The following is a 40,941-nucleotide window of genomic DNA, read 5'->3' on the forward strand; positions in this document are numbered from 1 at the left end:
ATATAAATATCATAAAAAACAACAGTGTAACGTAGCAAAAATAAAAATGAACGGAGTAGATTTTGCTGGCAACTATTAGCTATTTATCATCACCTAAAAACATAAAAAGCATGGTTACTCTACTACCATTAATCGCTGCGATACTACTTGAAAGCCATATTCGTTATCTTTCGCTGAGAATTGATTCACCAAGTACTTATCTAACAGTAAATTTACAGCTGATATTTGAGTGTATCCCTTTCTTAGTCGCTCACTGGATGGCATCTCAGCATTCTTTAAAGCAGGCTTCATTGTGGTGGTTGTCTGGGTTTATTGGTTATCCAATACTCACTTATCTGTTAAGCAACAGCTTGCCAACTTATGATAAATGGCACTACTTACAAGAGCAATGTTGGTTACTTTGCAGTCTAGCAAGTTTACTTTGGCTTTCATCCCAACGTTTTAAGAAAAACCAAAACTCTAAATTAACCAGTTGGATTAGCTCATTGTTTACATTAAATAAAGTTGTTTTTGTTATATGTTTTGGCTGGGCATTTGTCATGGCTGGCATACTTAATAGCCATGAAGCCCCTCTGCTAAATCAACCATTCGCATTAATATTTGATACTCAAAAACTACTTACAAACTTTTATCAATTCATTTGGTATTTTTCTCAGCTTTTGGTCTACGCAGTTATCGTTCACTGCATTTTTTTATTTAATCGTTACATTTTAATACGTCAACTATTAGCCAGATATGGAGTGCTCATTTTTGTATCTGCATGCTTAATTAGCATGGTTATTTTCACACCATTTCTTGTCGCTATTGTGCTCACATTGCCCGTTAATGACTTACCCTCATATGTTGCCAATCTAACTCCTGGAGGCAACCAAGATATTATCAATAAGTACAATTATCAGTTTATGTTTCTATTTTTAAGTATCTCTACTCCCATTATCTTGGCGTTTGAACGCCAACAGCACCACCATAAATTAGAAGAAGTTGCCAAACAGCAAATAAGAACTGAACTAAAGTTATTGCAGCAGCAAATTAATCCGCACTTTTTATTTAATACATTAAATAACTTATATGCACTTGCATTAACAAAATCAGAAAAAACACCTGAATTGGTATTACAGTTGGCTGACTTACTGAGATACACTGTATATGAAGGGCAAAAACCATTCGTTCCACTCGAAAAAGAGCTAAATTACATTAAAAACTTTCTTGAACTGCACAAGATAAGACATGCAAATAATTGTAGATTTAACCTAGTATGGCCTGAAACTAGTCACTCTCTTTCGATAGCACCACTGCTTCTAATCATTTTAATTGAAAACACCATAAAGTACGGTGTTGAACACGCAAAAGAAAACGCTGAAGTAACGATAAAACTAACATTAAATGATAACGTTTTAACTTTATTTTGCGAAAATAGCATTCCTCACAAAAGTGATAACGCTGATTCAGGTATGGGGCTAAACAATTTAAAGCGGCGCTTAGAGCTACTTTATCGAGAAAGACATGCTTTAGTGGTGCGCAATCACAATGGACTTTGGCAAACCGCCCTCTCTTTGGAATTATCAAATGATTAAAGCAATTGTTGTTGATGATGAACCACTTGCTCATCAAGTAATTCTTCATCATTTAGGGTCTCATTCAGATATCAAAGTAGTTTCTCAGCATTTCAGCGCTAAAGATGCTTTGTACCAATTAGCAAAATCAACTATTGATGTCGTATTTTTAGATATAAACATGCCAGAATTGTCAGGGTTAGAACTCATTCAAGCACTCGCTAACCCGCCTCAAATTATTATTGTGAGTGCTTATGAAGAATATGCACTCACAGGCTATGAGCTAAATGTTACTGATTATTTACTCAAACCTGTATCAGCACAACGTTTACAGCAAGCAATAAATAAAGTGCGTGAGCGGATTTCCCAAACTCCGGAAAGCAAATCAATCACTCTAAAAATAGATCGCGAAAAACGCAAGCTTAGCTTAGATACAATTAAATACATTGAAGCATATGGTAATTATGTAAAAGTACACCAAGATGACCACACGATCCTCGCAACAACGACACTAAAGCAGATCTTAGAGCAGCTAATAGGCTCATTCACTCAAGTCCATAAATCATACATAGTGAATAACAGCAGAGTCGTAGCTGTTACAAACGAACATGTAGAGTTAGATACTAGTGACAAGATAAAAATTGGTAAATCATTTAAAGAACACTGCAAAGTTTTACTTTAGAGAATGCATATCAGATGATCTACAAGTGTCTTATGCTGTGAGCTTGGCCAATGAACGCCTTCTGAAGGGCATGGCGTTATTAATTCAAAGCAGTTAACAAAACTACAGTCGTTGCTGTCAGCAACATTTTTAAACTCTTCCACTAACTGTTTTGCTTTTAACTCTGCACCTGCATATATAGATTGATACGCGCCAACCTCATACACCGCCGGCGGGCTTAGTATCATTATTTTGGGTAATTCGCGGTGCAGATAGTAGTTTTTTATATCTAAAATGAATATTTCGAGGGCTTTGGCAATATCAGCAACCGACAGTGCAAAACGGCGCTTTAAATCATTCGTGCCGAGCTGAATAACAATCACATCTAAATGATAAGCCGCTAAGTAGGGCTCTAAGTATTTAATGCCCAGTTTATCGCCACTGAAAGGCGGGTCATTCACCAGTGTACGATTAGGCTGGCCGGCTTCAATAACTTGGTAGCCGGCACCTAATTTAATCCCAAGTAAACTAGGCCAGCGCTCATCGGCTGCAAAGCGCTTACCATCGACGGGTGAAATACCATAAGTATTTGAATCACCAAAACATAAGATATTCATTAGAATGGATTCAATGTGTAACCTTGCTGCTGCAACTGTGCATGCGCGGTCATTGCCGATAACGCCATTTGCACACCAGGAATAAGCTGCTGCTGTTTTACCTTCATGTGCGTTGCAGACTGCCCGCACACATACACAACGGTATTATGTGCCAACAATTGTGAGATCAATTGCTGATTTTTATTGTCACTATCAAAGCGCTGTTTATAAAAACTGTTTTCCAGTACATCAACACTTGCGCCACCATGCACAACTAAAGCAAGTTGAATGTTCTCAGGCTTCACACCATGGGCTATATGCATATTAATGAACCGTGCTAATGAGTTCATTTTGTTATTCTGCGCCCCTTTTTCTGCCGCATCAGCTACATCAAACGCCACTTTGAAAACCGTTTGATCAGAGATTTGTGCATGGTTTGGCACATCATAATAAAAACCAAAACCTTTAATAGCAGGCTCAGCTTGTTCTGCATGACTAAACGAAGATAATAAGGCTAAAGATAAACCTAACAGTGTTGATTTCATATAAGTTCCTGTTGATTCTTTACTCTAGCCTACCTTGTTTAAACCCGTTTAACTAGCATCAATATGTTGGTGCCCTTTAAAGGTCATGCCTAAGTAATTAAAGGTGTTTTTAAACATCTCGATAAACGCGTTAGGTGCGTGAGTAGATCCTGCATTTGAGAGCAATGAAAACTGCTTTTCACGCAATGTTCTCAGTTTTGGCCTGAGTGTTTCATCATCCATGTAATCAGTGATCCGGTCTAAAAATGCTTTAAACTGCGGTGTGGTGTTATACCAATACACCGGCGATGCCAGCACCCAGTGTTGATAATTCAACAGCGCTTCAAATACCGCATAAAAGTCATCATTTTTATATTGCTTATCGTAGCAATAAGGCGAGATAACATAGTCATCTAGACATACTACATCGCCGCCATATTGGGCTTTATAATCATTAACTTGCAAACTCGTATTACCCTTTTTTCGCGCACTTGAATAAATAATTACCGTATTTGTTATTGGTTTTTGTTGCATGACTATCACTCCTTTTTTATGATGTGCGCAGCGTAAAACCTCAAGCTAACTTTAGGTCAACACCTTGGAGCAAATTATGTCAGATAAGAAACTTATTGATGCAAACCTAGCGGTTGGCTTTGTGGCAAAACGCAGTGGCGTAAAAGTTTCAACTTTGCATTTTTATGAGTCTAAAGGGCTTATTCGCAGCTGGCGTAATAACGGTAACCAGCGCCGCTATAAACCCGATGTATTACGCCGAATTGCCGTAATAAAAGCTGCGCAAACCATGGGCATAACTCTTGAAGACATTAAACAAACGTTAAGCACCCTACCAGAGCAACGCACACCCACTAAACAAGATTGGGCAGCTCTTTCTAAAGTCTGGCAAACGCAATTAGATGAACGAATTCAATACATGCAGCGTTTGCGCGAGCGCGTTAACGGTTGCATTGGCTGCGGCTGTTTATCAATGGCCAAATGCCCTATCTACAACAAAGATGATTATTTAGGTGAAGAGCACAGCGGCGCTGTGCTGTTAGAAAGAGATTAAAGTTTAGCTTTGCTCAGCTCACACATACCGTAAATAGCAAACGTATGCTCAGGCGCCTCTTCTATCTGAATATCAACTGTTTGTGGGCTTTTTGAGAGCTCGCAAACAAGATCGCCAAGCAACCCTTTAAGGGTATTACTATTTTCATGAATTGAAATACTTGTATACCAAAGCACAATACCTTCGGGAGTGCCATTTTCAAGGTAGATATGTTGAATAAGCGAGTCATTATCAAACATATTTGCAGATTTAGCTGTTCTTATTAGCTTTTCATCAAAGCGAAAGCGGCCATTCTCATCTGTTATCGTCTTATCAATATATTCTTTACCATAAGTAAGCGAACGGGTTACTTTTTGCTTTGCCACCGGCTTACCATTATCTAGTAAAACCCCTTGAACTTGAGCAGATAACAAAAAAACACTTTTATTGAACAAACCAAACATGCTTGCGAATACCTCAGTTGAAGTAAAAAGAATAATAGCGACAAATGCTAACCTAACAAAGCTCACTACCACACGGCCTCTCTATTTACTTGGCAATCTACAGGATCTAAATAAGGTTTTAGCTCCTCTGGGAATCCATGTTTTTCTGTTATGTCTTTATCAACTTTGAAGTAATGCTCTATCGATTGATATAAGTGAGTACCAAGCGGGATAGATGTATCCATAAAGGTCATGGCTGTGGCGTATGCCAGTGAATCCCATTCACGATTTGAACCGCCTACATAAAAAGTAGGCTTAGTGAAGCGATAATGTTTAGGGTATTTTAACGGCACCATGAGTGACACAAATACACGTGAGCCACCACGGGCTGAACCGACATTACGCTGATTTGCGCCATAGCAAACAATGTCTTCGTACGGTAAGTAAAACGGTTTTCTAAACAAGGTATGCGGGGTTTTTACAAGGCCAGTATGGCGATTAAAGTAAAAATTATCTCGGTGCGCTAATATAGCGCGATGTTTCAGCATATAAAAACCGACAATAAACATAGGTGCATATATAGCAAATGGCACCCATCGATAGTCGCCCCACACAAAACCAATAACAACCAAATCAACGAAAAAAAACATAACCGCAGCGACCATTAGCAGGAAACTTAGAGCAGTAAATAAATTTGACCACCCTCCAAACCATGAAATAGCCAACTGCTTACCATCATTCTCTACCCAATGCCCCTCAAGTGTTGAGCCACTATCTGGGGATTCAAGCTCTGCTGAATATTCATCAGTAAAACGCTTACTTTTAAAGGTACGAGTTTTAAAGCGGCAACCATTGAGTGCTTCTGCTTTTTTTAATCGCGTTTCATAACTGTCTTTATGTAAATAGTCTCTTGGTAGTTGTTCGTTATAGGTTTGACTATTCTTACGGTATTTAACTTTATTTTCAGCTCTTATATCTATTTCTGCCGCTTTCTCTGGATTGTCTCTTGCGAACTTCTCTATTCGCACCACCGCTTTTTCATCTAAGGCCAACTGTTTAATGGTTTTATCTTTTGCTCTAGCAGGGTCTCGGCCTGGGTTTTCGGCGCACCACTGGTTAATTGCATTAATACGATTTTCTCTTTTAATTTTTTCTCTTTCTTCATGAGTTAAACCGTCGTTTTGTTCAGCAATATAGCGTTTAAGATCCTCATCACTAATAAGGCTATCTATTAAATCATCCAGATTGCTTGATTTTACTGAGCTTTTATCATCACTACTCATTGCCATTGCTCTCTACATTCCTTGTTTTTAACCATTCCACTTTAAACTTCTTAAACCTCAAACACCCACTGCTATTTGTCTTAATAAGGTTTTTGTTAATCGCTTCCAATAAGGCGTTGTATCAGGCTGATTTAAGCTTTCGTCAATTGGCCATTTTTCCCATGGTTTGGTGATTTCTTCGTTTGCCCAGCGTTTAGGGTTGGTTATTGCGCCATCAAAGTTAAAGCGATAAATATCGTTATCAAGCTTTTCTTCTATCTGCTTCATCTGTTTGTAACTCATTAAACGCCAAAACTTTTCTGGGCGGTTATTCTGTTTATCAAAATCGCGTGTTAGTGGGTCTAAATGACGAAACGGCTCAATTTCGGGTGAGTCCACTAATGGTTTGCTTAAATCCATAAAACGCACCACGCGCTCCCATGTGTAACGACAGTAGTTTGGGTTCTGCGGATTGTCCTTAACGCGAATTTCACTAAACGCACCTGCATGGTTGCCGTAATCTTTATGAGCCACATACATCGCATGAGTCACACCATGTCCTTGTGAATGGTTGGCTTTAGCGTAAAACGCTTCTATCTCTGAGAACGGAAAGGTCGCATGACCATGCTCATTCTTTTGCGCATTATCAACCGACCAGGTAAAACTCACCGTTTGATTTATGCGGTCAAAATACACCTCACGCCGAGGTAAAATGTAACGTGCTAATATGGGACTGAAGTTGAGGAAGAAAATATTAAAACCCAGAGAAAGGCATACAAAAAATACAGGGAAAGACGCAATGTTCGGTTTGTATATCAATTCATAGAACCATGCAATCAAGGCTATAATCATGAAAGTAGTTAGTACTGCCCCCATTAATATCGGCCCCAATATTAACCCTAGCGACCAGTCATTCCCTTTTTGAAAACCTAAAAAACGAGCTTGATTATACAAACTGTCTGGGGCTACCTCTTTACTATCTTCTTTCTCTAAGAATGTTCTTACAAACATCAATCCTTTAAGCGAACTATATTCAAACTTCTTAGGTACGATATACTGTTTAAAGTTCTGTGACGCTTCGATTGTTCTTGCATTCATTTTTGCGAATCTATACGAAATAGACATTGATATCCTTATCTTTCAATGTTGCCCTAACAGTCAGTTTTTACAAATCAATCATTAAAAATGAGGTGAATTTTTGCCACACTGTTTTGCCAAATTTAATCTCACTTTCTGGTTTTATATTTTCTGCGTATTTCCAAGGAAACTTAAAGATTTCAGGTGGATTGAGCTTTTTGATTGGTTTACCCATCAGTAAATTATCTAGTTGCTCGTCATCATTAAACTCTTTTAATTGCTCGTTTTTTGCTTGGCTAATCTTTTTTAAAAAAGATTTATCAACACGATACCAAAAGTATTTTGGACGACCGTTCGCTTTATCAAACTCTGCGGTTGTTTTATCAAACTCTCGATAATATTCAAATTGCGGGATATCGGCCAAAGGCTGAGTAACATCCATAAAATTTTGCAATAGCTCCCAATGTAAAAATGCAGAGCTAATTAAATTAGCACCTGTCCAAGCATAAAAAACGTCTTTTTTGAAATGTAATAGTGTAAACCCCCTATATGGAAAGCCGCTTTGAGGGTTGTTTTGGACTTTATAGTGAGCGTTAAACTCTTCAAAAGGAAATTTCAAAGAATGGCTTCCACTATTATTATCCATCCAAACGAGACCTTTCGTACGCTCAAAGTTAACTCTTGAAGCTTTGACCTTTTTCCTTATTAACTTCCATATCGTTAAATTAAAAAATTTAGAGAATGCCCACATTAAAAATATATAGCAAAGTGCAAGAGTGCCTTGTTTTTCATTACCTAAAAGATATAAAAATACTGGAATAAAAAAAAGACATAAGAGAATAGTTAAGTGAATACAAACCCAAATCAGTAATAATATATCAGACACTTTCCTACCAATTGTTGATAGGCTTAGAATGTTTGGCGTGCAACCAAGGACATTTCTATAGTGCTCTGCTTTACCAGATAAATTGTACTTAAACGCAGCGCTTTGATAACTATCATAACAATGCCCAGATACATTACCCCTGGGAAATAGCGCTTGTTTACTTTGATAGCGACAATACATTGAATCACGTTCACCTGTTGCGATTTCATTTCTAAATTTTGCAGCTTGTTTTCCGCGATAAGCGGTTTCTGCGTATTCCTCAAGCATATTCAACTTCCTTATTACCGAACTGTATTACTAACTATTTATTTACAGTTCGGCGCCACTCCTTTGCGTAAATGCAAACCAAACTAGCTTCGCTACCACACGGCTTCTCTATTTACTTGGCAATCTACTGGATCTAAATAAGGTTTTAGCTCTTCTGGGAATCCATGTTTTTCAGTTATATCTTTATCAATTTTGAAGTAATGCTCTATCGATTGATATAAGTGAGTACCAAGCGGGATGGATGTATCCATAAAGGTCATAGCTGTGGCGTATGCCAGTGAATCCCACTCACGATTTGAACCACCTACATAAAAAGTGGGCTTAGTGAAGCGATAATGTTTAGGGTATTTTAACGGCACCATGAGTGATACAAATACGCGTGAGCCACCACGGGCTGAGCCGACATTACGCTGATTTGCGCCATAGCAAACAATGTCTTCGTAAGGTAAATAAAACGGTTTTCTAAATAAGGTATGCGGAGTTTTTACAAGGCCAGTATGGCGATTAAAGTAAAAATTATCTCGGTGCGCTAATATGGCGCGGTGTTTTAAAGTAAAATAACCCAAACCAAAGAGCGTCACATAGATTGAGGCCATAATCCAAAAATATTCAAACCCATTCGCAATTAACGCATATACATGAAATAAGAAAACCATAAAAGCGAGTGTTTCAAAGAAAAAGCCAAGTGCTGTAAATAAGTTAGACCACCCTCCAAACCATGAAATAGCCAACTGCTTACCATCATTCTCTACCCAATGTCCCTCAAGTGTTGAGCCACGATTAGGGGATTCAAGCTCTGCCGCATATTGATCCGTAAAACGCTTACTTTTAAAGGTACGAGTTTTAAAGCTGCAGCCATTGAGTGCTTCTGCTTTTTTTAATCGCGTTTCATAACTGTCTTTATGTAAATAGTCTCTTGGCAGTTGCTCGTTATAGGTTTGTCTATCCTTACGGTATTTACTTCTGTTCTCGGCTCTTCTTCTATTTTCTGCAGCTTTTTCGGGGTTATCTCTTCTAAATTCTTCTAATCGCACCTCAGCTTTTTCATCTAAGGCCAGCTGTTTAATGGTTTTATCTTTTGCTCTAGCTGGGTCTCTGCCAGGGTTTTCGGCGCACCACTGGTTAATTGCATTAATACGATTTTCTCTTTTAATTTTTTCTCTTTCTTCATGAGTTAAACCGTCGTTTTGTTCAGCAATATAGCGCTTAACCTCCTCATCACTAATAAGATTATCAATTAAGTCATCCAGCTTGCTTGATTTTACTGAGCTTTTATCATCACTACTCATTGTCATTGCTATCTACATTCCTTGTTTTTAACCATTCCATTTTAAACCTTTTAAACCTCAAACACCCACTGCTATTTGTCTTAATAATGTTTTTGTTAATCGCTTCCAATAAGGCATTGTATCGGGTTGATTTAAGCTTTCGTCAATTGGCCATTTTTCCCATGGTTTGGTGATTTCTTCGTTTGCCCAGCGTTTAGGGTTGGTTATTGCACCATCAAAGTTAAAGCGATAAATATCGTTATCAAGCTTTTCTTCTATCTGCTGCATCTGTTTGTAACTCATTAAACGCCAAAACTTTTCTGGGCGGTTATTCTGTTTATCAAAATCGCGTGTTAGTGGGTCTAAATGACGAAACGGCTCAATTTCGGGTGAGTCCACTAATGGTTTGCTTAAATCCATAAAACGCACCACGCGCTCCCATGTGTAACGACAGTAGTTTGGGTTTTGTGGATTGTCTTTAACGCGAATTTCACTGAATGCACCTGCGTGGTTTTGATAATCTTTATGAGCCACATACATCGCATGAGTAACACCATGTCCTTGTGAATGGTTGGCTTTAGCGTAAAACGCTTCTATCTCTGAAAACCGAAATGTCGCATGACCATGCTCATTCTTTTGCGCATTATCAACCGACCAGGTAAAACTCACCGTTTGATTTAAGCGATCAAAATACACCTCACGCCGAGGTAAAATGTAACGTGCTAATATGGGGCTGAAATTTAAAAAGAACAGATTCCAGCAAATTACAAATACGATAAACCAAACAGGTAATGGTTCTGGTGAAGGCGTGAATTGAGTGTAAAGACATATTAAAATAATGCAAACCGCCGCAAAACTACCTGTTGCCCCCAATAAAATTGGCCCTAAAGTTAATGCAAGCATCGCATCATTCCCCTTTTGAAAGCCTAAATAACGCGCTTGATTATCTAAGCTTTTTGGAGATACCTCTTTATTATCTTCTTTCTCTAAGAATGTTCGCACAAACATTAAACCTTTAAGTGAACTATATTCAAACTTCTTAGGAGCGATATACTGCTTAAAGTTTTGTGACGCTTCGATTGCTCTTGCATTCATTTTTGCGAATCGATACGAAATAGACATAGCTATCCTTATAATTTTAGAATTTCTGTGTGCCAATCAGTAGCCTTTTCTGGGGAGGCTTTTTGGTCGTCCACTTTTTTATAGACAATGAGTTTTTGTGGGTACGATATACCTTCAACCTCAACACGGGCTTTGGCTTTTATATGCCACACAACATTGCTGTCAAACATACCCAATGCTACCGCTTTAATAATTTGCCCTTTATTATTTCGCCCATACTCCAAAGGCTGTAATACCGCAATATCTTTTACTCCCCACCTTGTTTGTGAACGGATTGGGTTACCATTTTTTGGCACATTGATAGAGGTTGTGTCTACCGAGAGTGATTGACTGCTTCTTGCAAAGCGCTTAATCGATACATCTAAATACACTTCGCTGTTGCTATCATTAAAAAGTGGTAGCCCTACTTCAATTGCATATTTATCCATACCCCAAGCAACTTTTTTGATGGTGAGTTTAGGGCTAAACAATACAGAGGTAATAAAGCGCATATAAAGTGTTGGATCGGCAAACGTCGTGTAATCATTCTCTTTAGACACTATTGCTTTTTTGCTTGCCTCGTCGAAAGTAATTTTAAGAGTGCTGTTTCTGCAAAATTGTTAACGTATCATTGACAATGCAACTTAAGCCTTTTCACGGAAAGCCGATAAATAGCTGAAGTGAAAGGTGTTTAAGTTTATATTTCCACGTTAATTGCTCTATGCGCTCAGGCTCGGCTTTCCAATGTAGCCAAGGTTTAGTTATTTCCTCCTGCTTTCTACCTTTAAGCCAATCAAAAGGAAACGCTTGATTCAGAATTTCCTCTTCAATTTCTAATTGCTGTGAAAACGAAAATGAGGACCAAAACTCATCAGGCCGATTATTCCTCTTATCAAATTCAGCTGTAATGGGGTCTAAATGGCGGTGTTGTTCATATACCGGCACATCGGGCAATGGCTTACTTAAATCCATAAAGCGCACATAACACTCCCATAATAAATAACAATGCACAGGATTGGCTGAAAGTTCGACAACTGAACCAGTTACTGTTGTTTTAGGGTACTTATCTTGGTCTATATGGCTAATTTCTGGAAAGTAATTCATTACACCCGGCGCGCCCATTTTCGAGGTTAGCCTGCAAACAATCTCTTCCCATTTAAAACAACAGTTACCTAATTCATCACGCCCTTCGCAACCTGGTATATCAAAAGTAAACCCGACCGTTTGGTTTTGCCTGTCAAGGTACATCATCTTATCAGGTATATATCTAGCCGTTATTGGTAGTAAATTTAAGAAGAATAAGTTCCAAGAAAAGGTCAGAATTACAAGCCACCAAGGGAATGGCTCTTCAGAATACGTTGCGACAACACAGGCAATTAGTAATAGTAAACTCAGTACAGCACCAATAGCCATTGGTCCAAATAATATGGCTTTTATAGGGTTATTGCCACAAGGCGCTATTTTATATTGCTCTTTATTATTTGCATAAATGCGCCTATCTTGATTTAGCCAATGTCGGAAAAAACATAATCCTCTAAATTCGCTTCCTTCATTTATTATTCGATGCGCTTCAAAAAAACGATTAAACTTCGTTTTCTTTGGCATTATTCCAACACCTAGGTAATTTTGTTTTTGCATTAGATTCCTTTGCTTTAACAAGCCGAGGTGGTACATAAAAACTACAACTAAGATATTTTTATTATCAATACACTTAACCCAATACTATGCATCAAACTATCTTTTAAGGTATTCCTATAAATAATTGTAGTGCTAAGCGCTTTGCTTTGTATTTCCATGTCAGCTTTTCTATACGCTCAGGCTCACCTTTAAAATGCAACCAAGGTTTAGTGATTTCTTCGTTAGGTGTCGCTCTAAGCCAATTAAAATGCGCAGCCTCTTTATTGAATTTTCGCCAAATTTCGACTTGTTGAGCAAGCGAAAAATCACTCCAAAACTTATCGGGTCTCTTATTGTGCTTGTCAAATTCAGCAGTTAACTCATCAAGATGACGGCAACTTTCATACTCAGGCACATCAGGCAATGGTTGATTGCTATCCATAAACCGAACTACACGTTCCCAATATAAATAACAGTTCATCGGGTTATTTGAGTTATCAGGCACTTGAACTGCTATTTTAGTCTCAGGGTATTTATCCTCATCAATATGACTAATAAAAGGCACAAACCCCATTACACCTGGGCGCGTTGCCACAATATCAAGATGACATACAATATCGGCCCATTTAAAACAACAATTACCCAGTTCATCGCGCTCTTCACATCCAGGTATGTCATAAGTAAAGCCGACTAACTGTTTTTTTCTATCAAAGTAGATTTGTTTTTTGGGGATATAACTCTCTGTTATTGGCAATAAATTAAGAAAAAACAAGTTCCAAGAAAAGCTTAAGATTGGGATCCACCATTGAAAATTTTCACCTTCTTCATAAATAGGTAGCGATAGGATGCTGATAAAAGTAACAAAGCTCAGAACTCCACCAATAGCCATAGGACCAAAAAGCAAAGCTCGAGTAGGACTATTCCCACACATTTCTATTTTAAATCGCTCTGGATGTTTTTGAATTACTGTTTGCTTTCTTGCAGGTAAATCATATAAATAGCATAAGCCTTTGAACTTCTTCTTAAGACCATTTAATCTCTCAGGGTAAAAAAAACGATTAAATCTCGTTTTTTTAGGCATGATATCAACAGTTAAGTAGTCATTGTTTTGCATTACTTTCCTTATGCAATTGCTAAATCAGGTGAGACATTTTCAATTGGCTTTTCAAACGCATCAAAATCTACCGGTAACGTTAGACTTTCGTTGTAAATAAGTGTTGATGTTATTTCAACATCAAACACACTAATGTTCGGTGATTCAATTTCAAACTCATAGGTGGCCGCATTTAAGCTCAGGCTATTTTCATCAAATTCAGCTAAATACTCTTTAGTACCTTCAACCCAAGTTGCTTTTTTATACACATCCAACGTTATTGGGTGCCGCCAAGAGTATTTTACATCTAAAAGCAGTTCGGATTTACCAACAATAAATATTGGTAATTCAACTTGCACCGTATAATAATTGCGATTGTCAAAAAAAGTAGGCGTATTAACTGTCACCTTCGGTGAAAACAAGACACTTTGAATATATTTAAAATATTGATTTGGATCTGAAAAAGTATTGTAAATAGCTCCTTTTTCACCAGCAAACACACCTCGCTTATTTTTAGCGAACGGTCCAAACTTTGCCCAAACCTCTAGCTTGCTATCGGTTAACCACACAGCAAGTAAACTAAATACAATAGAGCCTATTAATAATGCCCACCCCCAAGGACCAAGACTTGCAAAGAAGATAGTATGAATACCTAAACCTATACTAAAGCCTGCTGCTGCAAGCATAGCAATACCAGCATCAGTATCACTTCTGCTAATTAGTTGATATGCATCAACTGCTTGAATCCCCCCCATTAAAACCCCCATTGCACCTGCAAATCCTCTCAGAATATTTAAACTTGAGATAGAGCCTAAAGTTTGAAATGAAAGCCTTGATTTAGTCAAAAATCTTTCATCTAGATTCTTTGCATATGCTTCCCATACACTCCCTATTGCCGCTAAATTTACACCTAATGATGCTACATTTTTTGATATTTCATAGGGAGTGCCTTTTTTAAATTCTTTTTCATAATCACTATAGGCAACATAACTGCTATAACCGGTCAAAAATAGTAGAGGGATCGACACAAAACGCCCGGCTGAAAGTGTTATGCGCTTAAGCATATTTGAGTCTAAGCCACGATAGTGAAATTCTTCACCTAAACTTCTTACAGGACTTTCAAATAAAACTTTGCCGGGAATATCGTTTTCAGGCAATGTGAGCACATAAGAGCGACCTCCTGACATCAGAGATGCAAGCGCTTTTTGCTCTAATACCATTTTTGCCATTTGGGACACTAAAGCAATTGTTTGTTTAAATAACCGTTGATTACTAGCATTAATACCATTTGCAAAAAGAGGCTGCTTTAAAGCTTTTGCGACGGTTATAATTTGGTTGGTATTGGTAGAAGTAACGTGTCCTTTTTCTTCAATGGCTTTAATAATATTTCTAAATGCGCTACGTTGCTTTTTAGTTTTTAAGTCATTTAATAGTGGATGGCTGACAATATCCATGTTCAACGCAAAACGCCCTTCAGGCACTGAATTTGCTGGATGTATTTGCAGGTTTTTAAACTCTTCTATGTTGCGTGACTTACTAAAGCCACCGATTAAATGATGGTACTTAACTCCCTTTTCTGTCAGCTCTTTAACAAAAGTAGAAAACACTCGTTCTTGTAAACCTAGCCACTCATTAAGCCCTTTTGAAACAACATCAAGCACGCTTTTGTTAGATAAATAAGCGGGTACAAACGGTAGCCCAAGTTCTTCTTTAATTTTGTCATGATCAAACTTTTTAGGATTAAACCCTTCAACCGTATTAGCTATTAAATCTTCATCATAATCTGTGTTAACTAAGTTATCGCCATAAGCGTCAGGATGCACACATAACTGCTTACTAAACCAATTATCTCTAGTTTGTGTTACCTCAAGCACAAGGGCTTTATTGTCTTCAAACTGCTTATCTAAACGGTCAATTAGTACTTGCATTTTAGCTTTATCGCATAGCGCAGGTAAATAAGCTGATAAAGTTGTTTTGGGTAAGATAAGTGTGATTAATTGCTCACAAATAAATTCTGCAGCCAGCCCATAACTTAATGCGCCAGCGCTGGTTAAGTCTTTAACCAAATCTTCCCACTCTGCTGGTGGGTCAATATTAATTTGTTGACTGATTTCATGTAACGTCAACTGTTGAGCTTGGCAATCTAAATAATATAAATCATAGAGCTTCTCTCGCGCATCTAAGTATCCTTCTACAGCATTGATTACTGTTGTTGTATCAGATCCTAATAAATACTTTTCTAATTCCTGCTCGGATACTTCGCCGGCGGCTTTCCTTGCGTTACGGCTTTGCGCATCTTCTCTATTAAAAGGTTTATGCATCGTTTTAGGCATACTAAGTGCCTGCTTTTGCCATAGTTTTTCATCAAAATACAGTTGATGAGCTAGCATTGCTGATTTATAAAATCCGTTTGATTCAAGTTCACTTTGATGACTTTTTAAAACTTGAAAATAATAATCCGCAGTTATTTTTTGCGCTTGAGCAATGCCTAAAATATCATGAACAAAGACATTTACCTTACCAGAATAAATATCCATATTCTTAATAGCATCCCAGCTTGGAGCACTACTTAGATCCAATGATTGCATTCTTTTAGTACGATAACGGTTCGCTGTTTGAGTATCATCGCACTTGCTCAGCAAAGGCTTTTTACTAAGGCGTGAGTCACTTTCATACATGCCACCTAATGCAGTGATATATTCCCAAGACCATTGCACTCGTGAAAAAGCAATTTGAATATCCGGAACCTGAATACTGTCCCCTGAACCAAATAGTCCTATAACTTTTCGTGGTAATAAAATATCTTGATTAAATACACTCGTATGCGGCCTGAAATCCTGACTATGATATAAGGATAAATCTACATCACTCAATTGTTTATCGGCGAGTGCCGCTATCTCTCTCCACAAGAAACCATTGATGTATATATAGTAATAACCATATGCTGCATTTTCTTCTGGTTGGGGCTTGAACTTATCCATCGGGATAAACTCAGGCGCCCCCGCTTTACTTTTATCTAACGTGTAATCTTTAAATACGAGTGGCGTTACTGTTAAAAATGTCGGCTTTTGATCTGCTGATAGGCCTTGTGAATTTAGCTTTTTAGCAGCTTTACCAAAAGGAATACATAACTCTGAGCCAGAAAAGCTCTGCAAAAACAGGTTCAAGCTACAATCTTTAGCTTCATCAACAATCCTAGGAGCGTATACATACTGTGTTGTCATTTAAACTCCCTCATCGAAAATTTGATTATTATTAAAAGCGCCTTGAGTAACGGTGAATTTACCTTGGCCTATTAAATTATTATTTGTGTCTGTTTCTACGATAAAAGCTGCCTCTACAGGGTCTTCACTTTGTGTATCTAAATCCCTAACTTGCACTCTTAGCCCCCTTGGTGCAGGGCCGCCAGACTGCATAAGAGGCATGGGTGGGGTATTTTTATTATTTGATATCATCGGGTCGCCTTGGCGAGCCGCAGGCTTGCCTTCAATCATTACGTTAAATGACCCCATAATAAATTCGGCTTTACCGTCGTTCGTTCCGCTAGCGATACCTTTTTTATCACCTGGAGAGTCACCCGAGCTTTGAGAAAAGTAACTTTTTACATTAGCAGCTCCTTGACCATTCACTTTGACTGAACTTGCAACAGAGGTAACATCGCTCGATTGGGCTTTATTGCCGTAGGGAATAGGCACAACGCTGGTGCCAATCGTGGTTAAACACACATCGATTGTTGTTAGCTTACCGCCGCTATCTTGATGCACAGCGGTGCGGCCATTAATAAGCACATTTTGCCCAGAGACTGTTGCGGTTTGCGGTGCCTCTGATTCTGTATCTTTAACTAATTGCTGCTCTGTACCTGCTTGCCAACCTAAATGATTCGACACTAAATCTAAAAAGGCACGAGGGTTATCGATTGGTTTGTTAACGTCCATATTAGTCTGCGGTTCGTTCCACGGCAGAATTGGCTGGTTTTTCTCGTTATCCCATTGTGGTGGCGGAATAATGTAATCTGGAATAAACCGATTAACCAGTTCACCAAGTGTATGCTCTCGGTACTTAGGTCTGGCTATTTCATCTAAAAAAGCAGATTCGCCTTCAGAGCGGTCCGAAAAAATGGCAATACCATTGGCTTTGCCGAGTGCACCGTTGCTTCGTGCACTATTGGTTAGACCTAGTAATGTCGGGTTATTATGGCGCCATGTAACACTGCCGCCGCTTCGTACGTCAGCAGTGAGTGCGTCTATGTCGTATTGTACGCTGCCTGATTCTTTGCCAGCCATGGCATTTATATATGACATTCGCTTTCACTCCTTGAAATCTTAAATAGCTGTTCATTTGGCTGATTGAACACCACAAAAACGTGTTCAGAGTCAGCTATCAGCGGGTTATGCAAATAGCTTCCAGCTAATGCAAATGCCGCAGATTGGTTTGCCACGCCTTGATAACCTATTACGGTATTTAGTTCGGCAAACTCTATTAGTTCGTCATCATTTTTATAGTGCTTTTGGGTATAACTAAACCACTGTTTTTGCCATTCATACGACTGCATGCCTGCAAAAATAAAGGGGTCACTAACCTGTATGTTTGCGCTTTTAAGCTGAGTAGACATTGACTCATCAAAAGTCGTGGCTTTTAAACAACCTTGTCTGTGTACCAACAATGCATAGCCACCTTCGCCATTAATTACGCCGCTAGGGCCATTTACAACTTGTACTGTGTGTTGTTTGGCTTGCTCAGACACGTATTCAAAACCATTACACGAATCAACGGCAACTACGAGGGTATCGAGGTCGGTCGCTTCGAGCTGCCAATCGCTTACCTGTTCAAAGGCAGGTGTTTGCTCAGGCATTGCGTCAGTCAATAATTCACTTAATGTGTCATCATCAATCAGCGGCTCGCCATTACTGGCGTGCGGTAATATAAACTGAACTTTATTGACCCTAAATGAACAACAAAGTTTTTTTAACTCTATATTTTCAATAATATGAGACAAAATTAGCAAGCAACGAGTTTGCCTATCAAACCCAGCAAGCTCAGTCAGTTCTACAAATACATAAGGGGCATCTAAACTAATATCGCAGCGGATCAGCGCTTTGCTTGGCTTTGAATACAACATTTGGTTTGCCACTGAAGTATAAAAGCTTTCGGTATAGCACCCAGCGGCATTAACATGATAAAGAGTATCAAACTGCATCTTTACCTCCTTGCTCAGCAACAATTATATTGCTGCTACTTGCCACGTTGTCGCTGTTGATATGCCCGCGCCATAACAGCGAAAAGCACTGTGCGTCCGAATCAATCACTAAGGTATCGCAGTGCATGTCGATATCATGCCTCGTTAACGTATTAACCACTTGTACTAGTGGTTTAAGCACAGGAAGCTCTACAGTTTGTTGCTGACCATATTCTTGTAATGGATATAATCCGCTTAACGAAAACGCCCAGCCTTTTGTAAACACTTGCTTTGTTTGTTGATCTGCCGGGGCTGTGTTGTAAAAGTTGCTAGCCAATGACGTTTTGAACGGGTACTTACCAGCCATAAGCGCTTGTTCGTCAATCTCTGGCATTAACTCTATACGCGGTGACCAATGACTCGGAATTGCCGAAAAGCCAGCAACGCTTACTTGATGGCTTGGTTTTCTTAATACCTCGTTGGCATACTCTATCGCAGGTAAAGGCTGCCCTACTGCGTGCTTGTTTTTCAGTTTAAAGCCAACACCTATAGGGTTTTCGAGGCTGTAATCGCTTTGATCATGATGTGCTTTGCCCCCAAACGCACGGCTATAGCAAACAGCTGTTGGCGTAATTGGGCTAGGATCTGTTGCGACAGGGCCAAGCAGTGAACGGCGCCATTTTCGTTCGCCAGTAAGGCGTAACCGCTTTTTAATTATTGGTGTGTCGTTTGCAGCTAAACCTAGCTCAACCTCAATAACACGCGCAGTTTTGCCCTTTGGCGGGTACGCAGTAAAGTTGCCATACACTTCGAAACCTTGCTTAAATGCCACTTGTTCATTCACTGCCACCAGCGGCTCGTTAGTCGGATCACCGCTATATTCGTCGGCCATGACGATTTCAACACACGGTTCCATTAAGCTGGTATTGCCTTTTTCATCAAACTCAAAGCTCTGTTTTACCAAAACAACATGAGATGCAGTACCATCTGCTTGCCAACCTTCAAACACGCTTGCTTGCCAAGAAGTAAAGTTATGCAGCATGCTTTGCTCCTGCTATTAACTTTTGCCACTGAACTGCTGTTTGCTGTGTATGATAAAGACCACAGGCCAGTGTTAATTCAAACTGAGGGGCAAATACTCGCTGTACAATCTCGCCTGCCAATTCTGCTAAGCCTTGCTCTGGCTGCGCTTTTGTAAAACTCACGCCTTTTAAAACACACTCTCCTTTGCTTAAAGCCAGTGCTTGCCTAACATGCTCTGCATCATGCAAGTTTATACCGGCTTGTACATGATGCTGATTTTGCGCACTTATCAGTGTTAAGGCTTCTGCTTTTGCAAGTGGTCTATCTGTTAACGTTAGCCAAGCCTGATAAGCTGCTTGCTGTGTTTGCGCAACGCCCATAAGCTCTATCACCAATACCAGCGCTGATTTATACACAAAGTGGCTTAATACGGTTTGGCAAAATTCTGGGTGCGCTTTACAAAATAAAGCGCACGGCTCATGCCAGCGACTATCCTCAACCAGCCCCGCTAATTGTAATAACTGCGCTTTTTGTGAAGGCTCGCTAGTACTCGAAAACACTTTAAATACTTTATCACTAAGGCTGTTATCGCCTTGGCAATAGCAATTGACTAAAGCGGCATACACCAAAGTAAAATCAGCATGAGCGAGGGCTTGTTGTAACTCGGCATCATTTAAAGGCTGCGAAAACAAAATAGTTTTAAGCTGCTGCGGTAATGACTCTTTACCCTCTAGCACTGTGGCTCTGAGTGCTTTTTGTTCTGGGATAGTCCAATACCTAAGTTGCTGCGATAACAAAGTATAAACAGGCAGAGCTTGCTGCTTTTTAAGCGCTAAAAAATAGTCTCTGTTGTCTTGCTCTGGTGCAGCCATTAAACGTGTTGCACAAAGGGCAAAAATGGCGTGCTGGTCGCTCGCTAACGCGATCTCACAAAAATCATCACAGCTAAGTTCAGCAAGGTCATTAAAGCTGTTCCCATTGAAGTAGTCGCACGGTGACTGCTGCTTAAGCGATGCCAGCACATAAAGGTGATTAAGCACTTGATGCTCTAACACTTTTTGTCTTGCAAGACTATACGCCCCTGACGCAAGGAGCTTTTCTCGGTGCGCCATTAAGGTGGTAACACGCTGTTGATGCTGTTTTAACTTAGAAACCGCTGCAAACATATTAATTAAGCCTAATCGGCCAACCTGCCAAGGTAAGGTCTTGTTGGCTATTTGCAGTAATATCTTCGCCTTCAAGCACGATAGTGCCATCGGCAAATACTTCGATGCTGCCCTTTGCGGTTTGCAAGCTAACGCTTTGCTCTGCGGCAATAATAATATGCCCTGCTTCGTTGCTAATGTGAGCTGCCGGAGATTGTTCAGGGGCAGCTAAAAGTGCCGTTACAATCACACCTTGCTCACTGTGTAGCACCACAACTTGGCTACCTATTTTGCAACACGATACGTGGGCAGCTTGTAAAACAACATCGTAACGAATGTGATTAATAACCACACTCAAGGCTTTACCCTGAGGTGACACTTCACTGACCTCTGCGAGGCTTTGTTGCTGATCAAATAACTGAGTTACTGTGGCTGTCATTTTCAGTCCTTGAAATTAGTTATTACTTATTGCATTGCCTTTAATAGCAATGTTTCTAGCCGATAGAGTGATATTGGTGGCATCGATAGTTAAATTACCCGCGGCATCAATCTCTACACTTGCACCACCTTGGCTGAGCTGGATCGAACCTCGACCTTCGCCTTTGATGGTGATATTTGCCCCGCTTGAGAGGTTCAAATCACCATTTGGCGCTTGAAATTCAAGGTTGCCATCGACCGAGTAGACACTAAAATCTTGCTCACTTTGCAAGTTAAGCTCTTGCGCTGCTTTCAGTTCGCTACTGCCATCAGTCGCTTCGATACGGGTATCGGCATCAGACTTTAATGTTAAATCAGCCGCAGCCGTTACCTTAATATCACCCTCGCGTGTTTGAACTTGTAGGGTGTTCTCTACACGATTAGTAAAATCGTTGGCAGCGGTAAAAATGGCGTCATTTTCAGCAACAAACTGAAGGTTCTCTTTAGCTGAAATTTTGACGTCACCTTCCACTGACTTGAGTGTTGCTTGATGGGCATTCTCGGTGGCATCTAACAACAATTGGTTTTTATTTTCTTTATTTGCAAGGCTAATTTTTTCTTCACCGCTTTTGTCATCCATGATCAAGCTATGCCCTGCTCGGGTGACAAGCTTATTCTCTGTCGGATTTTGGCTGGTAACCGGATTCGGGCTGCTCTGATTATAAAGCGCGCCTAAAATAATCGGTCTATCTAGATCGCCATTTTCACCTGTTACTAACACTTCGGTGCCTGTCGTTAATGGAAAATGCATACCATGGCCACTGCCGCCATACTGCTGTAGTAAGCGCGTTGGGCGGCTTTCTTGGCCTTCACCGTCTTGGTTAAATGGTAAGCGCACTAAGTAATTGCCATCGTCGTCAACCTCTTGCTCAATGGTGGCATTAAATGTTGCAAATACACGACGAGCAGGAGACAGCTCTGCTCTAAACTCAACGGATGCAGGCAATAAATAGGCTTGGTTTTTATAGGTTAACCCTTTAACTTGCGAGCCATACTCTACTGCCGCAGATTGGCTGCCTTTGTGATCAACACGCGTAATTAAATACAGCCCTTTATGATCAGGGTGGTCATACACTGTCAACAACATACCAGGCCTTAAGGCACGGCAATCAGTATCAATAATGAATTGTTCACGCTGACAATCAAAGGCTTGTTGACGTACTTTAGCCAGCGAATTACCTATATTGGCATTAGGAAAGTTATCTGCATAATGACTATCATCACCAAACCCTGGGTAACTGGTATTATTTGCGGTCGACACATTTAAGTTACCTTGGGCTTTGTAGTTGTAATCATTAAGCGACACACTTTGTGGATGCAGCTGTGCTTTACGGCTTATTGCAAAAATGGTTTCGCTATTTCGAACTTGCCCTGATGGCGGCACATAGCTCAGGCTTACATCATCACATAAGGACGAAAAGTCTTTACTGCTATTACATACTTTGAAGGTGCAATCACCCCCTGTTTGCTCTACAAAACCATACACAAAGCCATACTTACGCATCAAACGTGTAACAAACTCATAGTCTGTTTCGTTGTATTGAACCGTCATTTCAAGGGTTGGGCCAGACGCTTGAATACTAAACTTTTGCATTGGAAAACCAGCTTTAGTAAATACGCTTTTTACTATGGCAGCTGGATCCATCATGGTGAAAACACGGTTAGAGTGTTGATGCTTCAACAAGGTTAAATAAGAACTCATGGTCAGCGTATAGTGATAACCCTGATGGCTTTGCCCATGAGCAGTAAAAGCACTGATGATCCCAGAAATCGTGCGGTCGCTCATTGACCACACTAAATTGAGCTTGGCATCTTTACCTAACAGCATCTCGGCACTGAGGTGCTCTTGACTTAACACTTGAATAGAAAAAGCAAAGTCTTCACATAGGCTGTCATTGCTTGATTCAAAATCGGTCACCGAAACCATGCCATCCGGTAACCCTTGCACGCTAACACTAAAATGACTGGTGTTGGCTTTTAGTTCATTAAGGCTATCCATGAATCCCATTGTTCAAATCCTTTATGCTTGGTCCGCAAAGGTTGCAGTAATTTCATCATTCTCATCAACAGCTAGAGTGAGAATATCTGGCATGTCATCCTCTGCCATAAACTCTAAAATTGATTTCGCAATGCCTGGCAATATTTGCTGCTCTATCACCGCATTTACCATGCGCGCACCACTGTCTGATAACTGGCACTGTTCGGTCAGTTTGTTAAGTACGGTTTCATCAACACGTAGCTGCATTTTGTGATTATTCGCTAACCGCTTGGCAATACCGTCTAGTTTCAAACTGACAATAGATTGCAGTGCCTCTTTATCGAGCGCTAAATAAGGAATAACTTGCATACGCGCTAACAGTGCCGGGGCAAAAAATTGCAGTAACTGCGGCTTAATTAGCTCTGTTAGTGCTGTAATTGAAGGAACTTGCCATGGGCTGCCGTCTTCATTCAAAGGGGCTTGTTCATTATTCAATGCTGCGATGATTTGGTCTTGATTTTCAATGTCGGCATGTTCATCGTCAGTCGGTTCAGTTAAATCAATGACATTAGGTGGCGTGCAAGCATCAATAAGCTCAGCAGATCCTAAGTTTGAGGTCATGATGATCACGGTATTTTTAAAATCAATTTCGCGACCTTCGCCATCGCGCATACTGCCGCGCTCAAAAACTTGGTAGAACATGTTTAGTACGTCTTTATGCGCTTTTTCTACTTCATCGAGTAAAATCACCGAGTACGGACGCTGCCTTACAGCCTCTGTTAATACCCCACCTTCGCCGTAGCCAACGTATCCCGGTGGCGATCCCTTAAGCTGCGATACTGTATGCGCTTCTTGATACTCGCTCATGTTTATGGTGGTTAAAAACTTTTCACCACCAAATAGCTGCTTAGCTAAACATCGTGCTGTTTCGGTTTTACCCACCCCAGAAGGGCCAGCTAATAAAAACACGCCAAGCGGCCCATACTCATTGCTTATACCTGCCTTACTTACGCGTAACGTTTGGGCAATTTTCGCAATGCCTGACTGCTGACCGATCACTTCTTGGCTTATGGCTTTTTCAAGGGTAATCAAATTGCTTATTTGGTCTTTCACCATCGCGCCAACAGGTACGCCTGTCCACTGCGAAATAATTTGCGCGACGGCATCGGCATCAACTTCACTGTAAAGGCCATTATCTTGAGTGTTCTGCTCTTTTAGCGTTTGTCGCAAGTTAAGTAACACAGAGCTATCTAATTCATTTTGCGAATTAGCTTGCTTAAACTCATTGATTTGACCTAATGTCGAAATTTGTGACTCACGCGCACTCGTCAATGTTGCTAAATTGCTCTGCGCTGCATTTAGTTCTTGTTGTAAGTGCAGCAATTTGTCCATATCAACCGCCAAGCCTTGCTCGCTTTCTGCTGCAATGCTTTGGATACGTGTTTCAAGGTAATTAATGTGCTCACGCTCAGCTTCAATGGCTGCAGGATCGGTCGCAAACGACATTCGAACTCTTGCCGCAGCGGTATCTAGCACATCAATGGCTTTATCTGGTAGTTGACGACCCGTGATATAACGTGACGACAAGACCACTGCAGCTTCTATAGCATCATCAGTTATTTGAATGTTGTGATGTTGTTGATACTTATCTTTCAAACCCGCTAACATTAGCTGAGCTGCTTGCTCAGTTGGCTCATCTACTTTAATAAGTTGAAAACGGCGTTCAAGTGCAGCATCTCGCTCAAAGTATTTTTTGTATTCACTCCACGTGGTTGCAGCGACTGTGCGTAACTCACCTCGGGCAAGCGCAGGCTTTAGCAAGTTAGCCGCATCACTCATACCAGCATCGCCACCAGCACCAATTAATGTGTGGGCTTCATCAATAAACATGATGATAGGGGTGGTTGAGTTTTTTACTTCATCGATCACTGTTTTTAAACGGCGTTCAAATTCACCTTTGACCCCTGCACCGGCTTGCAATAGGCCCATATCTAACACCAGTAATCGTACACCTTTAAGATCATCAGGAACCTGACCATCAACAATACGCTGAGCAAATCCTTCTACTACCGCAGTTTTACCGACCCCTGGCTCACCAACTAAAATTGGATTGTTTTTACGACGACGGCAAAGCACATCAACCATCATGCGAATTTCGTCATTGCGCCCAAGCACTGGATCAATTTTGCCTTGTTTCGCTTTCTCGGTAAGGTCTTCACAATACTCATCAAGGGCACCACCTTGACTACTTTGCTGATCAGCAGCAGTATGCTGAGCACTTTGTTTTGCCTGTGGATTTAATCGCTCACTTGAGTTTTGGCAAAGCTTATCGAGGTTTTCAGCCATAAAACGGGCGTCAATTTTTTCAAGTAACGCAGGCAATTGCAGTACAGGGCTGTATGGCAATAACTCAGTTAAGGCATCAATCAACGCAGCGCCGGTGATCCAGTCACTTTTGTGCTGTACATTTGCACTTAACCAAGCTCGCTCAAGCCACTCATAAAGTCGACGAGAAAAAACAGGCTTACTCTGGTTACCCGCAGGTTGGCGGTTTAAAAAGTCGAGCAGCTCATGCCACACTGCGTCTTGATTAATATTAAAAAAGTGAAAAATATGCTCTAAATCGCCGTTACTACCTTCTTCCATCAACTTAATTAATAAATGTTCAGGTAACACTTCATAGTGACTACGACTGCTTGCAAACCCTGCCGCTGACTCAAGTGCTGTTGCAGTATGGCCATTTAGTTTGTCGATAAGCTGCTTTATGCCTTTTGCATCCATGTTGTTTTCCTTAAATCCTGATTACTTTTAATGTTGATATTGTTGATGTGTGTAACTGTGCACGCTGATATTTGCTTCAGCGCAGCCTAAATAAGAGTTGTGACCGAGTAGCAAATCGTTTTGCCCTAAGGCTTGCTCTGTTACTGCTTGATTAGCCACCTTAATTTGACAAATCCATTGCACATTACTAGGTAAATGAGTGCTTAACATGGCAGCCATTTTTTTGCCTTGTGAGTGCTGAGGATTAAGCGCTATCGCGGTGTCAGAATCCACAGGACCAATCACTATGGTCAGTACGCTACCACTGACTAATACGCGCTCACCAAGAACCGCTGACTCGCCTAACACCATCTGTTGATCTTGACCAAATGAACTTGGCGAGTCGATTTGCTGCCAATTTGCTCGGGTGTCATCCACAGTCAGTTGCTCAACCTCGAGTGAGTGGCGAAGTAATTGCGCTAAACCCGCAGCGCTGGTTTGTTTTAAACTGGCGATACCACACTGAACTTTTTGCTCAGTTTTGGTTGATAAGATGGCTTCGATTAAATGATCGAATTGCTCTGCACCACGGCCTTCAACATTGATGTGCGACTTTTTCCATGCTTGAAACAATTGGCAATAAAGCACATGATTAAACATGTCTAAAAACTGCCTGACTCGGCCCCCACTTTCTTGATCACTTGCCGCCTGTTCGAGTAAATAATGTGGCATAGGTGCATCTACACCATACAAGCCTAAAAATGATGTCGATAAGCTTAATCGGCCACGACCATGGTTATCTAATTCACAGCTACGTACATCAGTGGCAGGAAAGCCAAGTTCTTTATAAGGCTTAAAGATAACTCGCTCGCTAATCCCTTTTTCAAGTTCTGAAGGTGTTGCCCAATGTTTTTCAATTAGGCTCATCGCCTTAAACAAATTAAACTGCCAAGGAGCTGCAATCAGCTTTTCTATTGGTTCAGGTAACTTTGCCCAAACAGGGTGATTTATTGACTCGTGCATATTCATAACTGATAACTCTTACCCGGTTCAATTTCCCAGCAGTGGGTTTTATAACTTGGAATCGCATTGACTCGGGTCTGCACGCTCTCGTTAATTGGCGCATACATTAAAAAGAATTGATGCAGCATATTGCAAAAGTGGTATAAGTCGGCATCACAAACAAATTTGCTTTCATCAATATCAATCAGTACATCAACACCTTTAATAAAAATGCCACGCTTAATTTGACTAATCGGTGTTGCGGTAATTTTTTGAATGCTATCAATACGTAATCGGTTTTCAGCTTTTTGTGACCAATCAAATAATACCAGTAAGCGTTTTAATTCGGTGACTTGTGTAATCTGTGAAAACTTCACATTTAATAGGCTTATCAACTGCCAATGCTTTGGTTGTTCAGGGCATGGCAAATAGTTAGTCGGGCGAATTACATTTTCTACATTGGCAATGCTTGGCATATCTGGGCCGCCTATGTTTAAATCGCCCTCTTGGAGTAACTGCCTTGGCCAACCAGCATTAAAAACGGTTAAATCAACCGATAAGGTTTCTTTTTCTTCTTCAAGGTTAAATGGCAGCTGTAAATAATGGCACGGCGCAGCCCCGCCCACATCTTTCGTTAAAACGGTAAACAGTTTCTTTTCGTCTTCAAACACGCTTTGATACCTGGGGGTGTAATCATACGATTTGCCACTTAACGAGTTGCGTCCTTTAACCTCATTAACGGTGTAACTGAAAATATGATCTGTTCTGTTTTGATCAGCGGTGATCATGTAATCAGTGCGGTTTGACTCTATGCGTATTGGCTCTGCAGGTTGTGCAAACAAATTAATAGCTGGCACGCAATTGAGTAAAATATTATCGCGGCTTAATTGATGACCCGGCGGTAATTTACTACTGCCTCTAAACACCAGCTCAAATCGATCAATATGCTCAGGTAAGGTCAGATCTTTTAAACCATCAAAGCGCATAAAGTAAAAACGGTCTTTTGCGTTAAAGTAGTCTAACAGCAGCGCATAGCCCGGATGGCTTTGTTCTGCATGCGGTAATAAAGCGCCATCTATATCTAAATAAGTAGCACTACAACCTTTTACTTTTAACTTTTTATTATGTTCAAAATGCGAGGGGCCAAAATCAAGCTCTGTAAACTGCTCTGCTGTTTTTAAAAGCTTAAACAAAGAACTACATAAAGGCGTATCACCACGTAAGTAAAACTGTAAATTTGCAAGGTCGTAATTTTTGCGCTCACCTTGGCAAACAAAGCGTAGGCCAATACGTAGCTCAGATCCTAAATGCGACTCTTGATAACGCACATGCTCAACATCAAGAGGACTAACTTGTAGGTCGTGCGTTGTTGTAAAGGTGATTTGTTTTTTATCAACCACTGACTTATCAGCGCTTAGCGTCAGCCCTTTTTCAATAAGATGTGATTTTTGCATTGCCAACTTAGGGCTAAACTTTACAACCGTGCTTGATGGGTAATAACTCAATAATATAGGGCATAGCTGACGCAGCACTTGCTCTGATACCTCAGGAACAGACTCATCTAAACGCTTTTGCGTATGCGCAGTTAAATAGGCAACACCTTCGAGTAGTCGTTCAATATGGGGGTCACGATCTTTTAGCGCATCGATATTTAACATGCCTGCGTGCTCAGGGTAATGCTGAGCAAACTGTTTACCGGCTTGGGTTAATAAGCGCATTTGTGCATCAAAATACTGTTGCATTGAACTATCCTTTTACGCTGAATTAATCAAACTGCTTGGCATGCTCTGCCACATCGGCTTTACCACCCGACTCAAATCGGGTGTTAAGTTTGATACATTGTCCTGAGGTTAAAAATGCTTGTATATCAAGCCTAATCACGCAATTTTCTTCACGAATTTCCATTGGAATGACATTGGCATAGCGAACTCGTGGCTCGTATTTTTCTATCAATTTTTTAACTTCAAACGCCAAGGTGTGCTGTGAATACGGAAGGCCCTCGTAGATATCTTCGACATCAGGCAACCCATAATCGGCCAAATGTTTTAACACGCCACGACGCGCATTAAGTAATTCATTTAGATGTTTGCAGACACTGTTTTGCTCATCAGTTTGAAAACCTTGATGACCATTTCGTGTGACAGGTTGAGTTAAAAAATCGAATAACGCCATAAACTTACCTCTAAGAAAAGGATATGCTTTCGCATATCCTTTAATTTTGCTGACTTATCGACCTTCAGTCCAAGAGTCAGAGAACTCGATGTTGCCATCAAGGTAAGTCCACGTAATGCGCTTATAACGTAGGCTAACTGTTTCAAGGTGCGGGTAACGCTCCTTGTCTAAGTCTTTTACGTTATGCATTGTTGGTAGAATTGAGGTGATTTTTACATCTTCCAACTTGTGGCAGAAATATTCACGCTCGGTCCCTGTGTCATCAATACGGTACCATTTAAGCTCAAGTTGCTTAAGTGTTTGACCGTTTGAGCACGCTTTGTACAGGTATGGTGTTGCTGCATCAACCGCTTTTGTAATAACAAAAGGTTCGTGCTTACGAGTACCTGTTAATTCGCCTGTGTCGTTATCTGTAGGAATGCGAAGTTCATGATCAAAGTGTAGGATCTCAATTGAACCTTCACGCTCTGCAACAGTTACAGAACCTTTGATGTCATTACCTTGGTCATCCTTTAACCACATATACGCTGGAATTGCCATTTCATTATTCTCCTTTTAGAATGAATTGTTTCCTGTTTAATGGCATAGGCATAAACAACCTTGTTTATGCCCCCCAAAAAGCCCGATGCTTCATGCCACTGGGGAACATGTCCCAAGTTGGCTGCAACCAACTTGGGGCCATTCTTTTACACCAACCAGCTACTCACCAAATTGACGTCTTTACACAGCCTGCTTAAATCCGTTTCATCGGCGGCTTGGCAGTTCATTTTTCGCCAGGCATTTGCCCAACAAGGGCAAGGCGAACATCAATACCTTCAACTTGGAAGTGCGGCACAATGTAAGTGCTCACGCGGTAATAACCTGGGTTACCTGGGATCTCAGATACCGTTACTTTTGCGTCTTTGAGCGGGTGCGTTGCAATTAACGACTCATCTGGGTTATTCATCTTCGTTACTAACGCACCTAACCAATCGTTTAACTGCTGCTCTAGCTCATGACGAGGTTTACTCGAACCAATATTTTCACGCTGCAATACTTTTAAGTAGTGAGCAATACGCGATACTAAGAAGATATAAGGTAAACGCGAGTTAATACGGGCGTTTGCAGTTGCTTCAGCTGTTTCAAGTACTTGTGGCTTCTGGGCACTATTTGCCGAGAAGAAACACGCAAAGTCAGAGTTTTTGTAATAGCTAAGAGGAATAAAGCCTTGGTTAGCAAACTCAAGCTCTTTGGTCTCTGAGATAAGCACTTCTGTAGGGATTTTAGTTTCAGAGCCCTTACCAGCTTCAAATGAATGCAAAGGTAGATTTTCAACTTTACCACCCGATTGCGGGCCGCGAATATTCACCGACCAGCCATTATCATGGAAGCTACGAATAATGTTGGCAGCAAATGCAAATGTTGCATTACCCCATAAGTAGCGCTCGTGGTGCTGACTGTTCACATCTTCTTGGTAGTTAAAGTTACGAATTGGGTTTGTTTCACCATACGGTAAACGTAGTAAGAAACGCGGGAAAGCAAGACCAATATAACGAGAATCTTCTGACTCGCGGAAGTTTTTCCAACGTAAGAATTCAGCACGCTCCATATAAGAGCCAATATCTTGAATTTTAGATACTTCGTCTAATGACTCTTTTAAGAAGAACTTAGGACCTACGCTGCCCATAAATGGACAATGCGCCGCTGCCGAAACGCGCGAGATTTCTTGTAGTAGTGAAACGTCTGGCGCTGAGCAATCAAACTCAAAGTTAGACACCATAGTCGATACAGGTTCGCCACCAGGGGTATCATAATCTGATGTGTAAACATGCTTATATAACGCTGATTGTGTTGTATCTGGCGCTTCTTCAAAATCATCACGCAAAGTTTCTTTATCAACATCGAGCATTTCAATTTTGATATTCGCGTTATTTGGCGTGCGGTTAATTAAATAACGCAGTGAACGCCACGCTGATTCTACTTTTTGAAAATCAGGGTGGTGTAAAATCTGATCTAATTGCTGCGAAATAATGGTGTCTACTTTTGCAATATAATCATCAAGCAACAGCTTATCGATGCGAGTTACTTCTTCGCCACTCATACCCGCCATATCTAAAAAGACATTAATAGCGGCAGTAAGGCGCTCATTCGCACGTGTTTCTGCTAGGTTACCTGCATCTCTAAATGTATCTAGTTTGATTTCATCGCCTACAGGGGCAATATCAACCATGCTACATAGGTTTTCATAAGTTGATAATGGCGCTTGCTCTACCGTGTGAGCAGCTACATTTAATTGTTCTTGCATTGACATAGCGGCGTCCTTATTCCGTCACAGGTTGTTTTTCATCTTCAGAAGCAAGCGGCGCTATTTCATCTAGCTTGGCTTTTAGCTCATCAAGTTCTGGTTGGTTTTGTAAAACACGTTCCAACTCTTTTCTAAGTGATGAGTTATCAAGAAGGTTTGACTTCAAGTCACGTAACAAATTACGCATTGCCATCATTTTGTTTAATTCAGGCACCTGTGCAGCAACCTGCTCTGGATCGAACGATTTAAATGAATCAAACTGCAAATTAACATTGATATCACCGTCGCCTTTAATCTTATTTGCCACCTGAAAGTTCGCTTTTGGCGCGATATCTTTCAGTACTTGCTCAATGTTATTTTTATTGATCGTCACGCGTTCACGCTCAGCAAGTTCTTGGCTATTCTGACCATTAGAATAGTCACCAATAACCAGCATTTTTAAAGGCAATTCGCTTTTTTGTGATGCCCCATCAGTATCAAGCTCTAACGATATGTTGATCCGAGCTCGTGGGATCTCTTTTTGAAATGTATCTGTCATGTTTCTTCCTTTGCAGTTTGTTTGTCTAACGACTAAATTCCAATTAGGCGTGTTACACCCACGCTATTGCTTGAGCCGGGTTTGTAACCATCATTCGCTGACTAATTTGCTTAGCAGCTAAACTCATGTCATCACTCTCTGTCTGAGATAAATTGGCATAACATTGCTTGGCGAAACGCCATACTTCCATGCAAAACTGTTGTTGCCACTTCGCTAATTGATAAGTTTCAATTTGCTCGAGTAATTCGGTTAAAATTGCCAATGCGTGCTCATAATGCTCTGCTTTAAGTAACAACTTAGCTTTAAGCAATTGACTTTGAGCTTGGTCGAATCCAGTTGGCGTACTTAATTGTGCAACCAAGCTAAGGGCTGCACTTAACTGCCCTTTTGCAACTTGCTCGCTTAAGGCTATGTAATGCTCGTCAAATGGATTTGCTTGCACTTGAGTTGTTTCATTTTGCGAAGCATGTGAATTGGCAATGTCTAATAACGCTTCTTTGTTCTGTGGGCTGCATAACCCCGAACCATCGTCATATTTTAAATTGGTTAATAACGGAAATTGACTGACTAAAGTGACTAGCTGTTGCTCTAACCACTGTACTAATTTTGCTTTATTTAGCTGTTTCAACGCTGACAAAGTAAGCATTTGCAGATTCAAATTAAACTGCATAGCGCCTTCCATAAACAAACCCTCAGCAAGTAACAATGCTTGCTCTGCTTGTTCAGTTGCCAGTGCGTTTTCAATGGGGGCGAAGGCAGCCGCACGCGGTGCTGGCAGTCTTGTTTTGCCATTTTCATTGGCAGGTAACGCTAATCCAGACCAACGTGCTGCACGCGAGAGCTTTAAAACCCGTTCAATGTTGTTTTGTTCTTTATCAAAATTAAGCAGCTCACGAATTGCTGCTAGGTAAGCACTATCGCTGGCAATGTCAGCCACTTTAGGTGCAGTTGTCACTGGTTTTGCCTGAACAACTTGTTGCGCTACGGGCTCAGTCGTTGGCTCGCTGACCACTGTTGTCTGCTGTGTTTCAGGCTCTGATTTAACTTCTGGTTCTGGCTTAGCGACAGGATTGCGAATTACTTGCTCTTTAACCCACTCATTCAGAGTTGATAAAGGCCCTGATTCAGCATCAAGTACAGGCACTGAAACCTGATTATATTCAGCTAACACAGTCTCTAATTCAGCCCATTGCTCAGGGCTCGATGATTGAGCTTGGGCAATTCCTTTTAAGCGTTCTTGTTGTTGTAAAAACCATGTGTTAACCGCACAACGCATACGTGCTTTTAAAGGATGAACCTGTTCACTAAACTGACTTAATAGTTGATTAAACAGTTTTAAAGAATGGGTTAAACCCACCACGCCAAACTCACTGGTAGCCGCAAGGCACAAGTAGCTCACTATACGTAAATCTTTACTTTGGTTTTGCAAAAGATCGGTGGCTTGAATAAACATGACTTTAAAATCAACTTCGCCCACACCTGACGATGAAGCTTTAAGTGCTTTAAAGGTTTCTTCGTATTTTAGATCTTCACCACACGCAAGCCCCGAAAGTGGCTTACTAAGCTCTTCAAGCCACAGCTCCCAGCTGTTATGGGTATGCGGATTAACTACACTCATGCTTTGCACCACCTTCTGAGCGCATCGTAAACACTTACATTATCCATATCAGCAAAATTAAGGCTGTATTCGCTCGGCACTTTGTCTAGTGACAGATTTACTAAATCAATAATGTCTTTTGACTTATCCTCAGCAAGCCACACTGAACCAAAATAAGATGCCGGTACAGGGCGGCAAAACACCGTTAGGCTCGGTTGCGAACTTTCATTTCCTAGCTGGTAAAAGAACCAAGGTTGCCAATTATGATCGGCAACGATCGAAGCAATTAAATGTAGCCAAAAACCTGCAACCAGGGCACTTTCGTGACTAAAGTGTGGCATAGGTAGTCGAATACCAAACTGTGTACGTAGGCAACCTCTATTCGCAATCGACTTTAATACCGCTGAAAGCTCTTCAATTAAAACCGCTCTGTGATGAATGTCGTTGATCCCTAAATGCTGCCAAACCACACTCATCGGAATACTGCGTAATTTATCAAGCTCTTGATTCAGATTTGGCTGCTGCTTTAATGCATCGGCCACTTTACTATACGATTTAGCTTGCTCAGCCATCGCATCAATTGAATGTGCTTCAACGATGCGCTGATTAACCCCTAATAGGTGCTCAATGACATGACTTGCATATAAAAATAGAAAAGCAGGGTGACGTTTGTAAGTCTCAAGTCCGCTATGAATAAACGAACTAAACGGGTAAAAACGACCGCTGCTATCAGTGCTTGGCTGTAAAACACCTAACAAACTACTGTCGTCACTGTTACCAGATACAAAAAATAACGAAGAAACACCATTTAATGCAGTTGTTTTACCGCCAATAACACCTCGGTTTATATGCGCGAAACCTTCTTGCAACCAATGGTCTAATGCAACAGACTCCCGAGAAGATATATTTAACTTTACAAAATCAGGCCTAACAGGAGTTTTCCCCATGTACCCGTAGGTAAACTGCTTAACCAGCGTTGGCGACTTTTTCTTGGTAAACAAATTAAACATACCTGCCCCTATTGAACCGAGGCTCTGCTTGCTTGCGCAAGTTGTGGCTTAGGTGCAAATAACGAATTAGGCAATGCAAAAGAGGTCAACATGTACTTTGAAAAAATACCGCTATTGCGACCAGACTTTAATGAGAACTGTACTTTTAAACTTTGCTCTGATTTATCAACTAATTCCCAGGTAGCAAGAAACTCTGTACCCTTAATCCATTTCACATTTGCTTCATTAAGTACTTTTAATAAAGCCCATGGACCATCTTGCTCAATAGTGACTCTTCGTCCGGCGTTATCTAAACCATACAAAATAGCTTTTTCTGCTGCGCCTCTTCCTGGCCATGAGAAATTACGCCACTCTTCCGGTTCATTTCTATAGCGATAACCTTGCTCAGAGAACCCTAAATACGTTTCGCGAATGCCTTTTTGTGGTACGGGCATCATTTGGAAGTTAAAACCAGCCGCGTCTGAGCCGTTCAAGAATAAAGAGCGTGTTACTTTATTTGCTTTTGTTAAACCGTCTAATAACTCTTGATTAAAGCCAATCCCCACACCGTTCCACTGCTTTTCTTCCCATACACCTCGGCGTACTTTCATGAATGGTTTAAGTTGGCTATTAATAAAGTTCCAAAGTACCCCAGTTTCACTATTTAAGAACTCAGAAACATCGGCAATAGCAGCATCAGGGCCAGTTAAGTTGAATGGGTACTTGCCAGCAATGCTGCTGCTATACATGGTATAAACTTGGTTTTCCCATTCTTCATTTAACTGGCTACGTGCTTTTGCCATGATACTTGCAATGCCTGACTGCAATGGCGCTTTAAATAACACATCAAGCGTGTCTTTTGTTTCTGGGTCTAGCGCACGAGTTTGGCTTTCTATAATGATCCAAGACGATTGCAATGCATTATCTTGGCTATTTCCAGACAATAAGTCTTGTACAAACACCATTGCTTGCGCATCATCTTCATTGCTGGCAGCCATCGCTTTTATATCTGAGTGAATGCTGCTCAAAGAACTAATGTACTGACTCATATAATCAGACATCTGCTTATCTTCATCATGCTGCGAGAAGCGACGCAAGTCAGCAAAACGTGTTTCAAGTTCAGGGGCTCTAACAGTACTAACTTGAGAAAAATCAGGGCGCTCTGCAACTTGTTTTGCTAACTTTCCTTTGGCCACTTTTTTAGCCGCCGTATCTGTTGCACCAGAAAGAATGGTCGCTATTTTGTCGTTGTTTGCACTAACCGCAGATGGTTTATCTGCAACAACGATGTTGTCATTCACCAACGTCATCAGATCAATGAGTGGCCCATCAGTTGACGAAAGGCGTGCAAAATTAATACTGGCATCATTTAAACCTCTAAAAGTAGGCACTTTTATACTGTTCAAAAACGCGAACCATGTATTGCCATAGTCTTTGAAGTAATAACTACGCATTGCTTTTGCCAGTGCATCAGCTTGCGCTTCATCAACCGCATTTTGACCGCTTTCATTACTTGTGCCCATTACCCAATCACCAGAGAATACCAGTCGAGAAATACGTTTAATTTCTGGATAAACATACTCTTGCCAACCTGCATTGGTATAGACATAAGGAATACTAAAGTTGCTTTTCAGTACATCGCGATTTTTCGCAGTCATATACTGTTTTAGTTGAATGGCTTTTTTACGCTCAGCAAAGCTACTAATAATTTGTTGATATAGAGGTTCGGCTTCAGGTTGTGTGTTCAGGCTATTCCTTGCATTTAATACAGCCGTTTCATTATTTTGCCAAAATAAAATTTCACCTGGGTTTTCTAGATCTGTGCTTATGTTCGCTAAATATAAATCAACTAAATCGTTTAATTGTGAGGTGATCGGTGAATCAGCTTGAGCATCAATCTCAATGTTAAAGTGCTGGCTAATAAAACTAAGTAACTGCTGCTTGGCAAACTCATCGTCTTTGTGTTCAGGGTGAGCACTTAACATTAGATGTAATTTCAAAGCATCATAATATGCCTGACGACTTGCTGCGCGAGCATCGGCATCATCTGCTGACCAAATAGCTTCAAACTCTTTCAGCTGCGCAAGCGTTTGTTTTTCTGCAGGAAGGGTGATCAACTGATTTAATTGATTAAACAAAACCTGCGAAACACTAGTTAGAGTTTCGTCACCCTCGTAAATGCCAAAAATGAAATACCATGGCAACTGCTTTTCATAATTATTAAGCGATTGATAATGCTCAAATAAATCAAGCGTAGCTGCAAGTTTTTGCTCATCTTTTGCTTTATTTACATTCGCTTCTACAATCGCTTTTACACGGGCTTCACCTTGATTCAACAATAGCTGGTTACTGGTATAAGAAGTAATGAGTAATGCTGTCACGGCGGCAATACTTGCCAAACCTGAAGTCACTGTTAAACCTTTTAACCAGCGGCCAACCAAGCGCTTTTTGCGGTTACCACGAGTTAGGTCTTGTAACTTGAAAATCACATCATTAAAAACACGATTGATAAAGTAGCTTTGCGTAATGCTTTCTTGTTTTTGCTCAACAACGACAGCACCAAATCGATCCCTTACGCCATTCGTAATACGTTCAATCGGTGTGCCCTCTTGCGTGCCAGAGGTAAAATATACACCAGCAAACCAAGGAACCTCTTGATACGGGTTGGCTTTAAATAACAAGTTTACAAACTCAGTCAACTTTGTTGATGCTGATTTAAATTGATTCGGGAAATCTAAAATTAACTGCTTACGGTGTTCATTACGTTCGCGGGCAACCTTGCTCAAACGTTGCTCACAAAGGCGCTGGTATAACTCCTCCATGCGCACTTCAAACATTTCAGCCGGATCATTTTGTTGATCTTCACTAATATCTAGCAAATAAGCACCAAACACTTGCTCACGTTCTTTTTCTGTTAAGTCATTAAAAAATGGCTCAAAGCCGCTGATCAAGTCTGTTTTGGTAAAGGTTATATAAACCGGGAAGATCACCCCAAGTTGAGTAATAAGCTCTTCAATACGCTCACGAACTAGTTTTACGTGTTGACGAATTTCTTCACTGTCTGAGGTTAAAACATCTGCAACACTAATCGCGACCATCACACCATTAATAGGCAGTTTAGGACGATATTTTTTGAGCAAGCTTAAAAAAGATAACCACTCTTTGTTTTCAGATTGCTCTGTTGTGTAACGCCCTGCGGTATCGATCAGAATTGCTTGATCTGAAAACCACCAGTCACAGTTACGCGTGCCACCAAAACCTTGGATGTGCAGTTCATTTGAATTTGAGTATGGAAAATGCAAGCCAGAGTTAGCAAATAATGTACTCTTTCCGGTGGCTGAAGGACCAATGATCATATACCAAGGTAGTGCATACAAAGCTGTATTACCACGGTATCCTGCGCCAAGATGGGAAGCTTTTAACGAGCTTAATGCTTCTTGCATCTTTTCTTTTATTTCATCAAGTTCAGCACTTGAACCCGCATTATGGCTCGCAAGTTCAGAGGCTAGCTTATCGCCCGAACGCTTTGTCCATAACCAACGGATAAAAATAAAAACGATAAAAACAGCTGTTACCGCAGCCATCGCGATAAGCTTTTTATCTGTCGTGTCTAAACCAACGATTCGGCCAGCAAACCAAATAATACTGAGCACAGCAATTAAGCCAATTAACTGCCCTGTTGCTCTTGATGACACTAAGCCCAGTAAAAAGTGCACTAGGCCGCTTTTGTTCACTCTTCCTTGCATTACTTTTCCTATCGAGTCTCGTTGGTTTTACTTAATTGCGTAAGTACTTCTACTTGATTATCTATACGTTGGCTGCTCTGAGTTGCTTGCTTGTTAATAACAAAATGAAAACCAGCAAAAAGCGAAACAATCGATGCCAAGCAAATTGATAAAATTACCCAATAAGGAATGTTTCGGCCTACCTTCATTGCAAACCCTTCAAGTGGCGCGCCATTATCAGATAGTTGCCCTCGTGGAGTACCGCGTACATCTTCTATTTGCGCACGTACATCAACAATTAAGGCTTTAAGTTGCTCAATTCCTTTCACTTTGTAGATACCCTCAAAGCCAAGTTGCAAACAAATGTAATACACTTCTAATGCTGCAAACTTTGGCTCACCACCGGTACGAAGTTTTGCTAATCGCTCAAAAAACTCTTCACCCGCTCGATTATTACCAAAAAACTCAAGCTGTAAGGGTCTCGACATCCAATCCATTCGAAAATGCGCGCCAGAGCTCATTACAAATTCATCACACATTGCAGTCAGGGCAAACTTAACTTCCTGCATAACGCTGGTTGTTACTTGCTGGGTATAACAATTACGTTCAAACTCATCAAAACTCGTAAGTAACTGCTCCCGAAAGTCGTTTAGTTCAAGATCTGTCGATTGCTTTAACTTTAAAGGCGCAAGCGCGTTTATCACTGGCGCAATACAGGCGATTAAATCAAGTTCGTTTTTTGCTTCTTGCATTGTCTAGCGTCCTAATTTCTTGCCACAGTAACAATTTCGACCTGCGCCGCTTGTAAGCCAAATGGAATAAATAAACTAAGCGATTGCTCTTCAACAATTTGCTGCCAAATAAAACCATGAGTCTCTAAACGGAAGTATTCATAGCCACTTTTGATAGCTAGTTTATTAGGTGGTCGCTGACAATGTGTTAACTGCACGCCCGCAAGAGCCGATGCAATCATAATTTCGAGCTTTTCTGTGGCGCCAACTTTGACCTGATCACTAAACGTATCAATCCACTTGGTATCTTCAGATTCAAAGTATACGGCCAAGTAGAAGTCGTTATTATCAAAAATGGCTGAATCAATGGTGGCAACCTGGTAAATGGCGTTCGATACTTTCTCGAGTTTAAGACCTGCCATCTTTTTAGGAACAACACCTTCAAGTAATTTACTCAATAAAATATCTAAGGTGCCAAAGACATGAGTCAATTGCTTATGCTGATAAGGCGGGATTTGACTCACTAAATCACTGTGCTCGAACATCGACACAGAGCTAATTAAGTCAACAAGCTCGCAATATAATCGCTCTGGATGAACTAGTTGTACGTTTTTTAGATGGTCTAAACGTTTTGCAGATGGTGCCATTGCATTTAACAACAGAAAGCTGTTCATTTCGTTAGGTCCAAAATCAGTAACCGAACCAAAATTCTTTCTGCGACCAAGCAATACGTTCACTTTTGCATTTACCAAGTTCGCCGTTCTATTAAGCAACTCGGTTAAATAAAACGAGGCCTGTATCGATAATAATGGCGGAACAAACTCTTTGCTGACTTTAAACGAGCCGTCTTCAGCGCGCATAATTTTGATACAAGCAAGCGTATCAAAATAGGTTTTTACATCGTTATCTGTCAGCAAAATATAGTTAGGTTGTGCAATTAGCACTTCACGGTTTCTTGCTGCATCGTGGTGATCACTAAACTCAATGTAATCTGCTTGATAGGCACTGAGTTGGCCACTAGTTGCATAACCTTCAATGTCGCTCACAACTTTATTTGCAGCAATCGCTAAGTACACAGTGACTTCATCTGTATCGGCAGCTAATTCAAGCTTTAGTTCTTCGTGATGTTGACGATCAAACTCAAGTAAACGCCCATTTTCAAGAATCGCTTTAAAGCTGATCACCTTTAAAATACCGCGAGCGAGTGCTGATTCATCAATAGTGAGGTGGTGTAAACCAAAGGCCAATGGCGAAATCAAGCCTTGTCTAACAATCTGATTTTGCTCATGGTAGTCATCAAACAACTGAAAATGCTGCTGTGCTAGCAACACGCCTTCAGCCCATACAGGTTTCATTGGCCCTTTAACGTTCATTACTCAGCCTCGTCTTCATCTGGTAATTGAACTTCGTTATTTGTAATCAATACATCTAACGATGTAGATAATTTAACGGGCCCATCACCGAGCGGGTAAAACGTTTTCCATTTATCACCTTGGCGATCTCTAAAAAGGGCGACAATGGCAACAAAACGCGCATTTTCTGCTTGTTCAAATTCTATTTTTGTTTTCTCAGCAGGGTTAATTGTTTTTTCTTCTACGGTGATCAACGTATTTGACAGAACTGACTTATCTGATTTCCACAAATCTTCAAACGTAGCTGTTTTAAAGCTCTGTATATCTGAAAGTTGATACACTCTGAGTACCACAGGCAAAGCTTCATCAAATTGGTTCAAATTAAGATTATCTGTCGCAGTGATATCTAGCTCTACATTTGTGCTCATACATGCTGTTAAAGACATAAACAAAGTAATTAGCACTGCCTTTTTAATTGCAAAACGCATTCAAAACCCCATTGATTTATTAGATTAATTAATTTTTACAAAGAACTTCTTCGTAAACAGGACAGATTACTCGATTAAATCGCATTGATGCGCAATCGGACCATTTATGAC

General features: G+C 40.6%; 35 protein-coding genes. 3 read left to right on the forward strand and 32 right to left on the reverse strand.

What is annotated here, in order from left to right; genetic code table 11:
- Nucleotides 1-257: 257 nt before the first annotated feature.
- Both L1D51_RS06725 and L1D51_RS06730 read left to right on the forward strand, forming a co-directional pair.
- Entirely contained in the window at nucleotides 258-1,574 is a 1,317-nt protein-coding gene (locus L1D51_RS06725) for a sensor histidine kinase (RefSeq protein WP_239963264.1), read from the forward strand.
- Nucleotides 1,567-2,235 (forward strand): LytR/AlgR family response regulator transcription factor, encoded by a 669-nt coding sequence (locus L1D51_RS06730; RefSeq protein WP_239963265.1) that lies wholly within the window; start codon nucleotides 1,567-1,569, stop codon nucleotides 2,233-2,235. The genes L1D51_RS06725 and L1D51_RS06730 overlap by 8 nt, the downstream gene beginning before the upstream one ends.
- Here the strand turns inward: L1D51_RS06730 and L1D51_RS06735 are convergent.
- The 3 genes from L1D51_RS06735 to L1D51_RS06745 are packed head-to-tail and all read right to left on the reverse strand — an operon-like array spanning nucleotide 2,232 to nucleotide 3,868.
- Nucleotides 2,232-2,831, reverse strand: a complete 600-nt coding sequence (locus L1D51_RS06735; RefSeq protein WP_239963266.1) for an SGNH/GDSL hydrolase family protein — start codon at nucleotides 2,829-2,831, stop codon at nucleotides 2,232-2,234. The genes L1D51_RS06730 and L1D51_RS06735 overlap by 4 nt on opposite strands.
- Nucleotides 2,831-3,355 (reverse strand): DsrE family protein, encoded by a 525-nt coding sequence (locus L1D51_RS06740; protein ID WP_239963267.1) that lies wholly within the window; start codon nucleotides 3,353-3,355, stop codon nucleotides 2,831-2,833. Before L1D51_RS06740 ends, L1D51_RS06735 begins: the two co-directional genes overlap by 1 nt.
- A gap of 48 nt (nucleotides 3,356-3,403) precedes the next feature.
- The gene (locus L1D51_RS06745) at nucleotides 3,404-3,868 is read right to left on the reverse strand and encodes a flavodoxin family protein (protein WP_239963268.1); all 465 of its coding nucleotides are present in this window, start codon (nucleotides 3,866-3,868) and stop codon (nucleotides 3,404-3,406) included.
- 76 nt (nucleotides 3,869-3,944) lie between these two features.
- Here L1D51_RS06745 and soxR point away from each other — a divergent pair, with 76 nt between their 5' ends.
- The gene (soxR, locus tag L1D51_RS06750) at nucleotides 3,945-4,400 is read left to right on the forward strand and encodes a redox-sensitive transcriptional activator SoxR (protein ID WP_054562542.1); all 456 of its coding nucleotides are present in this window, start codon (nucleotides 3,945-3,947) and stop codon (nucleotides 4,398-4,400) included.
- Here the strand turns inward: soxR and L1D51_RS06755 are convergent.
- The 29 genes from L1D51_RS06755 to tssJ all read right to left on the reverse strand — a co-directional run bounded on the left by L1D51_RS06755 (nucleotide 4,397) and on the right by tssJ (nucleotide 40,830).
- The gene (locus tag L1D51_RS06755; protein WP_239963269.1) at nucleotides 4,397-4,813 is read right to left on the reverse strand and encodes an Ig-like domain-containing protein; all 417 of its coding nucleotides are present in this window, start codon (nucleotides 4,811-4,813) and stop codon (nucleotides 4,397-4,399) included. The genes soxR and L1D51_RS06755 overlap by 4 nt on opposite strands.
- Before the next feature lie 95 nt (nucleotides 4,814-4,908).
- Entirely contained in the window at nucleotides 4,909-6,111 is a 1,203-nt protein-coding gene (locus L1D51_RS06760) for a dolichyl-diphosphooligosaccharide--protein glycosyltransferase subunit 2 (RefSeq protein ID WP_239963270.1), read from the reverse strand.
- 51 nt (nucleotides 6,112-6,162) lie between these two features.
- Nucleotides 6,163-7,209: a hypothetical protein gene (locus tag L1D51_RS06765; protein WP_239963271.1), complete on the reverse strand. Its 1,047-nt coding sequence runs from the start codon at nucleotides 7,207-7,209 to the stop codon at nucleotides 6,163-6,165.
- 40 nt (nucleotides 7,210-7,249) lie between these two features.
- Nucleotides 7,250-8,314, reverse strand: coding sequence for a hypothetical protein (locus L1D51_RS06770; protein WP_239963272.1), 1,065 nt, complete (start codon nucleotides 8,312-8,314; stop codon nucleotides 7,250-7,252).
- Nucleotides 8,315-8,406: 92 nt separating this feature from the next.
- Nucleotides 8,407-9,609, reverse strand: a complete 1,203-nt coding sequence (locus L1D51_RS06775) for a hypothetical protein (protein ID WP_239963273.1) — start codon at nucleotides 9,607-9,609, stop codon at nucleotides 8,407-8,409.
- A 51-nt stretch (nucleotides 9,610-9,660) separates the two neighbouring features.
- On the reverse strand, nucleotides 9,661-10,704 hold the full coding sequence (locus L1D51_RS06780) for a DUF4395 domain-containing protein (protein ID WP_239963274.1): 1,044 nt from the start codon (nucleotides 10,702-10,704) through the stop codon (nucleotides 9,661-9,663).
- 8 nt (nucleotides 10,705-10,712) lie between these two features.
- Nucleotides 10,713-11,243 (reverse strand): hypothetical protein, encoded by a 531-nt coding sequence (locus L1D51_RS06785; RefSeq protein ID WP_239963275.1) that lies wholly within the window; start codon nucleotides 11,241-11,243, stop codon nucleotides 10,713-10,715.
- Nucleotides 11,244-11,337: 94 nt separating this feature from the next.
- Nucleotides 11,338-12,321, reverse strand: coding sequence for a hypothetical protein (locus L1D51_RS06790; RefSeq protein WP_239963276.1), 984 nt, complete (start codon nucleotides 12,319-12,321; stop codon nucleotides 11,338-11,340).
- 103 nt (nucleotides 12,322-12,424) lie between these two features.
- On the reverse strand, nucleotides 12,425-13,414 hold the full coding sequence (locus L1D51_RS06795) for a hypothetical protein (protein ID WP_054554053.1): 990 nt from the start codon (nucleotides 13,412-13,414) through the stop codon (nucleotides 12,425-12,427).
- Nucleotides 13,415-13,422: 8 nt separating this feature from the next.
- A complete protein-coding gene (locus L1D51_RS06800; RefSeq protein ID WP_239963277.1) occupies nucleotides 13,423-16,617 on the reverse strand; it encodes a hypothetical protein in 3,195 nt (1,064 codons plus the stop codon).
- On the reverse strand, nucleotides 16,618-17,694 hold the full coding sequence (locus tag L1D51_RS06805; protein WP_239963278.1) for a DUF4150 domain-containing protein: 1,077 nt from the start codon (nucleotides 17,692-17,694) through the stop codon (nucleotides 16,618-16,620).
- A complete protein-coding gene (locus tag L1D51_RS06810) occupies nucleotides 17,682-18,590 on the reverse strand; it encodes a hypothetical protein (RefSeq protein ID WP_239963279.1) in 909 nt (302 codons plus the stop codon). The genes L1D51_RS06805 and L1D51_RS06810 overlap by 13 nt, the downstream gene beginning before the upstream one ends.
- Nucleotides 18,580-19,611, reverse strand: a complete 1,032-nt coding sequence (locus L1D51_RS06815) for a DUF2169 family type VI secretion system accessory protein (protein WP_239963280.1) — start codon at nucleotides 19,609-19,611, stop codon at nucleotides 18,580-18,582. The genes L1D51_RS06810 and L1D51_RS06815 overlap by 11 nt, the downstream gene beginning before the upstream one ends.
- Nucleotides 19,601-20,833 carry a hypothetical protein gene (locus tag L1D51_RS06820; protein WP_239963281.1) on the reverse strand — a complete coding sequence of 411 codons (1,233 nt, stop codon included), beginning with the start codon at nucleotides 20,831-20,833 and terminating at the stop codon, nucleotides 19,601-19,603. The genes L1D51_RS06815 and L1D51_RS06820 overlap by 11 nt, the downstream gene beginning before the upstream one ends.
- A complete protein-coding gene (locus tag L1D51_RS06825; protein WP_239963282.1) occupies nucleotides 20,760-21,176 on the reverse strand; it encodes a hypothetical protein in 417 nt (138 codons plus the stop codon). The genes L1D51_RS06820 and L1D51_RS06825 overlap by 74 nt, the downstream gene beginning before the upstream one ends.
- Before the next feature lie 15 nt (nucleotides 21,177-21,191).
- Nucleotides 21,192-23,213, reverse strand: a complete 2,022-nt coding sequence (locus L1D51_RS06830) for a type VI secretion system Vgr family protein (protein ID WP_239963283.1) — start codon at nucleotides 23,211-23,213, stop codon at nucleotides 21,192-21,194.
- Nucleotides 23,214-23,234: 21 nt separating this feature from the next.
- Nucleotides 23,235-25,973 (reverse strand): type VI secretion system ATPase TssH, encoded by a 2,739-nt coding sequence (gene tssH, locus L1D51_RS06835; RefSeq protein WP_239963284.1) that lies wholly within the window; start codon nucleotides 25,971-25,973, stop codon nucleotides 23,235-23,237.
- A 27-nt stretch (nucleotides 25,974-26,000) separates the two neighbouring features.
- The gene (tssG, locus tag L1D51_RS06840; protein WP_055197338.1) at nucleotides 26,001-26,981 is read right to left on the reverse strand and encodes a type VI secretion system baseplate subunit TssG; all 981 of its coding nucleotides are present in this window, start codon (nucleotides 26,979-26,981) and stop codon (nucleotides 26,001-26,003) included.
- The gene (tssF, locus tag L1D51_RS06845) at nucleotides 26,978-28,696 is read right to left on the reverse strand and encodes a type VI secretion system baseplate subunit TssF (protein WP_239963285.1); all 1,719 of its coding nucleotides are present in this window, start codon (nucleotides 28,694-28,696) and stop codon (nucleotides 26,978-26,980) included. The genes tssG and tssF overlap by 4 nt, the downstream gene beginning before the upstream one ends.
- 22 nt (nucleotides 28,697-28,718) lie before the next feature.
- A complete protein-coding gene (gene tssE, locus L1D51_RS06850; protein ID WP_054554066.1) occupies nucleotides 28,719-29,126 on the reverse strand; it encodes a type VI secretion system baseplate subunit TssE in 408 nt (135 codons plus the stop codon).
- Nucleotides 29,127-29,180: 54 nt separating this feature from the next.
- A complete protein-coding gene (locus L1D51_RS06855; protein ID WP_054554067.1) occupies nucleotides 29,181-29,666 on the reverse strand; it encodes an Hcp family type VI secretion system effector in 486 nt (161 codons plus the stop codon).
- A gap of 223 nt (nucleotides 29,667-29,889) precedes the next feature.
- Nucleotides 29,890-31,416 carry a type VI secretion system contractile sheath large subunit gene (tssC, locus tag L1D51_RS06860; RefSeq protein WP_054554070.1) on the reverse strand — a complete coding sequence of 509 codons (1,527 nt, stop codon included), beginning with the start codon at nucleotides 31,414-31,416 and terminating at the stop codon, nucleotides 29,890-29,892.
- Nucleotides 31,417-31,426: 10 nt separating this feature from the next.
- A complete protein-coding gene (tssB, locus tag L1D51_RS06865; protein WP_054554071.1) occupies nucleotides 31,427-31,948 on the reverse strand; it encodes a type VI secretion system contractile sheath small subunit in 522 nt (173 codons plus the stop codon).
- Nucleotides 31,949-32,000: 52 nt separating this feature from the next.
- Nucleotides 32,001-33,566 (reverse strand): type VI secretion system domain-containing protein, encoded by a 1,566-nt coding sequence (locus L1D51_RS06870; RefSeq protein ID WP_239963286.1) that lies wholly within the window; start codon nucleotides 33,564-33,566, stop codon nucleotides 32,001-32,003.
- Nucleotides 33,563-34,555, reverse strand: a complete 993-nt coding sequence (tagF, locus tag L1D51_RS06875) for a type VI secretion system-associated protein TagF (RefSeq protein ID WP_055197346.1) — start codon at nucleotides 34,553-34,555, stop codon at nucleotides 33,563-33,565. Before tagF ends, L1D51_RS06870 begins: the two co-directional genes overlap by 4 nt.
- Before the next feature lie 8 nt (nucleotides 34,556-34,563).
- Nucleotides 34,564-38,280: a type VI secretion system membrane subunit TssM gene (gene tssM, locus L1D51_RS06880; RefSeq protein WP_239963287.1), complete on the reverse strand. Its 3,717-nt coding sequence runs from the start codon at nucleotides 38,278-38,280 to the stop codon at nucleotides 34,564-34,566.
- A gap of 8 nt (nucleotides 38,281-38,288) precedes the next feature.
- On the reverse strand, nucleotides 38,289-39,011 hold the full coding sequence (icmH, locus tag L1D51_RS06885; RefSeq protein ID WP_054554075.1) for a type IVB secretion system protein IcmH/DotU: 723 nt from the start codon (nucleotides 39,009-39,011) through the stop codon (nucleotides 38,289-38,291).
- An 11-nt stretch (nucleotides 39,012-39,022) separates the two neighbouring features.
- The gene (tssK, locus tag L1D51_RS06890; protein WP_055197349.1) at nucleotides 39,023-40,363 is read right to left on the reverse strand and encodes a type VI secretion system baseplate subunit TssK; all 1,341 of its coding nucleotides are present in this window, start codon (nucleotides 40,361-40,363) and stop codon (nucleotides 39,023-39,025) included.
- Nucleotides 40,363-40,830, reverse strand: coding sequence for a type VI secretion system lipoprotein TssJ (tssJ, locus tag L1D51_RS06895; RefSeq protein ID WP_082389302.1), 468 nt, complete (start codon nucleotides 40,828-40,830; stop codon nucleotides 40,363-40,365). The genes tssK and tssJ overlap by 1 nt, the downstream gene beginning before the upstream one ends.
- Nucleotides 40,831-40,941 lie beyond the last annotated feature (111 nt).

This window comes from Pseudoalteromonas shioyasakiensis (assembly GCF_022398475.1).
In the GTDB taxonomy this organism is placed as follows: Bacteria; Pseudomonadota; Gammaproteobacteria; order Enterobacterales; family Alteromonadaceae; genus Pseudoalteromonas.

Excerpts from the sequence above, each read along its gene's own strand:
- L1D51_RS06725 (WP_239963264.1), top strand. The coding sequence starts at position 258 with ATGGCATCTCAGCATTCTTTAAAGCAGGCTTCATTGTGGTGGTTGTCT.
- L1D51_RS06730 (WP_239963265.1), top strand. The coding sequence starts at position 1,567 with ATGATTAAAGCAATTGTTGTTGATGATGAACCACTTGCTCATCAAGTA.
- L1D51_RS06735 (WP_239963266.1), bottom strand. The coding sequence starts at position 2,831 with ATGAATATCTTATGTTTTGGTGATTCAAATACTTATGGTATTTCACCC.
- L1D51_RS06740 (WP_239963267.1), bottom strand. The coding sequence starts at position 3,355 with ATGAAATCAACACTGTTAGGTTTATCTTTAGCCTTATTATCTTCGTTT.
- L1D51_RS06745 (WP_239963268.1), bottom strand. The coding sequence starts at position 3,868 with ATGCAACAAAAACCAATAACAAATACGGTAATTATTTATTCAAGTGCG.
- soxR (WP_054562542.1), top strand. The coding sequence starts at position 3,945 with ATGTCAGATAAGAAACTTATTGATGCAAACCTAGCGGTTGGCTTTGTG.
- L1D51_RS06760 (WP_239963270.1), bottom strand. The coding sequence starts at position 6,111 with ATGGCAATGAGTAGTGATGATAAAAGCTCAGTAAAATCAAGCAATCTG.
- L1D51_RS06765 (WP_239963271.1), bottom strand. The coding sequence starts at position 7,209 with ATGTCTATTTCGTATAGATTCGCAAAAATGAATGCAAGAACAATCGAA.
- L1D51_RS06770 (WP_239963272.1), bottom strand. The coding sequence starts at position 8,314 with ATGCTTGAGGAATACGCAGAAACCGCTTATCGCGGAAAACAAGCTGCA.
- L1D51_RS06775 (WP_239963273.1), bottom strand. The coding sequence starts at position 9,609 with ATGACAATGAGTAGTGATGATAAAAGCTCAGTAAAATCAAGCAAGCTG.
- L1D51_RS06780 (WP_239963274.1), bottom strand. The coding sequence starts at position 10,704 with ATGTCTATTTCGTATCGATTCGCAAAAATGAATGCAAGAGCAATCGAA.
- L1D51_RS06790 (WP_239963276.1), bottom strand. The coding sequence starts at position 12,321 with ATGCAAAAACAAAATTACCTAGGTGTTGGAATAATGCCAAAGAAAACG.
- L1D51_RS06795 (WP_054554053.1), bottom strand. The coding sequence starts at position 13,414 with ATGCAAAACAATGACTACTTAACTGTTGATATCATGCCTAAAAAAACG.
- L1D51_RS06800 (WP_239963277.1), bottom strand. The coding sequence starts at position 16,617 with ATGACAACACAGTATGTATACGCTCCTAGGATTGTTGATGAAGCTAAA.
- L1D51_RS06805 (WP_239963278.1), bottom strand. The coding sequence starts at position 17,694 with ATGTCATATATAAATGCCATGGCTGGCAAAGAATCAGGCAGCGTACAA.
- L1D51_RS06810 (WP_239963279.1), bottom strand. The coding sequence starts at position 18,590 with ATGCAGTTTGATACTCTTTATCATGTTAATGCCGCTGGGTGCTATACC.
- L1D51_RS06815 (WP_239963280.1), bottom strand. The coding sequence starts at position 19,611 with ATGCTGCATAACTTTACTTCTTGGCAAGCAAGCGTGTTTGAAGGTTGG.
- L1D51_RS06825 (WP_239963282.1), bottom strand. The coding sequence starts at position 21,176 with ATGACAGCCACAGTAACTCAGTTATTTGATCAGCAACAAAGCCTCGCA.
- L1D51_RS06830 (WP_239963283.1), bottom strand. The coding sequence starts at position 23,213 with ATGGATAGCCTTAATGAACTAAAAGCCAACACCAGTCATTTTAGTGTT.
- tssH (WP_239963284.1), bottom strand. The coding sequence starts at position 25,973 with ATGGATGCAAAAGGCATAAAGCAGCTTATCGACAAACTAAATGGCCAT.
- tssG (WP_055197338.1), bottom strand. The coding sequence starts at position 26,981 with ATGAATATGCACGAGTCAATAAATCACCCTGTTTGGGCAAAGTTACCT.
- tssF (WP_239963285.1), bottom strand. The coding sequence starts at position 28,696 with ATGCAACAGTATTTTGATGCACAAATGCGCTTATTAACCCAAGCCGGT.
- tssE (WP_054554066.1), bottom strand. The coding sequence starts at position 29,126 with ATGGCGTTATTCGATTTTTTAACTCAACCTGTCACACGAAATGGTCAT.
- L1D51_RS06855 (WP_054554067.1), bottom strand. The coding sequence starts at position 29,666 with ATGGCAATTCCAGCGTATATGTGGTTAAAGGATGACCAAGGTAATGAC.
- tssC (WP_054554070.1), bottom strand. The coding sequence starts at position 31,416 with ATGTCAATGCAAGAACAATTAAATGTAGCTGCTCACACGGTAGAGCAA.
- tssB (WP_054554071.1), bottom strand. The coding sequence starts at position 31,948 with ATGACAGATACATTTCAAAAAGAGATCCCACGAGCTCGGATCAACATA.
- L1D51_RS06870 (WP_239963286.1), bottom strand. The coding sequence starts at position 33,566 with ATGAGTGTAGTTAATCCGCATACCCATAACAGCTGGGAGCTGTGGCTT.
- tagF (WP_055197346.1), bottom strand. The coding sequence starts at position 34,555 with ATGTTTAATTTGTTTACCAAGAAAAAGTCGCCAACGCTGGTTAAGCAG.
- tssM (WP_239963287.1), bottom strand. The coding sequence starts at position 38,280 with ATGCAAGGAAGAGTGAACAAAAGCGGCCTAGTGCACTTTTTACTGGGC.
- icmH (WP_054554075.1), bottom strand. The coding sequence starts at position 39,011 with ATGCAAGAAGCAAAAAACGAACTTGATTTAATCGCCTGTATTGCGCCA.
- tssK (WP_055197349.1), bottom strand. The coding sequence starts at position 40,363 with ATGAACGTTAAAGGGCCAATGAAACCTGTATGGGCTGAAGGCGTGTTG.
- tssJ (WP_082389302.1), bottom strand. The coding sequence starts at position 40,830 with ATGCGTTTTGCAATTAAAAAGGCAGTGCTAATTACTTTGTTTATGTCT.